General features: G+C 52.3%; 45 protein-coding genes (1 of these 45 running past the window's edge). 12 read left to right on the top strand and 33 right to left on the bottom strand.

Features of this window, described 5'->3' with window-relative positions:
* From BLQ59_RS07410 to surE, 8 genes are all read right to left on the bottom strand, one after another.
* On the bottom strand, positions 1–175 hold the 5' portion of the coding sequence (locus tag BLQ59_RS07410) for a hypothetical protein (protein ID WP_218122876.1). 146 nt of this gene lie to the left of the window's left edge; 175 of the gene's 321 nt are visible here — the first part of the coding sequence; its start codon is at positions 173–175; the stop codon falls past the left edge of the window.
* 86 nt (positions 176–261) lie between these two features.
* Complete coding sequence (locus tag BLQ59_RS07405) at positions 262–1,875, bottom strand: MBL fold metallo-hydrolase (protein WP_074572238.1); 1,614 nt, start codon at positions 1,873–1,875, stop codon at positions 262–264.
* 67 nt (positions 1,876–1,942) lie between these two features.
* Positions 1,943–2,857 carry a UDP-N-acetylmuramate dehydrogenase gene (murB, locus tag BLQ59_RS07400; RefSeq protein ID WP_074572237.1) on the bottom strand — a complete coding sequence of 305 codons (915 nt, stop codon included), beginning with the start codon at positions 2,855–2,857 and terminating at the stop codon, positions 1,943–1,945.
* 26 nt (positions 2,858–2,883) lie between these two features.
* Positions 2,884–3,375 carry a tRNA (uridine(34)/cytosine(34)/5-carboxymethylaminomethyluridine(34)-2'-O)-methyltransferase TrmL gene (trmL, locus tag BLQ59_RS07395; protein ID WP_074572236.1) on the bottom strand — a complete coding sequence of 164 codons (492 nt, stop codon included), beginning with the start codon at positions 3,373–3,375 and terminating at the stop codon, positions 2,884–2,886.
* 154 nt (positions 3,376–3,529) lie between these two features.
* Entirely contained in the window at positions 3,530–6,115 is a 2,586-nt protein-coding gene (locus BLQ59_RS07390) for an FtsK/SpoIIIE family DNA translocase (protein ID WP_074572235.1), read from the bottom strand.
* A gap of 26 nt (positions 6,116–6,141) precedes the next feature.
* A complete protein-coding gene (locus BLQ59_RS07385) occupies positions 6,142–7,422 on the bottom strand; it encodes an amidohydrolase (RefSeq protein ID WP_074572234.1) in 1,281 nt (426 codons plus the stop codon).
* 14 nt (positions 7,423–7,436) lie between these two features.
* Entirely contained in the window at positions 7,437–8,678 is a 1,242-nt protein-coding gene (locus BLQ59_RS07380) for an adenosylhomocysteinase (protein ID WP_074572233.1), read from the bottom strand.
* A 94-nt stretch (positions 8,679–8,772) separates the two neighbouring features.
* Positions 8,773–9,528: a 5'/3'-nucleotidase SurE gene (surE, locus tag BLQ59_RS07375; RefSeq protein WP_074572232.1), complete on the bottom strand. Its 756-nt coding sequence runs from the start codon at positions 9,526–9,528 to the stop codon at positions 8,773–8,775.
* 134 nt (positions 9,529–9,662) lie between these two features.
* Between surE and BLQ59_RS07370 the strand changes: the two genes are divergently transcribed.
* Positions 9,663–10,214, top strand: a complete 552-nt coding sequence (locus tag BLQ59_RS07370; RefSeq protein ID WP_074572231.1) for a phosphoribosyltransferase family protein — start codon at positions 9,663–9,665, stop codon at positions 10,212–10,214.
* Positions 10,215–10,267: 53 nt separating this feature from the next.
* Here BLQ59_RS07370 and BLQ59_RS07365 read toward each other — a convergent pair whose 3' ends face one another.
* The 8 genes from BLQ59_RS07365 to BLQ59_RS07330 form a co-directional block, all read right to left on the bottom strand.
* Positions 10,268–10,828, bottom strand: coding sequence for a tRNA 5-(aminomethyl)-2-thiouridylate-methyltransferase MnmM (locus BLQ59_RS07365; protein ID WP_074572230.1), 561 nt, complete (start codon positions 10,826–10,828; stop codon positions 10,268–10,270).
* 103 nt (positions 10,829–10,931) lie between these two features.
* Positions 10,932–12,404 (bottom strand): S-layer homology domain-containing protein, encoded by a 1,473-nt coding sequence (locus BLQ59_RS07360; protein ID WP_074572229.1) that lies wholly within the window; start codon positions 12,402–12,404, stop codon positions 10,932–10,934.
* A 567-nt stretch (positions 12,405–12,971) separates the two neighbouring features.
* Entirely contained in the window at positions 12,972–14,600 is a 1,629-nt protein-coding gene (locus tag BLQ59_RS07355) for a dicarboxylate/amino acid:cation symporter (RefSeq protein WP_074572228.1), read from the bottom strand.
* A gap of 33 nt (positions 14,601–14,633) precedes the next feature.
* The gene (locus BLQ59_RS07350) at positions 14,634–15,104 is read right to left on the bottom strand and encodes a hypothetical protein (protein WP_074572227.1); all 471 of its coding nucleotides are present in this window, start codon (positions 15,102–15,104) and stop codon (positions 14,634–14,636) included.
* Between the two features lie 13 nt (positions 15,105–15,117).
* On the bottom strand, positions 15,118–17,076 hold the full coding sequence (locus tag BLQ59_RS07345) for an alkyl/aryl-sulfatase (protein WP_143005312.1): 1,959 nt from the start codon (positions 17,074–17,076) through the stop codon (positions 15,118–15,120).
* Positions 17,077–17,505: 429 nt separating this feature from the next.
* Complete coding sequence (gene uvrA / locus BLQ59_RS07340; protein ID WP_074572226.1) at positions 17,506–20,334, bottom strand: excinuclease ABC subunit UvrA; 2,829 nt, start codon at positions 20,332–20,334, stop codon at positions 17,506–17,508.
* Positions 20,335–20,561: 227 nt separating this feature from the next.
* A complete protein-coding gene (locus BLQ59_RS07335) occupies positions 20,562–22,382 on the bottom strand; it encodes a bifunctional metallophosphatase/5'-nucleotidase (protein ID WP_074572225.1) in 1,821 nt (606 codons plus the stop codon).
* Between the two features lie 39 nt (positions 22,383–22,421).
* A complete protein-coding gene (locus BLQ59_RS07330) occupies positions 22,422–22,967 on the bottom strand; it encodes a DUF1097 domain-containing protein (RefSeq protein ID WP_074572224.1) in 546 nt (181 codons plus the stop codon).
* A gap of 244 nt (positions 22,968–23,211) precedes the next feature.
* On the opposite strand from BLQ59_RS07330, the gene BLQ59_RS07325 reads away from it, so the two are divergent.
* The 5 genes from BLQ59_RS07325 to BLQ59_RS07305 are packed head-to-tail and all read left to right on the top strand — an operon-like array spanning position 23,212 to position 28,945.
* Positions 23,212–24,864 carry a class I adenylate-forming enzyme family protein gene (locus tag BLQ59_RS07325; protein WP_074572223.1) on the top strand — a complete coding sequence of 551 codons (1,653 nt, stop codon included), beginning with the start codon at positions 23,212–23,214 and terminating at the stop codon, positions 24,862–24,864.
* Entirely contained in the window at positions 24,861–26,597 is a 1,737-nt protein-coding gene (gene iorA, locus BLQ59_RS07320) for an indolepyruvate ferredoxin oxidoreductase subunit alpha (protein ID WP_074572222.1), read from the top strand. Before BLQ59_RS07325 ends, iorA begins: the two co-directional genes overlap by 4 nt.
* A 10-nt stretch (positions 26,598–26,607) precedes the next feature.
* Positions 26,608–27,186 (top strand): indolepyruvate oxidoreductase subunit beta, encoded by a 579-nt coding sequence (locus BLQ59_RS07315; RefSeq protein WP_074572221.1) that lies wholly within the window; start codon positions 26,608–26,610, stop codon positions 27,184–27,186.
* A 19-nt stretch (positions 27,187–27,205) separates the two neighbouring features.
* A complete protein-coding gene (locus BLQ59_RS07310; protein ID WP_074572220.1) occupies positions 27,206–28,507 on the top strand; it encodes a phenylacetate--CoA ligase family protein in 1,302 nt (433 codons plus the stop codon).
* A gap of 12 nt (positions 28,508–28,519) precedes the next feature.
* Positions 28,520–28,945, top strand: coding sequence for an ACT domain-containing protein (locus BLQ59_RS07305; protein ID WP_074572219.1), 426 nt, complete (start codon positions 28,520–28,522; stop codon positions 28,943–28,945).
* Between the two features lie 667 nt (positions 28,946–29,612).
* Here the strand turns inward: BLQ59_RS07305 and uvrB are convergent.
* From uvrB to BLQ59_RS07265, 8 genes are all read right to left on the bottom strand, one after another.
* The gene (gene uvrB, locus BLQ59_RS07300; protein WP_074572218.1) at positions 29,613–31,661 is read right to left on the bottom strand and encodes an excinuclease ABC subunit UvrB; all 2,049 of its coding nucleotides are present in this window, start codon (positions 31,659–31,661) and stop codon (positions 29,613–29,615) included.
* 69 nt (positions 31,662–31,730) lie between these two features.
* Entirely contained in the window at positions 31,731–32,813 is a 1,083-nt protein-coding gene (locus BLQ59_RS07295) for an HD-GYP domain-containing protein (RefSeq protein WP_074572217.1), read from the bottom strand.
* Between the two features lie 92 nt (positions 32,814–32,905).
* Positions 32,906–34,426: a bifunctional metallophosphatase/5'-nucleotidase gene (locus BLQ59_RS07290; protein ID WP_074572216.1), complete on the bottom strand. Its 1,521-nt coding sequence runs from the start codon at positions 34,424–34,426 to the stop codon at positions 32,906–32,908.
* 114 nt (positions 34,427–34,540) lie between these two features.
* Complete coding sequence (locus BLQ59_RS07285; RefSeq protein ID WP_081342494.1) at positions 34,541–36,151, bottom strand: nucleoside kinase; 1,611 nt, start codon at positions 36,149–36,151, stop codon at positions 34,541–34,543.
* 129 nt (positions 36,152–36,280) lie between these two features.
* On the bottom strand, positions 36,281–37,276 hold the full coding sequence (locus tag BLQ59_RS07280; protein WP_074572214.1) for an inorganic phosphate transporter: 996 nt from the start codon (positions 37,274–37,276) through the stop codon (positions 36,281–36,283).
* Positions 37,269–37,895, bottom strand: coding sequence for a DUF47 domain-containing protein (locus BLQ59_RS07275; protein WP_014424307.1), 627 nt, complete (start codon positions 37,893–37,895; stop codon positions 37,269–37,271). Before BLQ59_RS07275 ends, BLQ59_RS07280 begins: the two co-directional genes overlap by 8 nt.
* A 210-nt stretch (positions 37,896–38,105) precedes the next feature.
* Complete coding sequence (locus BLQ59_RS07270; protein ID WP_074572213.1) at positions 38,106–39,347, bottom strand: aminotransferase class I/II-fold pyridoxal phosphate-dependent enzyme; 1,242 nt, start codon at positions 39,345–39,347, stop codon at positions 38,106–38,108.
* 179 nt (positions 39,348–39,526) lie between these two features.
* Positions 39,527–40,756, bottom strand: coding sequence for an aspartate kinase (locus BLQ59_RS07265; RefSeq protein ID WP_074572212.1), 1,230 nt, complete (start codon positions 40,754–40,756; stop codon positions 39,527–39,529).
* 328 nt (positions 40,757–41,084) lie between these two features.
* Here BLQ59_RS07265 and uraA point away from each other — a divergent pair, with 328 nt between their 5' ends.
* The 6 genes from uraA to BLQ59_RS16000 all read left to right on the top strand — a co-directional run bounded on the left by uraA (position 41,085) and on the right by BLQ59_RS16000 (position 47,139).
* Positions 41,085–42,359, top strand: coding sequence for a uracil permease (gene uraA, locus BLQ59_RS07260; protein ID WP_074572211.1), 1,275 nt, complete (start codon positions 41,085–41,087; stop codon positions 42,357–42,359).
* Entirely contained in the window at positions 42,356–43,243 is an 888-nt protein-coding gene (locus tag BLQ59_RS07255) for an RluA family pseudouridine synthase (protein ID WP_074572210.1), read from the top strand. The genes uraA and BLQ59_RS07255 overlap by 4 nt, the downstream gene beginning before the upstream one ends.
* A 50-nt stretch (positions 43,244–43,293) precedes the next feature.
* Positions 43,294–44,220 (top strand): YihY/virulence factor BrkB family protein, encoded by a 927-nt coding sequence (locus BLQ59_RS07250; RefSeq protein ID WP_074572209.1) that lies wholly within the window; start codon positions 43,294–43,296, stop codon positions 44,218–44,220.
* 48 nt (positions 44,221–44,268) lie between these two features.
* Entirely contained in the window at positions 44,269–45,417 is a 1,149-nt protein-coding gene (locus tag BLQ59_RS07245; protein ID WP_176756756.1) for a sensor histidine kinase, read from the top strand.
* Between the two features lie 136 nt (positions 45,418–45,553).
* The gene (gene fba / locus BLQ59_RS07240; protein ID WP_014424300.1) at positions 45,554–46,549 is read left to right on the top strand and encodes a class II fructose-1,6-bisphosphate aldolase; all 996 of its coding nucleotides are present in this window, start codon (positions 45,554–45,556) and stop codon (positions 46,547–46,549) included.
* Between the two features lie 413 nt (positions 46,550–46,962).
* Complete coding sequence (locus BLQ59_RS16000) at positions 46,963–47,139, top strand: hypothetical protein (protein ID WP_176756755.1); 177 nt, start codon at positions 46,963–46,965, stop codon at positions 47,137–47,139.
* Between the two features lie 130 nt (positions 47,140–47,269).
* Here BLQ59_RS16000 and BLQ59_RS07235 read toward each other — a convergent pair whose 3' ends face one another.
* From BLQ59_RS07235 to recG, 9 genes are all read right to left on the bottom strand, one after another.
* Positions 47,270–48,937 (bottom strand): formate--tetrahydrofolate ligase, encoded by a 1,668-nt coding sequence (locus BLQ59_RS07235; RefSeq protein ID WP_074572207.1) that lies wholly within the window; start codon positions 48,935–48,937, stop codon positions 47,270–47,272.
* A gap of 105 nt (positions 48,938–49,042) precedes the next feature.
* Entirely contained in the window at positions 49,043–49,906 is an 864-nt protein-coding gene (gene folD / locus BLQ59_RS07230) for a bifunctional methylenetetrahydrofolate dehydrogenase/methenyltetrahydrofolate cyclohydrolase FolD (protein WP_074572206.1), read from the bottom strand.
* Between the two features lie 32 nt (positions 49,907–49,938).
* Positions 49,939–50,787 carry a 4-hydroxybenzoate octaprenyltransferase gene (locus BLQ59_RS07225; protein ID WP_081342491.1) on the bottom strand — a complete coding sequence of 283 codons (849 nt, stop codon included), beginning with the start codon at positions 50,785–50,787 and terminating at the stop codon, positions 49,939–49,941.
* A complete protein-coding gene (locus tag BLQ59_RS07220) occupies positions 50,784–52,244 on the bottom strand; it encodes a menaquinone biosynthesis decarboxylase (RefSeq protein ID WP_074572204.1) in 1,461 nt (486 codons plus the stop codon). The genes BLQ59_RS07225 and BLQ59_RS07220 overlap by 4 nt, the downstream gene beginning before the upstream one ends.
* 23 nt (positions 52,245–52,267) lie before the next feature.
* Positions 52,268–53,041, bottom strand: a complete 774-nt coding sequence (gene tatC / locus BLQ59_RS07215; protein ID WP_074572203.1) for a twin-arginine translocase subunit TatC — start codon at positions 53,039–53,041, stop codon at positions 52,268–52,270.
* Positions 53,042–53,054: 13 nt separating this feature from the next.
* Entirely contained in the window at positions 53,055–53,273 is a 219-nt protein-coding gene (tatA, locus tag BLQ59_RS07210) for a twin-arginine translocase TatA/TatE family subunit (RefSeq protein WP_073089959.1), read from the bottom strand.
* A gap of 179 nt (positions 53,274–53,452) precedes the next feature.
* A complete protein-coding gene (locus BLQ59_RS07205; protein ID WP_074572202.1) occupies positions 53,453–54,484 on the bottom strand; it encodes an aspartate-semialdehyde dehydrogenase in 1,032 nt (343 codons plus the stop codon).
* Positions 54,485–54,525: 41 nt separating this feature from the next.
* Positions 54,526–55,320 carry a 4-hydroxy-tetrahydrodipicolinate reductase gene (dapB, locus tag BLQ59_RS07200; RefSeq protein ID WP_074572201.1) on the bottom strand — a complete coding sequence of 265 codons (795 nt, stop codon included), beginning with the start codon at positions 55,318–55,320 and terminating at the stop codon, positions 54,526–54,528.
* A gap of 86 nt (positions 55,321–55,406) precedes the next feature.
* Positions 55,407–57,473: an ATP-dependent DNA helicase RecG gene (gene recG, locus BLQ59_RS07195; RefSeq protein ID WP_074572200.1), complete on the bottom strand. Its 2,067-nt coding sequence runs from the start codon at positions 57,471–57,473 to the stop codon at positions 55,407–55,409.
* Positions 57,474–57,671: the final 198 nt, after the last annotated feature.

The raw sequence follows: 57,671 nt of genomic DNA, 5'->3' as shown, positions 1-57,671 counted from the left end.
TATATTCCGTAGCTCGTTCCATGGTCATTTTGTGCCGTTCCGGCACCAGGGCCCCCGTGTGATAAATATCCATGCACACCCGTTCGTCACGATTTACCGTATGACGGCAAAGCTCTGGCTCCCAGGCATTGCTGATTTTCTTGACACGTTCGATAAACTCCATTAATTCCTGCATCCTCCGACAAAACGTTATTTCATACTCTAATCGTATTTAATATATCAATTATACGGTCAGGCGTCAAGACAGTCAGCTGGAATACATCAGATATTGAACGGGGCAAAAAGTTTTTTCAGATAATTGAAGCCCTTGGTAATGGCCTTCAGCAGCGGCTCCATGGTCTTGGGCTGACGAACTGCCAGCTGCAGGACTTTATGCCGCAGATTCCTGTACTCGGCATCGAAGATGGCCAGCTGTTCTTCCATCTCCATTTCCACGGACACTTCCGGAATATTGGAGGGTTGGAGCTCGCAGGCCCGGCCATGGATGACCACGGCATCGCCGCGGAAGGGGATGTAGGCTTCGCCCTGATATTCTTTCTGGATACGGCTCTTCAAATATTCCTGCCCCTGCGCTTCACCATGAACGATGAAGATCTTGGCAGGTTTTGGACTCTGGAAAGCCATGATCCAATCCATCAGCTGATTGGTATCGGCATGAGCCGAAAAGCCATTGAGCACCTGGATCTGAGCCTTTACCGCTACTTCCTCGCCCATCACCCGCACGCGCTTGATGCCTTCCACGAGCCGCCGCCCCAGACTGCCCTCCGCCTGATAGCCGACAAAGACAATCGTGGATTCCGGCCGCCAGAGGTTGTGTTTCAGATGGTGCAGGATACGGCCAGCATCGGCCATGCCCGAAGCCGAGATGATGATGGCTGAGCCCTCGGAACTATTGAGTGCTTTGGATTCCTCCGGCGTCTTGCAGATCTTGAGCTGCGGGAACTCCGTCAATTTCTCACCATCGCCAAACATCCGGATGGCCTCTTCGTCAAACTCCTGAAAGTTCTTCATGAAGATGCGCGTGGCATTGATAGCCAAAGGGCTGTCGAGGATGATAGGGATATCCCCATCGAGGCGTCCCTGTTTCCAGAGATTATGGAAATAATAGAGCAAAGTCTGCGTACGTCCTACCGCAAAAGACGGAATAATGACATTGCCGCCCCGGTCCATGGTATCATTGACGATTTCCAGCAGCTTGGTTTCTTTGTCATAGAGCTTATGCTGACGGTCGCCATAGGTGGATTCCACGACGAGGAAATCCGCTCCGGTGATTACCGTAGGATCTTTGATGATGGGCTGCTTGGGCTGGCCTAAGTCCCCGGAGAACACCAGCTTCGTAGTCTTATCGCCTTCAGTAACCTGCAGATCCACAATGGCCGAGCCAATGATATGACCAGCATCAAAGAATCTGACCTTGACATTATCGCCCAGAGTGAATTCCTGTTCATAAGACATGGGAACAAAATGTTTCAAGGCACCCATCGCATCATCAAGGGAATAGATGGGTTCTACCGGTTCTTCGCCCCGTCGCTGATTCTTGCGATTGAAGGATTCCGCATCGGACTGCTGGATAAAGGCTGAGTCCGGCAGCATGATCTGTGCCAGATCACAGGTAGCCGGCGTCGCATACACCGTTCCCTTGAAGCCATCCTTTACGAGTTTGGGAATCAAGCCGCAATGATCGACATGGGCATGGGTAAGGATAACGGCCTCTATCCCAGCCGGATTGAAAGGGAAGTTCTCGTAATTGAGCTCCCGAATCCGCCGAGCGCCCTGAAACATGCCGCAATCAATGAGATACTGCCGCTCCTGCGTCTCCAATAGATAGCAGGAACCTGTTACCGTATGAGCTGCGCCTAAAAATTCCAATCGCATAAAAATCCACTCCTTTCGGATTTATATAGGTATAATTCCGTAAAGGAGTGGAAAATTCCTGCTTATTTTATTTTTCGCCAATCATCCGGACTTCCGGCTGCAGCTCTACGCCATGGGCTTCTTTGACACGCTTCTGGACTTCATGGATCAGGTTCACTACATCGGCTGCCGTAGCGCCACCCTTGTTGACCACGAAACCGGCGTGCTTGGTGGACACCTGAGCACCGCCTACGGTCAGGCCCTTGAGCCCCGTCTGATCGATCAAGGTGCCGGCAAAGTAGCCCTCCGGCCGCTTGAAGGTGCTGCCTGCGCTGGGCATTTCCAGTGGCTGTTTGCTTTCCCGGCGGTTCGTGTAGTCGGCAATGCCGGCACGAATGTCTTCTTCCTTGCCCGGCGTAAGTTCCAGTTCTACTTCCACGATGGCCTCGCCGTTGCTTTGGAAAATGCTGTGGCGATAGCCAAGGTCCAATTCAGCCAAGGAATAGGTCTTGATTTCGCCATCGCGGGTGACGGCACGGACCGTCTTGACCACGCTCTTGGTCTCGCCGCCATAGGCGCCGGCATTCATGAAGACAGCGCCGCCGATACTGCCCGGAATACCGCAGGCAAATTCCACGCCCGCCAGACTATGCTGGGCAGCGATTTCCGCCACATCCTTCCAAATTGCGCCTGCACCTACAGTCATCCGCGTGCCTTCCACCCGAACAAAATCGATATTATCGGCAAAGTTCACCACTACCCCACGGATTCCCTTGTCCCGCACGAGCATATTGGAACCATTGCCTACAAAGGTCAAAGGCAGGTCATATTCCTTGACCAGCTGAAGGATCTTCTGCGTCTCCTCCAGGCTGGAAGGTTTCAACAGGCAGTCCGCCGGACCGCCAATCTTGAACGTGGTGTGCTCACTCATCGGAGCATCCAATATGATTTGTTCTGGCTTAAGGAACTTGCGGCAGTCCGCCAGGAAATTTTCGTTGATCATTGTTGCTTTCTCTTCCTCGTTACTTTTTATTTTTTCCACATGCGCAGGCCAGGGCCCACTTCCTCCAGCTGTCCGAAATCCAGCTGTCTCAGGGCCTCATAGGCCACGACAGCCACGGCATTGGACAGGTTCAGAGAACGTGCCTCCTCAATCATCGGGATGCGCACGCAGGAATCCCAATGCGCATTCAAGATTTCCTCAGGAATTCCTGCCGACTCCTTGCCAAAGACCAGCATGTCCTCGGAAGTATACTGCACTTCCGTATGGGCATGGGGAGCCTTGGTGGAACAGTAGTAAAAATTATGATCCGGATATTTTTCCAGCACTTCGGCAAAGTTCTCATGGTAATGAACCTTGACCAGATGCCAGTAGTCTAGTCCTGCCCGTTTCAAATGCTTGTCATCCGTGGAAAAGCCCAGGGGCTTGACCAGATGCAGTTCAATGCCGGTAGCGGCACACAGCCGGGCAATATTACCCGTATTGCCGGGAATTTCCGGCTCTATCAATACAATATGCAATCTCGTACACCTCGAATTTTTTTCAACGCCCCTATTATAGCGAATTATGGACAAAAGAGCAATAAATCTCTGCAAATTATATCCAGACACAGCAAAATGCTCTGCCAGAAATCTCGCAGAGCATTTTGGATTAATGTCAAAATGTTAGCAGCAATCATGCATTGGCCAGGACTTCCAAAGCCTGTTCTGTAGTCATCAATATTTCCCGAGGCTTGCTGCCAATGTTCGGGCCGACGATATTGAGCTCTTCCATGGTATCAATAAGCCTTGCCGCTCTTGTATAACCGATATGGAAGCGGCGCTGGATGCTCGATGCCGAAGCCTGTCCCGTACTCATCACGAGATTGACTGCATCGTTAAGCAGGGCATCGGTCTTAGGTGCACTGCGTGCACCGCCGCTCTTGCCGCTCTCCTCTTCGCTGGCGGCTTCCATTTCCCGCTGGGTGAAGGCTTCGATTTCCTCGTTGGGTTCCATTTCCTGCCCCTGAGCGCGGATAAATTCCAGAAGCTTTTCCACTTCCCCATCGCTGATAAAAGCGCCCTGCACGCGGCGGGGCTTAGAGGCGCCAATCGGGAAAAAGAGCATATCGCCGCGGCCCAGGAGTTTTTCGGCACCGCTGCGGTCAAGAATCGTGCGGGAGTCAATCTGACTCGATACGGCAAAGGAGATTCTCGACGGCACATTGGCCTTGATGATGCCTGTGATGACATCCACGGACGGTCTCTGGGTGGCCAGCACCATATGGATACCAGCCGCACGGGCTTTCTGCGCCAAACGGCAGATGGCATCTTCCACGTCATGGGGCGCGACCATCATGAGGTCGGCCAACTCGTCGATGATGATGACAATGGCCGGCATCTTATCATCGGGGAAGCTGTCGTTATAGCCCTGCATATTGCGGACACCTTTTTCCGCAAACTTGCTATAGCGCTTCTCCATCTCCTGCACCGACCAGTTGAGTACCGATGCGGCTTTCTTCGCATCGGTAACCACGGGCACCATCAGATGGGGAATGCCATTATAGTTGGACAGTTCGACCATCTTGGGATCTACCAGAATGAATTTCACTTCATCCGGCTTGGCCTTGAACAGGATACTCGTGATCAGCGTATTGATGCAGACGGATTTACCAGAACCCGTGGCACCGGCTACCAACAGATGCGGCATCTTGCCCAAGTCGGCAAAGATGCCCTGCCCGCCGATATCCATGCCCAAACCAACGGTCAATTTTGATTTAGCCTTGTCGAATTTGGCATTTTCCAGCACTTCCCGAAGCTGTACGCCTTCGAGCTCCCTGTTCGGCACTTCAATGCCGATGGCACTCTTGCCCGGGATCTGCTCGATGCGCACGGAAGCCGCGGCCAGCCGCAGGGCAATATCATCAGCCAAATTGGTGATCTTGCTGACTTTGACGCCTGGAGCCGGTTCCAGTTCATAGCGGGTAACCGCCGGGCCATGGCAGGCATTCAATATATTGGCCTTGACCTTGAAGTCAGCCAAGGTCTGCTGCAGGGTACGGGCATTATCAGCAATCTCGAGCTCTAGTTCCGTATTCTGCGCCTTGACATGCTTGCTGAGGATTTCCGTAACTTTCGGCAGTACATAGGGCTTGACAGGCTTGGGAGCCTCTTCCACGGCCTTTTCCGAACCATCAAGAATGGCGGCCGCCGGCATGATGGGAGCAATCTCCCCATAGCTGGGCATGGCCGTGCGCTTGGCGGCATCCTTCATCGGCTTGGCAGATGGTGCCACCGGCTTAGGCTGGGCTACATTGATGGCCGGCTGACGGTCAATCTGACTGGTCTGATCTGACTGATCACTTGACTGGTCAAGAGGCATAAAGTCATCGGCCAAGCCCAATTCAGCCTCTTCCTCCTCAAAATCCGGCTCATTGTCTGCCCGGCCGTATTCAATGGTAAACTGTGGCAAATCCTCTGCCTGCGGTTCCGGCTCCGGTTCTATGCCAAAAGGATTATCGGCCACAGGCTTATGAACTGCAGCCGGCTGTTCTTCTTCCGCCAAAGGCGGCTGAGCAAAACGATCATCTGCCTCCTGATTATAGAAGGAGGCTTTTACCTTCTCAACTACCTTTTCTTCCATGCGCTCACTGACATCGGCCACTTTTTCATAGGCTACGGCCATAGCCTTGCCCGTGGCAACCGCGCTTCTGGCCGCCGTGCGCTGGGTGCGCCGTACACCATTGGCCAAAGACCAGGTCGTACTCAAAAGGACAGAACCAATCACGCCAGCAACCAACAGGATAGTTGAACCATCCACACCAAAGAACTTCCGCAGGATCAGAAGCAAGCCGCCTGCCAGCAGGCCGCCCCCTTGGGGCAGGCTTTCCGGCAGGATCTCGGCGCCCGGCTCAATGGCAAAACTATGCCAAATAGCCAGCACGGACAGGAACAATAAGCCCATGCCAAAAAATCTCGGACTGTACACCAGTCCATGGTGTTTCACGATATACTGATAGCCAATCAATAGTATCAGCAAGGAAATCACGATTGCCCCTATGCCAAACATATAATGCAGGCATTTGGCAAAGTACACCCCGACAAAGCCGACGTTCAGGCCACAAAGGCCGCAAATGGAGATAAGGCTTACCGCCACTAAGAGAAGGCCCCAGAGTTCATACTTGCGTTCGGGATTGGCGGCAGGCTTTGCCGTTGTCTTTTTCCTGCCGGAGGCCTTTCTGCGCCGCGGAGCAGTCTTTCGCTCCGCTACTTTCTTATTCAAGGGATCACCTCAACCATATTACATTATTACTTTGTGATGCGTTCAGCACAGCGCTGGGCCTCGAAGAAGATACGCTCTTCATCAAGCGTCTTGAGCTCGCGATTTTCCATGATGACCTGACCGTCACAGATGACCGTATCCACGGAACTGGAATTAGCGGCATAGACCAGCAGCGAAATGAGATTATTGCGCGGGAACCAAGCGGCGCTGTTCATATCCCAAAGTGTGATATCAGCCTTGGCGCCAGTCTCTAGACGGCCCAAATTATCAAGTCCCACAGCCTGAGCGCCGTATTCCGTGCCCATCTTCAGAGCTTCAAAAGCAGGAACGGCCAGAGGATCGTATTCGTTGACCTTATGGAGCATTGCCGCTAGATTCACTTCTTCCAGCATATCCAGATTATTGTTAGAGGAAGCACCATCCGTACCCAGAGCCGTAACTACACCTTCTTTGAGTAGACGGGTTACCGGGGCAAAACCGCTGGCCAGCTTCATATTGCTTCCGGGATTATGGGCAACTGCAATGTTATGTTTTTTGATGATTTCAATATCATTGTCATCCAGATGCACACAGTGAGCAGCCAATACATGGTCATTGTCGAAAATTCCCGTTTCTTCCACCCAGGCAAAAGGACGTTTGCCATACTGTTTGAGTGAGTCCTCTACCTCGATTTTCGTCTCATGCATATGGATATGAATCCCTGCCCCCAGCTCCTGCGCAGCCTTGGCCACTTTCTTGAGGAAATCTGGCGGACAGGTATAGGGCGCATGGGGGCCGAACATCACGGAGATACGGCCATTATTGGCACCATGGAATTCCTTATAAAGCTCCACATTTTCCTGCAGTTTCTTTTCCCCGTCCGGCGCCACGCCGATGATGCCGCGGCAGAGCACACCACGGATACCGGCATCCATCGTTGCCTCCGCTACCCGGTTCATATACGGGCCATACATATCGGCAAAGGTGGTGGTGCCGGAACGCACCATTTCCACCATGGCCAGCATAGCACCCCAGTAGATATCCTCTTCATCCATCTTGGCTTCGGCTGGCCAAATCATATTATTGAGCCAATCCATCAACGCCATATCATCGGCATAGCTGCGCAGGAGCGTCATGGAGGCATGGGTATGCGCATTGACAAACCCCGGCACAGCCAGATGATTCTTGCCATCGATTACCTTGCCCGGACGGAAATCTTCAGGCACTTCGCCGATAGCGGCAATCTTATTGCCATCGAGCATGATATTGGTCAATGGTGTCGTGCCATCCGGCAGCACCACATATACGTCTTTGATTAAAGTCTTCAAGATTCTTCCTCCTATTATTCCAGATTGAGATAAGCCCGCTGTTCCGGCGTGAGCGTGTCGATGGCCATTCCCAAGGATTTCAATTTCAGCTCGGCCAGTTTCACATTGACCTCATTGGGCATCAGATGAACTTCCTTCGCCAGTTCCTGGCCATGTTCCAAGAGGTGCATCATGGAGAAGAACTGCACGCCGAAGGACAGGTCCATGATTTCAGCCGGGTGGCCGTCGCCAGCAGCCAAATTTACAAGACGGCCTTCGGCCAGCAGGTAGATCTTGCGGCCATCGGGCTGCAGGAATTCTTCGATATTATTGCGCACCTTGCGGCGAGACTTGGACAGGCTTTCCAGTTCCGGAATGTTGATTTCGCAGTCAAAATGACCGGAGTTGGCCAGCATAGCGCCATCCTTCATGGACTCGAAATGACGCTTGACGATAACGTCCTTATCACCAGTCAGCGTCAGGAAGATATCGCCAATCTTTGCCGCTTCGTCCATGGGCATCACGCGGAAGCCGTCAAAGACCGCTTCGATAGCCTTGATTGGATCTACTTCCGTAATCACGACGTTAGCACCGAGGCCGCGGGCACGCATAGCGCCGCCCTTGCCGCACCATCCATAGCCAGCGATAACCACGGTCTTGCCCGCAATCACGAGGTTCGTCGTGCGCATGATACCATCCCAAGTGGACTGGCCCGTGCCATAACGGTTATCAAACAGGAACTTCATATAGGCATCGTTGGCCGCGATCATCGGGAATTCCAGCTTACCTTCCTGCGCCAGGCCGCGCAGACGATGCACGCCCGTGGTGGTTTCCTCGGAACCGCCGACAATCTTTGGCAGGCAATCACGATGAGTGGTATGCAGGGCATGCACGAGGTCGCCGCCATCATCGATGATGAAATCCGGCTCAATCTTCAGCGCTTCATCGATGAACTTGAAGTATTCCTCTTCCGTGCAGTCATGCCAAGCAAAGACGTTGACGCCGTCTTCTACGAGGGCTGCGGCCACATCATCCTGCGTGGAAAGCGGATTGCTGCCCGTAATGGCCACTTCTGCCCCGGCATGCATGAAGACCTCGGCCATATAGGCGGTCTTGGCTTCCAGATGCAGGGTAATCACCATTTTTTTGCCAGCGAAGGGCTTGGTCTTGGAAAATTCTTCATCCACAGCCCGCATAACCGGCATAAAATTCTTTACCCATTCAATTTTATCATGGCCGGACGGAGCCAGCTTAATATCGCGAATCATTGATTTCATGGTAATGCCCTCCCTATTACATAGATAAGTATAATATGAATAAAATCTTAAACTTTATTGTAACATGAAAACGCGCCTGCCGTCACTTTTTTTCTTATTTTTCCAACCGCTTGTCCAGTTCCATATAATCCGTCAGATCAGCCACGAGCGGCGTAATGGAAATATAGCCCTGCTCCGTGGCATAGATATCCGTGGCATTGCCCTTATCCCGGTCATAGATTTCCCCGGCCATGGTATAGAAAACCTTGCCGTCCCGTTCCTCTTTGGTAAAGGCATTGAGATAATCCCGCTTGCCCTGCCGCCCGAAGACATACTGTGGCACATCATCCTTGAGGAATAGCGGGAAATTCAGATTGAACAGGAAACATTTTCCCTCCTCAGGCATCAGTTTCCGGAAATCCCGGGCAAATATCTTCGCCGCCTCCTGATAGGTCAGCTGGCTGTCCACATCGATTGATAAGGCAAACGCCGGGATATCGTGAAAATAACCTTCCATCGCTGCGCCCACCGTGCCAGAATAGATGATATCCGTCGCCAGGTTCGCCCCATGATTGATGCCGGAAATCACCAGATCGATTGGCCTGTCTTCTGTCATAAAGGCTTCAATATAAAGCTTGGCGCTGTCCGCCGGCGTGCCGCCGATGGCCCAGGCTTCAATGCCGTATTTCTCCTCCAAAGTTTTATCCCGAGCCACTTCAATGGGTTTGCCAATGGTCAGGGCGTTGCTCATGCCGCTCTGCTGTTGCATGGGTGCAGCCACGATCACTTCGTGCTCCTGATATAGAGCCTGCACCAATGCTTCCAGACCTGCGGCCTTTACACCGTCATCATTTGATAGTAAAATACGCAAAAATCTTCCTCCTCCGTTCATACGCTATCCCTATTTTACACAATTTCGGCACTTTCGTACAATAATATTTGCGCTAAGGGAAAAAAGAGCGTATAATAGGTGGGTAAAAATTCTCAAGCGAGGAGTATTATTATATGGCAAATAGATTTTATGATCTGACGGTGGCTGGCTGCAAGCGTTCGCTGCCCATTTTGAATGTTACGGACAAATTAGCGATTGCAGGCTTCATCATGCTCGGCGATCCGGATTTGACGCTGGCCTGTGCCAAGGATCTGGCCAAGAAGATTCCAGCCGAGACTGACGTAATCCTCACGGCTGAAACCAAGGGCATTCCTTTGGCTGCCGACCTGGCCCGCGAGCTCGGCATGGAACGCTATGTCGTAGCCCGCAAATCCGTCAAGGCCTATATGGAAAACGCCGTCTGGGTGGAAGATGTCTCCATCACCACCAAGGGCGTACAGAAACTCTGCCTCGATGGCGTAGATGTTGACCGTCTCAAGGGCAAGAACGTCCTGCTGCTGGACGACGTAATCAGCACAGGTGGTTCCATGAAAGCCCTGACCGAACTCACGGAAAAAGCCGGCGGCAAGGTAATCGGCCAGGCCTGCGTACTGGCTGAGGGCGATGCAGCCAAACGGGATGATATCATCTTCCTCGAAGCCCTGCCCCTCTTTGAAGCTGAATAAAAAAAAGTCCGAAAGATCCTTTTCCAAGGTTCTTCCGGACTTTTTTATTTCATTCACCGAACTCTCTCTACCATATAGGCATAAGGGGCTGTCTGTCTATGATTCAACAGCCGGTAACAGCCTACTGTATAATCCCTGCGTGGCAAATTACCTAAAAACTCTTCCAGCATCACTGCTTCCTGGGCTCCGGCTTCATGTCCCGGATAGGCCACAATGATGCATATGCCATTAATACTCAATTTGTCCAGCACCTGCTCCACTGCCATGCGAGTGCTCTCCTTTACTGTCGTTACCTTATGCTCCTCCCCCGGCAGATAGCCAAGATTAAACATAGCCACATCAATATTTCCCGGTACTTGCTTGTCAATCTCCGCATGGCTGGCCAATATATATTCAATCCGCGAAGCATAAGCCGCCGTCTTCAACCGGGTATGTTCAAGCGCCGCCTGCTGGATATCAAAGGCATAGATTTTTGCCTGGTCAGGACCATGCTCTGCCAAAAATAAAGTATCATTGCCATTGCCCGCTGTAGCATCCACTATGACGTTGGCCCCGGCCAAAGCCGGCAGGATGGACTGCTGTACTAAATTGATTACATTACTGACTGTCTGCACTTTATCAACTCCCTGCTACCATTCTACTACAAAAGACCGCCACAGGAAACAGCCTTATTGCTGCCCCTGTGGCGGTTTATAGGTTTATGAATTTTGTCAGCCCTTAGAAGAAGAACTGTACACGGCCGAAGATGCGTTTCACACCATTGTCGAGGCCAATCTGGTTGTCAAAGAGCTGTTTGCCCTGTGCATACTTAACCGTAGTCACGACATTCTTGGCTACCGTGTAGTTAGCACCGAGTTCCCAACCTCTTTCCGCCCACTTGATGCCATCATAGGATGGATCAGCGGCTACGAAAGCACCAAGATGGCGATAAGCTACATAAGCGCCCCAGCTGCCACGGTTGGCCGGCACAGCACCTTTATAGTCATACTCGATGCTATATGCCTTATCTGCGCCGTTCAATTTAGCAAGATCTACCGGTACAAAATTGGCAGTACCTAAGCTGCTATCTGCCTTTGTATTCTGTGCATAGTTAAGTTTCAATTTGGAGTTCTTATCAAACTTATAAGCAGCATTCACTGACCAGATATAAGCATCTTTATCTTTGATTTTTTCGCCGGCCATAAGCTTACGAATATTGCTCATACTGGTGAAATTAAAGATTTCATTTTTCAGATGATGGAACGCTACACCGCCGGAGAACTTGCCACCCTTATCATACTGTACACCGATAACCTGGTAATCAGCCTTGGACTTATCTTCCACTTGGGGGATCTTCGATACGCTGTCAGCACGCAGCGCCCTCTGAATGGTATCAGAATCACCAATTACTGAATCAGCGAAGGACACGGCACCCAAACGCTTAAGATCCCAACGGCCTGCACCAACAGTCACTTTCACGTCCTTGCCATATTCCAACTGTGCACCGGAATATTCATCATCGAAAAGCAGATCACTGTCAACGCTCATCGGCAGTTTACCGAGTTTAGCCGTGAACTTGCCATAATTGCCCTCTGCCCAGATGCGCTTCAGGGAAACATTGCCGGATTCGTCAGACTGCATATTGTTGGTAGCATCCAAACGTGCCTTTACCTTCCAATGGCTGTTGACCTCTGCCGTCGGCTGTAAGCGGAACAATACCTTGTCATTGTTTTTCTTACTTTTACCGAGCACATTATTTGGTATTGGTAGCCCCGGCAATCTCGCCAGCAACTCATTCCCGCTCTTAATCAGGTCATAACGATCACTGGTATAGGTGTAACGAGCTTCACCATTCCATTTTACCTTGTCAGCATTGCGTTCCAGATTGGCAACACGTACACCCAGATTGTTGAGTTCTTCAGCGAACTCAGCAGCCAGTTTGTCAACGAGAGCCTTATCTGCACCGCTGGTATTCTTGGCCATAGCCTTGGCTACCATCTGTGCCATTTCGTAGCGGGTGATATTGCGATTGCCCTTGAAAGTCGTGTCGCCATAACCTTCAATAACCCCGTCATTAGCCAGCTGCGTTACCGCATCATAGGCCCAATGATCTGCCGGTACATCCGAGAACGGATTCGTGGCAGCAAAGGTGGTGCTGGTCATGCCTACCAGCAGAGCAGCACCGAGAGTTGCACTGAGTGTCTTTTTCATGAGAAATCCCTCCTGAAATAAAATAATACTTACTGTCAGGAGTGCTGCAACATTAGTGTCCATGTTTCCTACTGTCAAACAACACACCTAACTTCTATTATAATATTCTGTATATTGTGGATAATCAAGCCTCACTCAGGTACACATGTCCCCCCCCCGGGTGGATTATCATACATTTTCTCCTTCATTCTCATTTTTTTACACAATTTCAGATTATTTTCAGTAAACACTAATTTGGCTCTCATTTTACTTTTTCCACCACATAGGCATACGGTGCTGTCCGTGCATGATTCAGCAGGCGATAACAGCCTGCCGTATAGATCTTTCGTGGCAAATGTTGCAGAAATTCTTCCAGCATACCCATTGCCCGCTGTGGCATCCACCACTACACGAGCCTTCGCCAAAGCAGGCAGGATTGCTGCCTTCACCAAATTCAATACATTGCTGACTGTCTGCAAATCTATCACCTTTTCTCCAATATGATATCTTCATTATAACATAACCCACAAAAGACGTTCCACAGAGGATAAGCTTCTCTTGTGGAACGTCTTTATATTATGTGAAGGATTAAGCAGCATGTTCTGTGTGCATATAGGTGGCTTTATCCAACATGTTTTCATTTTGGGACAAAGCCGTGGTCACCGCAATATCACCAATGGTATTGATGGTAGTACGGAACATGGAGGTCAGCGGATCAATTCCCAGCACAATGGCCGATGCTTCCACAGGTAGGCCGAAGGATACGATAATGGAGGTCAGGCAGACAAAGGAGCCGCCCGGCACCCCAGGCGCGCCGATGGACAGAGCCACAACCGTAACGAACAGCGCCCCAATGAAAGCTGGTGTCATTTCCAAGCCGTACATTTTCGCCAACAAAATCGCCTGAATGGAAAAATAGAAACAGCCGCCGTCCATATTGACCGTAGCCCCCAAGGGAATGGAAAAAGAGGACAGCCGTGGTGAAACTCCCATCTTTTCCGTGCAGAAACGCATGGTAAAGGGCATAGCTGCGGTGCTGCTGCCCATGGAAATGGCCACTGGCACAAAGCTGCCGATTTTTCTTAAAAATGGCATAGGAGAGATTTTCCCCATCAGTATCATAACGGCGGCATAGACGCCCAGCATCGCTATGGCGCCGATGAACTGCCCCAGCAGCACGCGTCCCAATAATAACAGGGAATCCGTACCTACCGTGAACATCAAAGCCATCATGGACAGGAAGGCAATCAGCGGAATAAACTGTGCCAATAAAGTGATGACGCGCAGGCAGAAGGTATTCATGGTTTCAATGAAGTTTTTCAGAAGCTGCGCTTTTTCTCCCAGCATATTGATGGTTATGCCGAACAACACAGAGACGAAAATAATCTGCAGCATATCCCGATTCACAATGGGAGCCACCAGATTTTCCGGCACCACGTTCACAAGCATATCCAGCAGAGAGATGCTCACCCTTTCTCCGCCGCCACTGACCGTCCCCATCTGTGGCACGCCGCCGTGAAACATGAACAAGCCGATGATAATGCTGAGCGTTGTAGCAATTATGGTGGTACACATATAGGTCCCCACCAGCTTACCGCCAATGCGCCCGATGTCCGAAGCATTGGATATGCTGGTCAGGCCTGAGATAATGGAGAAGAACACCACTGGCGCAATCATCATATTCAGGGAATTGAGGAACATCGTCCGGAGGCTGCTGATGATGTTCTTGTTCAGCATAGTAATGAAATCCGACGAAAGCATTTCCTGGATAAGGGCTCCGGCCAGGATGCCCATGAACATGGCAAACAGCGTATAACGGATCTGCTTGTTGCCTGCTTCATGTACCTTGATGGTGACGATATTCTTGCCATTGCTATGGGTATAGGAAAGCATTTCCTTTTGGGATTTCAGCACGATCGTCCGCTGATAATCCGGATCATCTTCATTCCATTCCGATAAAAGCTGCAATGGATTATAGGCTTTGCCAATGGTTTCCATGCGCACGGAAATATCACCAAAGTGTTTCTGCAGATAGACCTTAACGTGAACTTCCGGGCGCAAGGAAAGCTGAAGCGAATAGATATGCTCCAACAGCTGCCTGGCTGTTTCTGCCTCCCGCTCCGATACGCCTATTTTTTGCAGAGACTCACCGATAGCTGCGATGGTTTGTCGAAAAGTCTCTGCTGTCAGTTCAAAAGTACGCCATCTCTCAAACATTCCTTCCCCTCCTCATATTTCATCTATATCCCCTTATACGAACAACAACAGAGCCAACGGCAGGACCAACAACAAGAGATAAGGCTTGCGCTCGCCCTTTGGTATGGCCTCCTGCAACACCATCTGCACCAGAGCCACGTTGGACATGACCAGGAAGAACATTCCCTTGCTTTCAAAGAACAGCCCCATAGCCTCCCGATGGCTCAGACCATAAGGCAGCCGTGCCCAGTCCACCAGTCCTGCAATCAGCAGGATGGATAACGTCAGCCCCAAAAAGCCTGGCAGGATGATGCGCTTGAAAAACACAGTATCGCCGATGCTTTGCTGACGATGGCGGAACAAAATCGGCAGGGAACAGGACAGGGTGGCAATCAATAGCAGTACAGCGATAACCGGTGGCAACCGCCAGAGATTACGCAGGAATATGGCGAGATTCAGCACAAACATAACCTTGCCGACAATAAAGAGCTTCGTCGGATTGTAATACTCCATAAACTCAGACATAGCGTACCCCCACTCATGGCTCCACAATATTGAAATCCCCGGGCTTGCCGCCCACGAAGCGGTTCAAGGACTGCATCAAAAGCTCCATAGGAGCAGCATCTCCCGTAATCTCCGCTGCCTGGCGGAATTTGTCCGCCATCCCTGCCATCATCAGCAACAGGGCCTTGGCAGGACACTTCACCACAGTATCCACCGGCCGTGCTTCTTTGGCGTAGAGCAGCACGCCGTAACGCAGATAGGCAGTATACGTTTCCTTGATATCGGTAAGCTCGAAGCGGATGGCAGCATTCTCCTCTGCCGTGGCCTGCCTATCCAGCAAAATCCCCATATAATCAAAGGCCATTTCCGGGGTGAGGTTTTCCATCATATCGCCACCAAAACCGGGGCGATTGGGTATCTTCAACATCAAATTGCCATGACGCAGTTCCACGGCTCCCGTCAGATAGCAGTTGCGCCAGGGGCCAGATTCCGCCTGATAACCCAGCTGTTCAAAGGCATCGGCACAGAGCCGACGGGCCTCGGTATTCCCGGGGTCGGCAAAGACCAGCTTATTGGTCAGCTCCGCCACCCACTGATATTCCCCAGCCTCAAAGTCCTGCCGGGCCTTTTCCAAAACAGCTTCCACGCTGCCCAGGCCCAGGTACTGAGCCCACTTTTTTCCGCTCTCCTCCGGCGGCAGCTTGTGCAGATGAATGGGATTGGCATCATACCAGCCCATGAATTTCTGATAGACCGCCTTGGCATCATGGGACACCGTGCCATAATACTGGCGGGTGTACCAGTTTTTCGCCAGCATAGGCGTAAGCTCGATGATATGGGCGATTTCGTCAGCAGTGTACCCCAGATTCAATAGAGCCAATGTCTCATCGTTGATGAATTTATAGACCGCCGCCGTATCCAGCAGGTAATCGCGAATCAAATCCTTCCCCCAATGGGGCCAGTTATGGGACTGGAAGGTCACTTCGGTCTTGTCGCCGTAAAGGGCTGCCGCTTCCATGATGTACTTGGCCCAGGCATTGCCGTCCCGAACCTGAGCTCCCCGCAGGGTATAGAGATTATGCAGGGTACAGGTGCAGTTTTCCGCCAGCCACAGGGCTTTTTTCTGCGGAAAATACGTATTCATCTCCGCCGGCGCTTCCGTCCCCGGCGTCATCTGAAATTCCATCTCCACCCCGTCGATGATGATAGTCGCCCCGGTTTCCTTGATTTCCCAGGTGGGCAGGATAAAGGAAGAGGTGGCCCGCCGGGTCTGCCCCATGCCAATGCCGATACCCAGACCGCCCTTTGGCCCCTTTTCCAGGAAAACGCCGTACTGATACCCCGCCCGCCGGCTCATGGCTCTGCCTGCGTAGAGATTTTCCTCCATGGCGGACTTGGTAAAGCCCTGGGGCACGATGACGGGAATCTTACCGCTGGCAATCTGCTCATCAATGGGCAGGGAGCGGTCCGCCGCTTCCTCGTCGGTCAGGAAGGCCTTGATGCCGCCAAAATGGTCGATATGGGGATGAGAAATGACAACAGCCTTGACAGGGCGCTTGCCCAAATGCTTCTCCACTAACTCCATGGCTGCCTTTGCCGTCTCCACCGCCATGGAGGTATCGAAGACAATCCAGCCTGTATCTCCGGCAATCAATGTCACATTGGCCATATCAAAGCCCCGCACCTGATAGATGCCCTTGGTGACCTCAAAAAGCCCCGCGATATGATTGTTCTTCGTATTTTCCCAGAGGCTCGGATTCGCTGTGTCAGGTGCTTTCTTCATCTCGTCCAAAAAGGCATAAGCAGCCTGGCTCCAGACCACCTCTCCGTCTGCATTGCGGATTTCCAAAGCCTCCGGCGCCGCCAGCAATCCCCGCCGCGCAAACTCCCCTTCGCGCTTGTCGTGGAAATCCAGCTGCTCATAAACCGCTGCATTCCTTTTCGCCGTCTGGACCGTTGCATTCTTCTTCTCAACCGTCAGTTTTTCCCGCAAAATAAGCCCTCCTTTTCAACTTTGTTACCAGTATTCTGCTATTCAGGCTCCTTCCTCAAACGACCATAATCCCTTACATCCGATATATCGTAAAAAAACAAGGAAACTTAATCACTATTTTCCCGTCTATTCCTAACATAAAAGCACCCAAAAGCTAAAATTTGACATGTCAATCCCCCACTGCGTTCCGTCGCATACTAAGCGGGACCGGGGCATTGACTGTCTGCAGCGTATGGTGCTTAGCGTAAAAAAACCGATTTTTGCCTACATCCGTTCTATCTGTAAAAGTCTGCTGTCTGAGCGCAGCGAGTTTTGACTTTTACAGATACTGAATTGAAAGGCAAAAATCGGTTTTAGCTAAGCACCATAGCGAAGAACAGCCAATGCCCCGGCCCCGCGTCATATGCCACGAATCAATGGTGCGAATTATTATTCATTCTTCTCTTCAAGCAAGGGTTTCAGGAATTTCCCAGTGTAAGACGCCGGAACCTTCACGATATCTTCGGGTCTGCCAGAGGCCACAATGGTGCCTCCCTTATCTCCCCCTTCAGGCCCCAGGTCGATAATATAATCCGCCGTCTTAATCACATCGAGATTATGCTCAATGACCACGACGGTATCGCCCCCATCCACCAGCCGCTGCAAAATCCCCAGCAGCTTATGGATATCGGCAGAATGCAACCCCGTGGTGGGTTCGTCCAAAATGTAAAGGGTCTTGCCCGTACTGCGGCGGGAAAGTTCTGTCGCCAGCTTCACGCGCTGAGCCTCGCCACCGGACAGGGTAGTAGCCGGCTGGCCCAATTTGATATAGCCCAGGCCCACATCCTGAATGATCTGCAGCTTGCGGGCAATGCGCGGCACATTGGCAAAGAACACCACCGCTTCATCGATGGTCATATCGAGCACATCGGCAATGGTCTTGCCCTTATAGCGGACTTCCAAGGTTTCCCGGTTGTAACGCGCTCCCTTGCAGACTTCGCAGGGCACATAGACATCGGGCAGGAAGTGCATTTCGATTTTCAAGATGCCATCGCCCTTGCAGGCCTCGCAGCGCCCGCCCTTGACATTGAAGCTGAAGCGCCCGGGCTTGTACCCCCGCACCTTGGCTTCGCTGGTCTGGCTGAACAGCTCGCGGATGGCATCGAATACGCCGGTATAGGTGGCGGGGTTGGAACGCGGCGTACGGCCAATAGGCTGCTGGTCGATATCGATGATCTTGTCGATATGTTCAAGTCCCTTGATCTTCTTATGCTTGCCCGGTTTGCCCTTGGCATGATAGAGCCTTGAGGCAATGCCCTTATAGAGAATCTCATTGACCAATGTACTCTTGCCCGAGCCGGATACACCTGTTACCAGCGTCAGCGTTCCCAAGGGGAATTTCACACTGATATCCTTGAGATTGTTTTCGGCCGCACCAACCACTTCAAGGAAATTGCCATTACCCGGACGGCGGCGCGACGGCACGGGGATGAATTTCCTGCGGGACAGGTATTGACCGGTCACGGACTCAGGCACCTGCATGATTTCCTGCGCCGTGCCCTGCGCCACCACCTGACCGCCATGCTCACCAGCACCGGGGCCGATATCGATGATATGGTCCGCGGCGTACATGGTATCTTCGTCATGCTCGACCACGAGCAGGGTATTGCCCAAATCCCGCAAGTTTTTGAGAGTTTCCAACAGTCGGTTGTTGTCCCGCTGATGCAGGCCGATACTGGGTTCATCCAGTACATAGAGCACCCCCTGCAACCCCGAGCCAATCTGCGTGGCCAGCCGGATGCGCTGGGCTTCGCCGCCTGATAGCGTACCTGCCGCCCGCGACAAGGTCAGATAGTCCAGGCCGACATTCAGCAGGAAATTCAGCCGCGCATGGATTTCCTTCAGGATCTGTCTGGCAATCTTCGCCTCGCGGGGCGTCAATTCCAGATCCTGGAAAAAGCTCTCGGCCTCGCGGATATTCATATTGGTGACTTCATGGATATTCTTGCCGCCCACCAGCACAGACAGGGTTTCCGGTTTGAGTCTTGCCCCATGGCAGGCCGAACACGGAATCTCCGTCATATAATTCTCGTAGGACTCCCGCATCTCATCCGAATCTGTTTCCTGATAGCGACGGGAAAGAAGCGGCATCACACCCTCGAATTCCACATTGTATTCCTTGTTCTCCCCGAACATATTGACATAGTGGAAGCGGAACTTCTCATCCTTCGAACCATGCAGCAGGACTTTCTGTGTCTTCTTGTCCAGCTCCTGCCAGGGTGTATCCATATCACAGCCATAGTCGCGCAGCACCGCCGCCATGGCACACATGGCATAGGAATGCGGATTTTTCGACAACGGAGCAAACACGCCACCCGCCACTGACAGACGCGGATCGGGAATCACGAGTTCCTCGTCAAATTCCATATGACTGCCCAGCCCCATGCAGACCGGACACGCACCGAAGGGGCTGTTGAAGGAGAACATGCGCGGCGTGATTTCCGGCAGGCTGATGCCGCAGTCCACACAGGCAAAATTCTCGCTGAACATCAAGATTTCGCCGTCCACAACCTGCACATAGACGACACCTTCCCCGAGCTTCAAAGCTGTTTCCAACGAATCGGCCAGCCGCTGGTCCATACCCTCGCGCACAACCAGACGGTCAATGACCACCTCAATGGTATGTTTCTTATTCTTCTCCAGCTTGATATCGTCGTTGATATCAAAGATTTCCCCGTCAATACGCACCCGCACATAGCCTTCATGACGGATATGGTCGAGAATCTTGCGATGCTCGCCCTTCTTGCCCCGCACCACCTGCGCCATGATCAGCAGCTTCGTGCGCTCGGGCAGTTCCTTTATCTGATCGACCATTTGGTCCACGGTCTGCTGGGTAATCGGTTTGCCGCATTTCGGACAATGCGGCCGTCCGGCTCTGGCAAAGAGCAGGCGCAGATAGTCATAGATTTCCGTGACCGTGCCCACCGTGGAACGCGGATTATGGCTCGTGGTCTTCTGGTCAATGGAGATTGCCGGCGACAGGCCATCGATATTATCCACATCGGGCTTATCCATCTGCCCCAGGAACTGCCGGGCATAGGAAGACAGCGACTCCACATAGCGCCGCTGCCCTTCGGCATAGACCGTATCAAAGGCCAACGAAGATTTGCCCGAACCGGACAGCCCCGTGACCACGACTAATTTATCTCTAGGAATATCCACATTGATATTCTTCAAGTTATGGGCGCGTGCGCCCTTGATTTTAATAAATTGTTCCATTATGTACCTCTTTCTGCAGGCTCTCAACAATTTATCTCCATTTTACCATTTAATTTTTTCATCTGCAATCATGCTGTTTTTGCAAGTGCGGACTATTTCTACTGTCCTGATGGAAAGGAAGCAGAAACCATGACAGGGAAAAATAAAGGGCAGATAAGAAATTAATCTTATCTGCCCCAATAACCTGTTCCACTGCCTATCGTCACCTTATCCAGCCGGTATTTCAGTTAATGTTGCATTATTATATCATTTTCATTCATGGAAGCAATGTTCGTGTACTTCCCATCAACAGAATTGTGCAACGCAAGTTTTCCTTCACGCAACAGCTTGGCAGCTTTTTGATAAGCTTCAGAGTTCCGCTCAAAACCATCAATATGCCAATCATTTACTGGTTTAACAGCAATAATGCCATTTTTCACTTCTTTTATATAACGTATGGACATATTGCGGATGGTTCCCTCGGTTTCACCGAAGGCTTCAATGCTTGTCCAAAGCTGAGGAAAATGCTGACCTTCAAAGATCCCCCCCTTGGCAGTAAGCTGATTCATGCGATAAGAGTTCATTCCCAACCGGATCTTATCGGTATCCTTGATGACTTTCCCTGTGCGTTTGAGACGCAAATCTTTAATACGGCGGCCCGCCGGTTCGGTAAGGTCGATTACATAATTCACGCCGCCGAAAATATCATTCGTGCTGTATTTAGAAGCACGGCGGACAGGATTGTAGCTGGGTGCAATATCTCCCGGCTGTTTTTGATTGAAATATTCTGCTGACCATTCCATATAAGTGCGCAAGTCCCTGCCACTGATTTCATAGACAGTGGTTTCACCACCAGTATACTGATAATTGAAGGCAATGTCTTTGCGCCGGATTGGGCCTACGAGCATCTGAGCATTATCACGACTGATAATCACCGAAGTTACATCTGCGCCGCTATAGTAAAGCTGCACTTCATTGAAAAAATTGGTCAACGGCGTATCGGTTATCTGCACTTCGCTAATGCCAGGCATAGAATCTTCCGGAACCATATTCATGCCTGTAACTGTGCCAATCTCTTCATTGGCTGTTCTACGAGCTTCAAGATGATAGGGCGCCAAAAGTTCCACTAATCTTCCATCACTGTCATAGTTCTTCATGGGAATGGTCTGTGCTTTCTTTGCCGTAACTTCCCAACGCTTATCCTTATGGGACAATGTTAAATCAATACGTGTAAGTACCTGACCGTATTTGTACGGTTCAGAAATCAGTACGCCATTCACCATAGCACTGCTGACGTTTTTGTGCATATGGCCGGCAACAATGGCTGTAAGCTCCGGATTAGCTTGGGCAACATCCGTGACACTGGTATCCGGATGACCATTCTCATTTTCCAGCCCCATGTGCATAACGCCAATCAGGATATCGGCTTTTCCCTTCAATTCTTCAATGACCTTACGCGTTTCTATGGCAGGATTTGTTACCTTTACACTTTGCAGATGATCGGTATCTTTTTCAAATTCTGCAATCATGGGCGTATTCAGGCCGATGATGCCTACCTTTACCCCGGCTTTTTCTACGATGGCAGATGCAGGCAGGTAACGGCTCCCATCTTCATTGTACACGTTGCCACAGAGTTTTTCACCCTTGAACTGGTCGGTTACATGCTTGAGGACATCCAAACCAAAATTGAATTCATGATTGCCCATGGTCCATGTATCGTAGTGCATTTCGTTCATCGCCACAATCATAGGCTGATGAGGTTTTGTATTGAACTGCTCCACACTGTTGTCCTGGATAGAATCGCCGCAGTCCACCAAGATGACATGAGGCGTTTCCTGACGGATCTCCTTTATGGCGGTATATAACTGCACTAAGCTGCCGGAGCGATCCTCCGTATCCGTAGCATAGTCCCAGGGCATAAACCGTCCATGCACATCGCTGGTTCCCAAAATGGTAAGCTGTATCGTATCACCTGCTGCAGCCAAAGCCTTTACTCCGGACAGACCATCAACAGCTGCCGTTATGCCGCCTGCCAGTAATAACTGTAAAAAATTCCTTCTACTTAACATAGCATAGTACCTCCCATGACATCGAACTTCATTGTTTTCTTAATTCGCAGCAATTTCTTCAGCAGACTCCCTGCGCCAGGAAAGGTTGCACAGTTTTTGCGCCAGACAGCCCACTATAAGCCCCAAGACATTGGAACCGCAGATATATGCAAAAGCATAGCCAAGGTTCAGCCAGTAATCAGGTTGTGTGGGGAATGCACCAAGATAATATCCGGCAAAAACACAGGAGAAGGTGTTGAAGCCTACTAAGGAATGATTGATGAACGATAATTTCAGCGATACCATCAACACCAAAATCATAACAAAAACAGCAGACATATTAGCTGCCAGCCCTGGCATGATCTCCGAAAGCACATCGGTCAGTACCACTGCTGTAATTGCCATAAGACCAGCTGCTACGGTTGTAACGGTACCTTCCTTTATGGCCTTGCCATTTGCGCCTATTGCAAGATACCAGGCCCAACCGATAAAAACAGCCCACACCGGCAACTGCAGCAAGGCACCTGCGCATGCGGCTGCCGATACAAAAGCCACCACAATATCCGTTTGATTGATTCCCTTGATTGCCCGTAAAACCTGTTCCATAGTCAACACTCCGTTATATTTATTATCGTTTTTTATTATTCTACAGGAATGAGGACTTCTTTTAAAGGACATATGTCCTTTAAACTGTCACAGATTATCTTCCTCCGTCTTTATCATGCCATTAATCTGAAGCAGTTGTAAAGTTAACAAGATTCACTGCAGGAATAAACCGCAACTAAAGCGAATTTACTAAAAATGTACACTATTTGTATGAATTCAAATCAGGAAGGAGAACTTTGACGATATGCCTGTTATGGAATACCTGGAGCGCAATGCAAAGCTTTACGGCGACGAGGTTGCGCTGGTGGAGCTCAACCCCACCGAACCGGATACCCGCCGCATGAGCTGGAAGGAGTACAGCCTCATCGAGTCTGACACCTTTGCCCCCTACCGGCGGGAAATCACCTGGAGCGTCTTTGAGGAAAAGGCCAACCGCTGTGCCAACCTGCTCCTGCAGCGCGGCGTGGGCAAGGGGGACAAGGTGGCCATCCTCATGTACAACTGCCTGGAATGGCTGCCTATTTACTTCGGCATCCTCAAGACCGGCGCCATTGCCGTGCCCTTCAACTTCCGCTACGACGCAGGAGAGATCTTCTACTGCGCGGAACTGGCCGAGGTCAGCGTGATCATCTTCGGGCCGAAGTTTATCGGCCGTATTGAAACGAACGCAGAACGGCTGTCCAAGGGACGGCTGCTGATCTACGTGGGCGACAACTGCCCGAGTTTTGCCGAGAGCTATCATCTGATGGTGGCAGATTGCCCGAGCACTAAGCCCAATGTGCCCCCCATCACCGATGATGATTTCGGCGCAATTTATTTTTCCTCGGGCACGACAGGCTTTCCCAAAGCCATCCTGCACAAGCACCGCAGTCTCACGCAGGCCGCCAAAATGGAACAAAAGCACCATGCCACCACCCATGAGGATGTATTCCTCTGCATCCCGCCACTTTACCACACGGGGGCCAAATTCCATTGGATGGGCAGCCTCGTCGTAGGCGGCAAGGCCATCCTGCTCAAGGGCACCAAGCCCGATATCATCCTGCAGACCGTTTCGCAGGAACACTGCACCATCGTCTGGCTGCTGGTTCCCTGGGCGCAGGATATCCTGGGGGCTTTGGACAGAGGTCAGTTGAAACTGGAAGATTATGAGCTGGCACAATGGCGGCTGATGCATATCGGCGCCCAGCCGGTGCCTTCGAGCCTGATCCGTCATTGGAAGAAATATTTCCCGCACCATGCCTATGATACCAACTATGGCCTGTCCGAGTCCACAGGCCCGGGTTGCGTGCATCTGGGCATGGAGAACATCCACAAGGTCGGCGCCATCGGTGTGCCTGGTTACCGCTGGGAATGCAAGATCGTCGACAGCAATGGCCAGGAGGTTCCCCGCGGGGAAGTCGGCGAGCTCTGTGTCAAAGGCCCCGGCGTCATGACCTGCTATTACAACAATGAACAGGCCACTGCCGAAGTCCTGCGGAATGGCTGGCTATTTACCGGCGACATGGCCCGGCAGGACGAGGATGGCTTCTATTTCCTCGTGGACCGCAAGAAAGATGTCATCGTCAGTGGCGGCGAAAATATCTATCCCGTTCAGATTGAAGATTTCCTGCATAAATTTGCAAAAATCAAAGATGTAGCGGTTATCGGCATGCCGGACAAGCGCCTCGGCGAAATCTGCACGGCCATCATCGAAATCAAAGAAGATACCGCCTGCACCGAAGCGGAAATCGACGAGTTCTGTCTGGAACTGCCGCGCTACAAGCGCCCTAAGAAAATCATCTTTGCCCCCGTGCCGCGCAATGCCACAGGCAAGATTGAAAAACCAAAACTGCGTAAACTGTACGGTGCCGACAATCTGGTAGCCAAGCAGGTGGAGAGCGAGGAAGAATGCGTATGAAATCATTAATGTTAGGCAACAAAGCCATTGCCCGGGGGCTCTACGAAGCCGGCGTCTGCTTCGTGTCCAGCTATCCCGGCACCCCGAGCACGGAAATCACCGAAGAAGCGGTCAAATACGACGAAATATACTGCGAATGGGCCCCAAACGAAAAGGTGGCCATGGAGTCAGCCTTCGGCGCATCGCTGTCAGGCAAACGCTCCTTCTGCGCCCAGAAACATGTGGGGCTCAACGTAGCCGCCGATCCGCTGTTCACCATGTCCTATACCGGCGTCAATGCAGGGCTAGTCATCGTCGTAGCCGACGATGCGGGCATGCACTCGTCCCAGAACGAGCAGGACAGCCGCCACTACGCCATCGCCGCCAAGGTACCCATGCTCGAACCTGCCGATTCAGCCGAGGCCCTTACCTTCACGAAAAAGGCCTATGAACTTTCAGAGCAATTCGATACGCCGGTGCTCATCAAGATGTGTACCCGCGTGGCTCACTCCCAATCGGTGGTGGAAACCGGTAAGCGTCAGGAACACGACAAGCCCTATGAGAAAAATATTGCCAAATACGTCATGATGCCGGGCAATGCCAAAAAGCGCCATCCCATCGTGGAGGCACGCACCCAAGCCCTCAAGGAGTTTGCGGAGACCACCGAACTCAACCGCATCGAGATGGGGGGCACGGAGCTGGGCATCATCACATCCTCCACCTCCTATCAATATGTCAAGGAAGTCTTTGGCACAAGCGCCAGCGTTCTCAAGCTCGGCATGGTCAACCCCCTGCCCGAGCAGAAAATCCGCGACTTTGCTGCCAAGGTGCAGAAACTCGTGGTGGTCGAGGAATTGGACGACATCATCGAGCAGTATGTACGCTCCCTTGGGCTGACCGTTTCCGGACGGGATATCCTGCCCGGCATTGACGAATTCTCCCAGAATATCGTAGCCAAAGCCTTTGGCCGTGACGTCACGACCGGAGAGACATTGGAGGATGCCATCCCGCCCCGGCCGCCTGTGATGTGTGCGGGCTGCCCTCATCGCGGCCTGTTCTACACCCTGCAGAAGAAAAAATGCACGGTGCTCGGCGACATCGGCTGCTATACCCTCGGCGCGGTTCCGCCGCTCAGCGCTATGGATATGACGCTCTGCATGGGTGCTTCCATCAGCGCCGCTCATGGCTTTAACAAGATGCGCGGTGCAGAAAGCAGCGACAAAACCGTGGCGGTGATTGGCGACTCCACCTTTATCCATTCCGGCATGACCGGGCTGGCCAATGTGGCCTATAACCAGTCCCCCTCCACCATCATCATTCTCGACAATTCCATCACGGGCATGACCGGCCATCAGCAGAACCCGGCCACCGGCCTCAATATCAAAGGGGAACCCGCAGGCCGCATCGATCTGGAATCTCTCTGCCGAGCCATGGGCTTTGCCCGCGTGCGAGTGGTAGATCCCTACGACCTCAAGGCCACGGAAGCGGCCATCACAGAGGAACTTTCCGCCCCTGAAGCCTCGGTCATCATCTCCCGCCGTCCCTGCGCTCTGCTCAAAAAAGTAAAGCACAAGGCACCCCTTGCGGTTGACCGGGAAAAATGCATCGGCTGCAAGGCCTGCATGCGCATCGGCTGCCCGGCCATTTCCATCAAGGAAGGCAAGGCCCATGTGGATATCACCCTTTGCGTGGGCTGCGGTGTCTGCGAGCAGCTCTGTCCCAAACAGGCTTTTGCCAGCACGGCGCAAGATTAAGGAGGCGGCTATGGAAACAAAAAATATCATCATCATCGGTGTCGGCGGTCAGGGTTCACTACTGGCCAGCAAGATTTTAGGCGATTTATTGCTGCGCCAGGGCCATGATGTCAAAGTCTCAGAGGTACACGGCATGTCCCAACGTGGCGGCAGCGTCATCACCTATGTACGGTTCGGTGACCATGTTTATTCCCCCGTAGTTGACGAAGGCGAAGCCGATTTCATTGTCTCCTTTGAACTTTTAGAAACGGCCCGCTGGCTCAAATGCCTGAAACCCGGTGGCCAGATTGTCACCAACACCCAGCAGATCGATCCCATGCCCGTGATTACCGGCGCAGCTGCCTATCCCGCAGATTTGGCGCAAAAGATCAAGGCAAAAAACATCAAGATTGATGCCATGGACTGTCTGACGCTGGCGCAGCAGGCCGGTTCCCTCAAAGCCGTGAACATCGTACTCCTGGGCAGGCTCTCCCACTATTTTGACATCAGCGAGGAAGCATGGCAGGAGGTTCTCACCGCCAACGTGCCGCCCAAATTCCTCGAACTCAACCGAAAAGCCTTTGCCCTGGGCCGAAACTATCAAGCGTAAAGAGAAAAGAGGTCATACATTGGAACGTTATTTTCAAGCTGAAATCGAATGTGCCCCGGTAGAAAAGATCCGCGCCCTGCAGGAAGAAAAACTATTGAAACAGGTGCGCCATGCCTGGGAGCATGTACCCTATTACCGTCAGAAGATGGAAGAACACGGCGTGAAGCCCGAGGATATCCAGACCTTAGCCGATATCCACAAACTTCCCTTTATCTCCAAGCACGATTTGCGGGAAACCTATCCCTATGGCCTGCTGGCCGTGCCCCTCAAGGACTGTGTGCGCATCCATTCCACCTCAGGCACCACGGGCAAGCGTGTCATTGCCTATTACACCCAGGCTGATATCGATATGTGGAATGACTGCACGGCCCGCGCCCTCGCTGCGGCGGGTGGCACAGACGAGGACGTCTGCCATATCGCCTATGGCTATGGCCTGTTCACAGGCGGTGCAGGCATTGACGGTGGCTCCCATAAGCTCGGCTGTCTCACCGTCCCCGCCAGCTCCGGCAACACGGAACGGCAGATCATGTTTATCATGGATCTAAAAGCCACCATTCTTTGCTGCACACCAAGCTATGCCGCCTACCTGGCCGAATCCATGAAGGAAATGGGCTACGGCCCTGAGGATATCCCCCTGAAAATCGGCATCTTCGGCGCGGAAGCCTGGTCCGAGGAAATGCAGCGGGATATCGAACAGACCTTGGGCATCAAAGCCTACGATATCTACGGGCTCACGGAACTGTCCGGCCCCGGCGTGGCCTTTGCCTGCTCGGCGCAGGACGGCATGCATATCAATGAGGACCATTTCCTCGCCGAAATCATCGATCCCGATACGGGCGAAGTCCTGCCCGAAGGCAGTCAGGGGGAACTTGTCCTGACCGCCTTAGATAAACAGGCCTTCCCCATCCTGCGCTACCGCACGCGGGATATCTGCGTGCTGAACCGGGAAAAATGCAGCTGCGGCCGCACCCATGTCCGCATGACCAAACCGTTGGGCCGCAGCGACGATATGCTGATCATCCGCGGCGTCAATGTATTCCCGAGTCAGATTGAAACGGTTCTGCTGAACCACGGCTATGCCGCCAACTATCAGATCATCGTCGACCGGGTGAACAACACCGATACCCTGACGGTCAAAGTCGAGATGACGCCGCAGATGTTTACCGATAATGTGGGCGAAATCGACGAACGCCGTAAGGAGCTGGCCGAAGGCATCAAAAACATCCTGGGCATCCGTGCCAAGGTAACGCTGGTGGCCCCCAAGAGCATTGAACGAAGCAACGGCAAAGCCGTCCGCATCATCGACAAACGCAAGATTTGAGGAGGTGTCAAGATGAGCGTAAAACAGATATCCGTATTCCTGGAAAACCGCCCCGGCACGCTAAAAAGCCTGACTGCCGTGCTAGCCGAAAACGACATCAACATCCGCGCCCTGTCGCTGGCCGATACCAATGACTTCGGCATCGTACGGATGCTCGTGGATGATGTATTCGATGCCACCAATGTATTAAAAGACGCCGGCTTCATCGCCAGCCTCACTCCCGTATTGGTCTTCGCCGTCTCCGACAAGACCGGCGGCCTCGACAACCTGCTGGCAAAATTTGAAGCAGCACAGATCAACATCGAATACATGTACGCCTTCGCCGGGAAGAAAGACGCCTATATGATTTTCCGCGTCAGCGATACAAAAAATGCCGAAGCCGCCCTGCGCAAGGCCGGCTGCAAAGCGCTGACGGCAGAAGAAATGACCGCAGTATAAATAAATGTCTCCATAACATGTTAAAAGTCCGCTGACCATCAGCGGACTTTTTCAATGAAACAATTACATTTTGTTGGTTAGTATGTACTGAATAGTATCTTGTTCATGCGAAGTCAGGGGTGAACGGGGGTGTACTTTTGCTGTTTCCGCTAAACGACCCTCCCTGCCAGGTTATAGGTGTTTAGCTGGAATGCGCCGGGCAGGCCAGCGGCGCGTTTTTCAGCGTGCTTTCTAGTAACCACTTGTGTCGGGCCGGCCTTCGCTGACGCTCAGGCAGTCGCTCCCACAGCAAAAGCACACCCCCGTTCACCCCAAGATACAGAATCAACCATCGGCATGAATCGTTTCTCCCGTGACAAGCACATCGATGTACTTGCGGCTTACAGCCGAGACTTAGCCATTTGACACAACTATACCTTTGGGTGGAGGCGGGGATGCTTATTCGCCGACGGAACGACTGCCTGAACGAAGTGAAGGCTGGCCCGCAAACAGGCGTTGCTGGAAACTGAGCTGAACATACGCGCCGCCGGCCTGCCCGGCGCAGGTAACTAAAATAACGCGTACTACTGCTGGCGGGTCATTTAGTGAAGTGGCGAAGAAGTATCCCCGCCTCCGCCTCACAAATCTGTAACCAATTGCGTTTAATCTCGCACCAACAAACTGCAATTTATCTTTCCTTTTTCCCCGGTTTAGGCAATGTCCCATCGAGTTCCAATATCATATCCCTAAGTTCTGCCGCCCGCTCGAATTCCATGGCGCGGGAGGCCTGCTGCATTTCTCTGAGCAAGGTCTTGACCAGATTTTCCTTGTCTTTCTTGGACAGTTTCTTTTTCTTCTTGCCATCTCCTGCCGTATAGCTTGCAGCCGTTTCGGCTACCAATGTGGTTTCAATCAGCGGCTTGATGGGTTTGATGATGGTCTTGGGCACAATATGGTGTTCTTTATTGTATGCCTGCTGAATCTCCCGGCGGCGTTCGGTTTCGTCCATAGCCCGCTTCATGGAATCGGTAATCCGGTCCGCATACATGATTACCCGCCCATTGGCATTGCGGGCGGCTCGGCCGATGATCTGGATCAGCGAGGTATCGGAACGCAGGAAGCCTTCCTTATCCGCATCCAAGATGGCAATCAGCGAAACCTCCGGCATATCGAGGCCTTCGCGCAGGAGATTGATGCCCACCAGCACATCAAATTCCCCGGCCCGCAGATCGTGGATAATTTCTGCGCGCTCAATCGTCGCGATATCCGAATGCAGATAGCGTACCTTGACGCCGGCTTCCTTGAGGAAATCCGTGAGATTTTCCGCCATCTTCTTGGTCAAGGTCGTGACCAGAACGCGCTCATTGCGCTCGATGCGAATGCGGATTTCGCTGAGCAGATCATCGATCTGCCCCTCCAACGGCCGCACTTCGATTTCCGGATCGACAAGTCCTGTCGGACGGATTACCTGCTGGGCAATCTGCTGTGCCTGTTCCTGTTCATACTTGCCCGGCGTGGCCGACACATAGATGATCTGATTGATACGCGCAGCGAACTCATCAAAGGTCAACGGCCTATTGTCAAAGGCTGATGGCAGGCGGAAGCCATTTTCCACCAGCGACACCTTGCGGCTGCGGTCACCGGCATACATGGCATGGACCTGTGGCAGTGTCACATGGGACTCATCCACCACGATCAGGAAATCCTCGGGGAAGTAATCCAGCAAGGTATAAGGTGCCTCCCCGGCCTTGCGGTGCGTGAGGTGACGAGAGTAGTTTTCGATGCCCGAACAATAGCCCATTTCCTGCATCATTTCCAGATCGTAGTTCGTGCGCTGTTCAATGCGCTGGGCCTCTAACAACTTGCCATTTTCCCGGAACATCCTGAGCTGTTCGTCGAGCTCATCCCGGATATCCTTCATGGCCAGCTTCATGTCTTCGTCTTCCGTGACATAGTGGGAAGCTGGGAACACCATCAGATGCGTGCGCTCGCCGTAGACCTCGCCCGTCACCACATCGAACTCGACCATGCGGTCGATCTCATCGCCAAATAGTTCAATGCGCACGGCACGGTTGTTATAGCCTGCCGGGAATACCTCGATCACATCCCCCCGCACCCGGAACCGCCCGCGTTCAAAGGCAATATCATTGCGCTCATAGCGGATCTGCACCAATTTATGCAGGATATCCTCCCGAGGAACTTCCTGCCCTTTATGCAGGGACAAGACCATCTCATGATAGCTTTCCGGTGAGCCCAGGCCATAGATGCAGGACACGGATGCCACGATGATCACATCCCGCCGCTCAAACAGTGAGCAGGTAGCCGAATGGCGCAGTTCATCGATTTCATCATTGATGGAACTGTCCTTCTCGATATAGGTATCCGTCGAAGCAATGTAGGCTTCGGGCTGATAGTAATCATAGTAACTGACAAAATAACCCACATAATTTTCCGGGAAGAAGGCCTTGAACTCGCTGGCCAGCTGCGCCGCCAGCGTTTTATTGTGCGCAATGACCAAGGTAGGCTTCTGCACCTTCTCGATGACCTTGGCAATGGTATAGGTCTTGCCGGTTCCCGTAGCCCCCAAAAGCACCTGCGCCTGCTGGCCATTCTCGATGCCCGCCGCCAGGTCTTCAATGGCTTTGGGCTGGTCACCCATCGGCTCGAACGGCGCCACTACTTTAAAAGGGATTTCTTTATCAAACTGCATCGTATTCAATTTCGGCACCATGGCCATGATCCATCCTCCTCGCAAACAAAGGAGCTACGAAAAATTTTCATAGCTCCCAAAGTATCTTACCTGTCGTTATGCCTTTACTTCATTGGCGGTCAGGATACATTCCACTTTGATATCCCGATTCTTGCCCAAATCGATGAATTCCCCGCTCAAAGTCTGCACCACAGGCAGGGAACGGACGCGGCTTTCATCGAGATATACGATGCGCGCCTTTTCCCCGTTGCTCAGCCCCACCCAGTTACCATTGAGTGAATGGCAGAGATGCTTGATAAACAGCACGCCATATTCCGTATCCAATTTGCCATCCAGGATATCATCATAGAGCGTAGCAAACACGTCAAAGGGGGAACGCCGTTTGGCAAAGATGCGATCACTGGCCATAGCATCATACATATCCAATATCGCTAAGATCTTGCCAAAGCTGGAGATATTTTCCGCGGTCAGATGATTGGGATAACCCGAACCATCACAGCGCTCATGATGCTGCAATACGCCCCGCATGATATCCTGATTGGCATTGAGGGTGGTCATGCTGATCATATCATGGCTGAACTGCGCATGTTTCTTGACCATATCAAATTCACTTTCCGTGAGGCTGCCCTGCTTGTCCAACACCTCCGCAGGAATCCGCAATTTGCCGATATCCAGGAAAAGCCCGGCAATGACCAGATTATACTGATCCAGCATGGAAAGCCCCAGCCATTTGGCCATCAACCCGGCCAGGATGCCCACATGCAGGCAATGATGCACCAGATACGGTTCCTGATGCTCCATATTATGGATCTGGGACACGGCCTTAGCTCCATCGCTCAGGACCGTGAAGTTCTTTTCATCCATCAGGGCCTGCAAATCAGCAGCATCAAACTGCCCTCTTTCCGCCAATTCCTGGAACATCTTCGCGAGCTTGGTATAGGCATCCTGATAGCAGTCAAGGTATTCATCATCCAATAAGTGATCCTGACCGGGAACTTCCGCTGCCGGCTCCTTTTCCTCGATATAGACCGAAAATATCGGCCGGTCCAGCAGTCCATAAATCATTTCCTTGGTCAAGGCCGTTCCTGTACTGATGAGCACATTTCCCTTTTCATCCATGATATCACGGCCTACAACCAATCCCGACCGTAAGTTCTCCACTGCATACACCTTCAGCACAAGCCATCAGCCTCCCCCAACACAATCACATCCCGTATGTTTATATTATACAGCACAAAATAAGATACGTATAGATTTTTTACAACCTTATCTTATTTCACATGAATCCTGCCCACGGCGATATCCTGCACACCATGCGTGCGGATGTATTCCACCACGATATCCTCCATGGCACCATATACACCCAGCATCCGTGCGCCCTTCAGCATGGTGTAGCCATCACCGCCGGCTGCTGTGAAATCATTCATCGCCACGGTGTATTTTTTCTGCAGGTCCAGAGGCTGGCCATTGATTTTGACATTGCTGATGCGCTGGCCGCCCGGAGCTTTTTTATCCAGATCGAACGTCATGCCGCTGACATTCATAAAGCCGCCAAAAGCCGCTGGCACATATTCCACGGAATGTTCCAGGGCTGCCTTTATGACCTCCCCCTTCAGTTCCACTTTCTGTACGGTATTGCCAAACGGGAAAATCGACAAGATCGTCCCCCGAGTGATCTTGCCCTGTGGCAGGTCTGCCCGCAGGCTGCCACCATTGGCCAGGGCTGCATCCGCCCCCGTTGCCGCACGCAGGGCATCCGCCGTCAGATTCCCCAGTTCCGATTCCTGAGTACGCACGATTTCACGGGCAGAAGTCAGTTCTCTGGGGCTGGAAGCCACGACTTTTTTCAGTTCCTGCGTAGTCGACTCTTTCATCTCAGCCAAAGCCTGCTGCACGCCGGCATCGGGCTGGCCGGCTAGTTTTTCCACGGCCTGCTTATCGAGCAGAGATGCTTCTGCCTTGCGCACCTTATGTCCCTTCACCACGAGTTCCACCTTGCCCAGTTCATTATCATAGCAACCGGTCTGGCAGATCAGCGTCCTGCCGACACGCAAGCCCTTGTTCAGGATAGTATGGCTGTGCCCGTCAATGATGATGTCAAAGCCTGGCACTTCCCTGGCAATGCGTTCCGAGGTGAATTCCGAACTCTTGTCCACGCCCATATGCATCAGGCCAATCACTACATCATGCGATTTCCGCAGCTTGGCCATCATGGTCTTGGCTTCTGTGATCGGATTGGCAAAGAACACCTCCGTCACATTAGCCGGGTTGGTCTTGAACGCTACCTCCGGGGTGGTCAGGCCAATCACGGCAACCTTCACGCCATTGAAGGTAAAACTCTTATAGGGACGGAACAGATAATCTTTTTGCGTTTTGTCATAAGTATTGGCACTCAAGATAGGAAAGTTCAGCATCTTAGCCAGTTCCAGCAACCGTCTTTCCCCATAGTTGAAATCATGGTTTCCCGGCGTCATGGCATCATAACCGGACAGATTGAGCAGCATGGCCATGTTAGCGCCTTTGCTCAGGTTGATGATGGGCAGGCCATGGAAGGTATCCCCACCATCCAAAGCCAGGGTATCTTCATCCGCTGCCTTCTGGGCTCGAATGCCGCCAGCAATCCAGCCCATGCCCAAGATTTTCTGCTCTGCATTTTCCTCCACCCGGGCATGGATATCATTGGTGTGCAGGATGGTGATATGAACGCCATCCTTCTGCACAGATGCACCGGCTGACACCGGCAAGGCCAGCATTATACCTAATGCCAATGCTGTCAATTTCTTTTGCCACATAAAATTCACACTCCTCACAAAACCTTCACTTTGATACATTCGGCATACGATTGTCCAAATCCTCCAATACAAAGCTGAACCATGAAAAAGGGGCTTTTCCAGCCCCTCCATCATTCACTTGAAGAAAACAGACTTGCCGATGAATTCCCTGAGCAGGGAATTATTGGGCACGGCATCTTCCTCTTTGATATCATCGAAATACTGCAGGATATCCAGCAAGCGTTTCGCCTCCGCATGTTCGGGAATGTCCTGGGGAACATTCTGCAGCAGCGGATAAGCATAGCGCTTCAAGATTCCCAATTCGTAAATCAACGCCGAATTGAACATCACATCCGCCTCCTCCTGGAAGGGGAAAATATTCTTCTCCTCACCTTCCCGCACATCCTTCCATTGCTTCAAGGTCTTGAGTGCTCCCGAACCGCGGAACTGATAATCCCGCACGAGCCGACGGATCAGCCGGGCATCGGTTGTCGCAATGCGGTTATGCGCGTCGATATTGAGCTGCGTCAGGGCGCTGATGTAAATCTTGAACTTGCGGCTATGCGGCACATACTCACTGAGCCGTTCATTAAGGCCGTGGATGCCCTCCACGATGATTGGCTGATCCCGGCTCACCGCCAGCCGCCGGGTATCGTCCCATTCCCGATAGCCCGTGAGGAAATTGTAGCGCGGCAGGATGATTTCCTCCCCGGCCAGCAACGCCAGCATATGCTGGTTGAAGAGTTCCACATCCAGGGATTCCAGACATTCATAATCGTATTCTCCCGTAGGCTTCCGGGGCGTATCCTCCCGGTTCACAAAATAATCATCCAACGAAATGGATACAGGCATGAGTTTATCCGCCAATAGCTGTACCCGCAGCCGCTGGGCGAAGGAGGTCTTCCCTGAGGATGACGGCCCCGCAATCAGGATCAGTCGCATCGTCTTCTTGTGCGCCGCAATATGGTCGGCAATATGCGCTATACGCTTTTCCTGCAAGGCTTCGGAAACGCGGATCAGTTCACCGATTCCTCCATGGCGGTTGATGCGGTTGAGATCCGGCACGAAATTGCACCGCAGTGCTGCCGCCCATTCCCGTGACTCGGCCAGCACCTGACTGAGCTTCGGCTGGGGCAGCCGCGCCCGCACCTCCCCCTGCGTATCCACATCCGGAATCCGCAGCAAGATTCCCCCGGCTTCAAAGTCAAGGGCAAAACGCCCCAGTCCTCCCGTATGGCCGATCATCACGCCATAGAGATAGTCATAGAACTCCCCGCACTGATAGAGGCTTACCATCTCCATGTTCAAAGAGGAAATGAGATTGGCTTTCTCAATCTGCCGATTATTCTTGAAAATCCGCACAGCCTGCGCCTTTTCCATCTTCATCTTGATGATGGGACGGTCTTCGGCAATGATTTCCCGCATCCGTTGCTCAATCAGCCCCACGCCGTGTTCCGTCAGGTCATGAAAGTTCCGCAGTTCACAGAAAAGCCCCTTGTTGGCACTGAACTGGGCCACGACTTCCACGGAAGAAAACATCTCATGCACCGCCGTGAACAACACAAACAAGACCGTGCGCCGGTAAATCTTCCAGCCCCGCGCTGTATTGAGCTCGATAAAGTCAATCTTGCCTGACGTGTCAATCTCACTCTGCAAATCCCGGATCTCATTATTGACCAGACCTGCCACGATTTCCGACGCGTAATCCTGCTGCGCCGCTTCTGCCAGTTCCCTTAGTTCGACCATTGCCATAATCATCACCTCATCCCTGATCTTCCCACAGCCTCCGCCCCAAGAGGAAAGCAATAAAAAGACTTAGATATTACTACTATTGTAACATCTAAGCCTTATTTTGGCTATAAAATTGTTAGAAAATTACATAAACATGCAGACAATCTTGTAGAACAACGCGCCCATCAAAGCCGTACACGGAATCGTGAGCACCCAGGCCATCACCATCTGCTGGGCTACCCCCCATCTTACAGCATTGACGCGCTTAGCTGTGCCCACGCCCATGATGGAACCGGACACCACATGAGTGGTACTTACCGGCAGATGCAAAAGCGTTGCGCCGAAGATGACCGTTGAGGAATTGAGGTCCGCTGCGAAGCCGGAAATGGGTTCCAATTTGAAGATCTTGCCGCCGATGGTGCGGATGATCCGCCGTCCGCCCATCGCCGTGCCCAGAGCCATGGCCGTAGCACAGAGCACCTTTACATAAGTCGGCACTTCGAATTCGCCGATATAGCCGCCAGCCAACAGAGCCAGCGTGATGATACCCATGGATTTCTGCGCATCGTTGGAACCGTGGGAGAAAGCCATCATTGCTGCCGAGAGGATCTGCATCTTCTTGAACTTATGATTGATGGCCGAAGGGCTGAACCCGCCAAAAATCCGGAAGAGCAGGAGCATCACGATGCAGCCGGTGCAGATGGCAATGATTGGCGAACCAATCAGGGACAGGACAATCTTGCCAATGCCCCAGAAATTCAGTCCCTGCTCACCTACCGATACCATCACGGCACCGATGATGCCGCCCACCAATGCATGGGACGAACTGGACGGTACGGCAAACCACCAGGTCAGAACATTCCAGATGATGGAGCCGGCCAGTGCCGCAATCAATACATGTTCATCTACCATCTGCGCGGAACTGACGATATCCGCACCAATCGTCTTGGCCACGCCGGTACTGTACATAGCACCGATAAAGTTCAGGCCTGCTGCCATCATGATGGCATGACTCGGATGGATTGCCCTTGTGGACACCGCCGTGGCAATGGCATTGGCGGTGTCATGGAAGCCATTGATGAAGTCAAAGAGCAATGCCAGTATGATGACGGTAAAGATTAAAAGCTGTAACTCATGCATACTTCATTACCACTCCCCGAATCATGTCTGACAATTTCTCGCAATGATCCAGTGTGTCTTCAAGTTTTTCCAATATATCCTTCCATTTGATCAGTTCAATGGGATCTTTTTCCTTGTCAAAGAGATAGGCCACTTCATGACGATACACCCGGTCGCCTTCGCTTTCGAGCTGGGCAATCTTATGGGTGGCATCGAGAATCTGGGCCTGATTTTTCCGAATGTCCTTCAACAGGGAGAACGCACGGATGATTTCCTCCGTCGCTTCAATCAAGAGTTTTGTCAGGGAAACAGCACCGGTCATAGCCTTGCCTGTGCGGTACATCACGATGCGCTGGAGCGTGCCCTGCAGGTAATCCACGCCATCATCAAGGCCGTTGGCCAGTGCATAGATGTCTTCGCGGTCAATGGGGGTGATAAAGGTGAGATTAAGCTTGTCAATAATGGCATCGTTGATACGATCCGCTTCATGCTCAAGGTCCATGATTTCCTTGACCTTATCCGTGGCTTTGCTGTAGTCGAGCATAACTTCGTCCATCATCAGCGCACCTTTATAGAAATAATTGGCGCTTTCCACGAACAAATCAAAGAACTCGCTGTCCTTCTTTTTGAATTTAAACATACTGTTCTGCGTCCTCCCGAAAGAAATATCACATACACACAAGTTAACTATAACATCATTTGCCCTGTGGTTCAACCGCAAATTTTCACATATACGTAAAAACAGGTCAACTCCTACTATTATATAGAGGAGTTGACCTTCGTAAAAAAATATTTTCGTTCGGAAAAATTCATACAGCTGATCAGCCAAATTGACCGGTCAATTGGCCATTTACCAATTCTCCACAGCCTTCAATGCCTTGAGCACCTTCGCTGCTACGCCATGCATCTTCTCTTCCGGCACGCAGCAGGCAGCTACGCGCACGCCCATCTTCAGGGGCACCGCGAAGATCAGGTCATCATGGAGCTTGTTGCAGACGGCCTGCGGATCGGCAGCCGGCACCGACAGGAAGAAACCACCGTTGTAAGGCAGGGCGTTGAGGCCGCATTCCTTGGCTTCTTTCATGAAGACTTCGGCACGCTTCTGGATGGTCTGATAGAAGCTGTCGCGCTCATTCTCATACTGCGCACGCAGGCTTTCATCCTGCTGGATCTTCACCAGCGTGGTCATCGCTGCGCGGTTGATATTGGACCAGGTAGCACGGCTCGTGTACTTGTTGATGTCCTGGAATTCCGTGATGACCGCCTCGCTGGAAGATACACCTACCAGAGCACCGGTACGCTGGCCATAAGCCGTATAACCCTTGGACATGGAGAAAGCGAACATGATGAAGACATTTTCCGGCAGATTGCTGAACTTGCGCATAAAGCGGCGGACTTCATTCTTCTCACCGGCAAAGTCAATATAAGCGATATCCACAAGGATGCTCATCTTCTTGCCCTGCGCAGCGTATTTCTTGGCCAGCGCCAGCACCTGATCCCAATCCTCCTCGGTCAGGCTGAAGCCCGTGGGATTGTGTGCCGGCGTGTTGATGATGACCAGCAGGCTGTCCTGCTCCTGGAAGATTTCCGCTACCTTGTCAGCATAAGCGGAGATATTGAAATTATTATTCGCATCAAAGAGCTTGTAGTTCACGAGCTTGCAGTCACATTCGTTGCAGATGACGTTATAGGTGCCCCAGAACCAGTCAGAAGTCAGCACCTTCGTGCCGCGTTCTGCGTAGTTGGCCACCGCATGATGGATGGCACCCGTGCCGCCCGCCGTAGCACAGGAAGCGATGAAGCCCTCCGGACGGTTGTCGGCAAAGACCAGCTTTTCCACTTCGGCCAGATATGCCGGCAGGCCAGCAATTGGAGCATAACGGAACATCTCTTCCGTTTCCAGTTCGCGGTAAACTTTCTCCACCGTAGGCAGAACGGCCAGACCGCCCTCATCATTCATCATCATGCCGATGGTGGCATTGGTAACTTTGTCCAAACCATGTTTTTCTGCTGCCTTGTTACAAGCCGCCGTAGCTCCAAAAATCGCATCCCGTAACTTCTTATCCGCCGCATGGCTGGCTGCCATTGTCATAAACAAGCTCTCCTCTCAAGTCCATAAAACATTTACTAAGATCTAAAATCTACTCACAGGTAATATAATAACTGTTTCTCTCTGTCCTGTCTACCCAAACAAGTGTATGTATACAATATTTTTGTAAAAATGACTACAATACATGAAAAAAGCCTTCCCCTCCAGGGGAAGGCTAAAGCTTACTGTTTCGGGAAGAATTCGTCGTGAATCGCGTTGACGGCATCTTTCAGCACAGAACCCTTCACAAGGCAGGAAATGCTGATCTCCGACGTGCTGATGATGTCAATGTTGATGCCCTTCTGGGACAGTGCACCGAACATGCGGGCAGCAGTACCGGGGTTGCCCAGCATGCCGGCACCGACGATGGAAACCTTGGCCACGTCTTCTTCGATCAGGACAGCCACAGCGCTGAGTTTGTCGGCTACGCCGTCCACGACCTTCTTGGCCTGCGGCAGGTCACCGGCAGCTACGGTGAAGACCATATCCGTGACGTTCTTCTCGATATTGCGGATGCTCTGCACGATCATATCCACATCGATATTGGCATCAGCCAGTGCAGAGAAGATCTCATGCGCAATGCCCGGCGTATTGGGGATGCCCAGGACAGCAATCTTGGCTACTTTTTCATCATGGGCTACGCCCCGGATCACAAAATCTTTATCTTCCATCGTATAATCCTCCCTAATAAAGGTACCAGTATCAGTCGTAAAAGTAGAACGTACATGAATGGGGATGCCGAAGTACTCACCCATTTCCACGGAACGTGGCTGCATGACACCAGCACCTAAGCGGGCCATTTCCAGCATTTCATGGTAGGTGATCTCACGCATCTTGCGAGCACCCTTGACAATGCGCGGATCAGCCGAATACACGCCATCCACGTCCGTGAAGATCTCGCAGGAATCTGCCTTCAGGGCACCGGCGATGGCCACAGCAGAAGTATCGGAACCACCGCGACCCAGCGTTACATAATCGCCCAGGGAGTTGGCTCCCTGGAACCCCGTGATGACTACCACCTTGCCGGCATCGAGTTCCTTATGCACGCGTTCCGGCTGGATGTCCTTGATACGGCCCTTCGTATAAACATCGTTGGTCTTGACGCCAGCCATCGGTCCCGTAAGGGATACGGCATCCTGGCCGAGCGTCTTGAAAGCCATGGCCATCAGCGAAGCAGACTGCTGCTCACCCGTGGTCAGCAGCATATCCATTTCTCTTGTATATTGATAGGGATTTTTCGTAATCCCTTCTGCCAGTCCAATCAGATCATCTGTGGTATCGCCCATCGCGGAAACCACCAGCACGATTTTGTCACCCGGCTTTTTCTCGCCTAAGACGCGCTTGGCAATATTCATGATTTTTTCCGTGGTCGCTACCGAGCTGCCACCGAACTTCTTTACAATAAGTGCCATAACTCTCCCCCTAAACTTTCATAAGAAACAACTCCGCAGGCCACGGAAAGCTTCTTTTTTGTATACTTGATGTTTAATCGAAACATATTATACCCTAAAAAAAGGCATATGTCTATAAATTTTCACTGATTTATGTAAAATTGTTTATTTACAGGAAACATATTTTGCTTTTCATGTTACAAAGATGCAGCTTTCAGTATTTTTTTACCCGCAAAATGATAAATATTTTCGTATTTCAATTGCAAGCAATCTATTATTGGACATAAGTCCCTTTTGTGCTATAGTATTAGAGATTTATTTACCCATTTATCTTAAGGAGTGTATCATTTTGCAAAACCGTACCATCGGTGTCAGTGAGCGCCTGCCACTGCTTGAAACCCTGCCGCTTTCCCTGCAGCACCTCTTCGCCATGTTTGGCTCCACGGTGCTGGTGCCCATTCTCTTCCATGTGAATCCGGCTACCGTACTGCTCTTCAACGGTATTGGCACGCTTCTCTATCTGACCTTATGTAAAGGAAAGATCCCTGCTTACTTAGGTTCCAGCTTCGCCTTCCTGTCCCCGGTATTCCTGGTACTGGGCCAGTACAGCTACGAAGCGGCTTTAGGCGGCTTTATCGCCGTCGGTCTGGTGTTCTGTATTGTCGGCCTCATCATCAAGGCTGTGGGTACACACTGGATTGATGTGCTCTTCCCGCCCGCATCCATGGGTGCCATCGTAGCCGTCATCGGTCTGGAGCTCATGCCTACGGCTGCCGATATGGCCGGCCTTACGGGCAAGGGTGACAGCACCACGATCTTCGTTTCCCTGATCACGCTGGCCATCACGGTATTTGCCTCTGTTGCCTGCCGCGGCTTCCTGGCCATCATCCCCATCCTGCTGGGTGTGGTTGGCGGTTATATCATCGCCACCATCTGCGGTCTTGTGGATCTGGCCAGCGTGGAAGCTGCTCCCTGGTTCGCCCTGCCGACATTCTATACGCCGGAATTCAATCTCGATGCCATCCTGATCATCCTGCCGGCAGCTCTCGTGGTCATCGCCGAACATGTAGGCCATCTGATTGTCACGGGCAATATCGTCGGTGCTGACCTCGCCAAAGATCCGGGACTTGACCGGTCAATCCTCGGCAACGGTATCTCCACGGTTATCTCTGGCTTCTTCGGCTCCACGCCGAACACGACTTACGGCGAAAATATCGGCGTTCTCGCTATCACGAAAGTATTTTCCACCTGGGTTATCGGCGGCGCCGCTGTCTTTGCCATCGTCCTGTCCTGCCTGGGTAAGCTTGCCGCACTGATTCAGAGCATCCCGACACCGGTCATGGGCGGCGTTTCCCTGTTGCTCTTCGGCGTTATCGCCGCTTCCGGTATCCGCGTACTGGCTGAAAGCAACATTGACTACAACAATCCGCTGAATCTCATGCTGACGGCCATCGTGCTCGGTCTGGGTGTTTCCACGGCCAGCATCACGATTGGCACGATCACGCTCAAGGGCATGTCCCTGGCTACGGTGGTGGCCATCATCCTTTCCCTGGCCTTCCAGCTGATCGGCAAATTCCATCAGCCGGTGGAAAACGACCTGTCCGATGAAGAACAGGAAGCATGACACGTATTGAAGTAACGCTTGATAACGCCTTGACCTCTATGCCGGTCAAGGCGTTTTTAAAAGCGCATACAGGCATATCCAATACCATCTGGAAACGCATCAAGAATTCCGGCACCTTTGCCATCAACGGCGAAATCTGTAATGCCACCATGGCCAATGTCAAAAATGGCGATATCATCACCTATGATATCCTGCGGCCTACGGATATCGAACCGGAAGACCTGCCCTTAGACATCCGCTATGAGGATGAATGGCTGCTCGTCATTAATAAACCCGCCGGCCAGCTCGTGCATCCCACCACCAAGGAAAGCCACGGCACCGTTGGCAATGCCCTGATGCATTACTTTGCCACCCAAGGCGAGTCCCATGCCTTCCATCCCGTTCACCGCCTGGACCGGGATACCAGCGGCCTGCTGCTCGTGGCCAAAGAACCGCAGATACAATATCAGCTTTCCCCGAAGGGCTGCAAGAATTTCAAGCGGGAATATCAGGCGATTATCGAAGGACAGCTTGCCCCGCCTGATGGCATTATTGACGCCCCCATTGCCCGTGCCCTGCCCAGCATTATCCTGCGCAAGGTTTCCCCGGAAGGCCAGAGCGCCCGTACACACTACCGCACGGTCAAAACCAATGTCCAGCTTTCCCTGATTGAACTGGAACTTGAAACCGGCCGCACGCACCAGATCCGCGTGCATATGGCCCATCTGGGACATCCATTGCTCGGTGACGACCTCTATGGTGGCCGGATGGAGCTAATACAGCGGCAGGCCCTGCATGCCTTCCGCCTGAGCTTCAGACATCCCATGACAGGAAAGGAACTGACGATCACAGCTCCGCCGCCGGCGGATTTCCAGCAGATTGCTGCCACCATTTCCACCCCATAATCGCTGTGATATGGTATACTGATTACAAACAGTAAAGCAGGTGAGACTTTATGGACAAACTGGTGCAAAAATTCCTGCAGTGGCTCACGCCCCTCTGGGAAACGTTTTACTTCTTTTACCAGCGTTTCATTGGTTACCATCGCATTTCCAGCTGGTTTGATATGGCTTCGGGCACTACCTATTATTTTCTCTTAGGATTCTTGCCCTTTCTGGTCTTTACCGTCAATCTGATGCTTTTTGTCATGGCCTCGCAAGTGGATGCGCTTTATGGCATGGTCACGCATTATCTGCCCGACCGCATGGCAGGGCCCCTGCTGGGTGATATCAATCGCATCATGGACAGCCGCAGCACCCTTTGGATGTGGGTTACTGGGCTATTTTCCCTATACAGTTTCGTTCAGGGACTGGTGATACTCACCCGGGCCACAGACAGTCTCGACTATGCCCAAACCGAAACCATGGCCCGGGACAACCGTCATAATCTTTTGGTCTATGTCAAGGGCATCATTTTCACATTCGGCCTGATGATAGTGATCTTCCTCTCGCTGGGACTGCCTGTCTTTGGCAACTCATTGGTCTACTACCTTGATGAGATCATCCATTTCCCCGCATTTTTCCTCTCATTATGGAACTTCCTGCGGGTATTCCTGCCCTTTGTCGTGCTGGTGACCTGGCTCACCTTCTTCTATATCTTTGCCCCACATTCCTATACAACTCCTTTCCGGCAAGCCTTCATCACGGCTCTCTTAGTCACCGTTCTCTGGCTGGCCGTGACCGGCATTTACAGTTGGTGCATGACGCTCATCCCCGGCATGGGCATTGCCTATGGCTCACTCTTCGGCCTCTTTGCCCTGTTTGTCTGGTTCAAGTTCATTGTCAGCTTCATCATCTACGGCATCGAATTCTTGATGGCGCTCAACGAAATGGAATTGCGACATAAGGTTGCAGCTATACAGGCACAGGAAAAACAACCCTGACTGTCGAAATTAGCTATGATAACCAATTTCCGAAGGGAGAGGAACGCTTTGGAGGACCTCAAGAAAATCACCAGTAAGTCACTGAAGGATATATACAGTGCCACTCTGAAGACCGTGGAAAAAAACAAGGCACAGATGTTCTCTATCAGCGAGACGGCCCGCAAAGAAGTGGATTTTCAACGAAAGCAACTGGCTGACATAAAGGGGCAGCTGGTGGAAATCATCGCCAAGGTAGATTACCTGGAACGCAAGACACAACAGGGAAAGCAGAGTCTGGCCGCTGCCAGCAAGGCTTTTTCCGCCCAGGATATGCAGGATCTATATGGTGAAGTCGCCTTTATGCTGGATCAACTGCAGGTTTCCAGACAGAAGGAAGAAAGTCTCCGCCGTCAGAGGGATGCCCTGGAAATCAGTCTCCGCGGCTTGGACGGGTTGCTCGAACAGGCTGAGCAGATGACGATGACCATCGGTTCTGTAGCTACCTACCTCAGTTTCCAATTCAGCAAGATAACCCAGCAAATTGAGATTACCGAGGAAAGCCAATCCCTCGGTGCCCGCGTAATCATGGCACATGAAGAGGAGCGAAAGCGCATTTCCCGCAATCTCCATGATACCGTTGCCCAAGGCCTTGCCGCCGCTCTGATGCAATTGAGTATTTGCAAGCTGGCACTGGCAGATGGCGATCCGGAGGGAGCTGCCCATGCCATCGATGATACCAGCGACAATATCAGGAATTGCCTCGCCGATACCCGGCAGGTAATCTTCGATATGCGTCCCATGGCCCTGGATGACAAAGGATTGGCCTTTGCCATCCACCAGCTCTGTACCAGCTACAGAGATAAGAACACCCTGAATATCAGCTATAACCTGAAGGGGGAAGAATATCCCCTGCCCAAACATGTCGAAATCACCATCTACCGGGCTGTGCAGGAATCACTCAGCAATATCCTGCACCATTCCGGCCAGACAAGAGGAAGCATCGATATCGACTATGCACCGGAGGCCCTCAAGATCGTGATAAAAGATACGGGAAAAGGCTTCGACCTGAAAAAAGCCCCGTCGGCAGCTGACGACGAAGACCGCCGCCACTTTGGCCTGGCTTGCATGCAGGAGGGAGCCCGCTTTGCGGGGGCAGACCTCCGCATCACATCCTCCCCCGGAAAAGGTACAACCGTACGGATAAAAGTACCAAGGTAAACCGACCGCCTGTAGCCTGCCTGCAGGGACAGGGTAAAAATTTTTCCATCAGCCTATACGAGAAGTATTTTCTATGATATAATAATCAAGGTTCAACAAAAAATATTGAACAGTTATTCTTAGGGGGTAATGAAAAATGCCATTAGTTGGAACTAAAGAAATGTTCAAGAAAGCTTACGAAGGCGGCTACGCTATCGGTGCTTTCAACGTGAACAACATGGAAATCGTACAGGGTATCACGGAAGCAGCTGCTGAGCTGAACTCCCCGGTTATCCTGCAGGCATCCGCTGGTGCCCGCAAATATGCAAAGGGCCCGTATCTCCGTCACCTCGTTGAGGCTGCTCTGGAAGTCAACGACATTCCTGTTGCTCTGCACCTCGACCATGGCGCAGATTTCGAAACCTGCAAAGCCTGCATCGATGACGGTTTCACTTCCGTTATGTTCGACGGTTCTCACTATGATTTCAAAGAGAACATCAAACGTACGCAGGAAGTTGTTGCTTACGCACATGAACATGGCGTTTGCGTAGAAGCTGAGCTGGGCAAACTGGCTGGTATCGAAGATGACGTTAAGGTTGCTGCTCATGAAGCAGCTTACACGCAGCCGGAAGAAGTAGAAGAATTCGTCAGAGAAACTGGCGTAGACTCCCTGGCTATCGCTATCGGTACTTCCCATGGTGCATTCAAGTTCAAGCCGGAACAGTGCACGCGCAACGCTGAAGGCGTTCTCGTACCGCCCGAACTGCGTTTCGATATCCTGGCTGAAATCGAGAAGAAGATTCCTGAGTTCCCGATCGTTCTCCATGGTGCTTCTTCCGTTATTCCGAAGTACGTTCAGATCATCAACGCTAACGGCGGCAAACTGGACGATGCTATCGGTATTCCTGAAGATCAGCTCCGCAAAGCTGCTAAATCCGCAGTTTGCAAGATCAACATCGACTCCGACCTGCGTCTGGCTCTTACGGCTGGTATCCGTGAGCACTTCATGGCTAACCCGGGCCACTTCGACCCGCGTCAGTATGTTGCTGATGGCCGCGCTTACATCAAAGAACTCGTTGAACACAAGATCAAAGAAGTTCTGGGTTCCGATGGCCGTGCAGACGAAATCATGGCGCTCATCAACGCAAAATAATTGCCCAATCGGCATAAAGAAAGAGGTTCCTTTCGGAGCCTCTTTTTTGTAGGATTTTTCACCACTAAAAATGAGGTCCGCTGACTCGAAAGAGTCGGCGGACCTCATTATATTGCAGTTTATCGGTTTGTTCGTGGTAAAGGTATCCCGGTCATGCGTTGTCAGGGGTGAACGGGGGAGTACTTTTTCTGTTTGCGCTAAACGACCCGCTCGACAAAGTCAGCATTTCTTAGGTTGAATGCGCCGGGCAGGCCAACGGCGCGGCTTTCAGCGTGCTCCCAGTGACTTTTGGCAACGGGCCGGTCTTCGCTTCGCTCAGACTGTCGCTCCAACAGCAAAAGCACTCCCCCGTTCGCCCCCAGGCACGGATTAGGCAATTGGCACGAACCGTCTCTCCCGTAACAAGCACATCGATGTACTTGCAGCTTACAGCCGAAGCCTGCCAATATTGCACAGGCATAACTTTGGGCGGTGGTGGGGATACTTTTTTGACGCCGGAACGACTGCCCGCAGGGCTGGCCCGCAAACAGGCGTTGCTGGAAATTGAGCTGAACATACGCGCCGTCGGCCTGCCCGGCGCAGGTAACTAAACAGTGAGCACTACTGCTGGCGGGTCATTTAGTGAAGGCAGCGAAAAAGTATCCCCACCGCCGCCCCGCTGAGTTGTAACAATTTATTTTAAACACGTACTAACAAACTGCAATTTAGGATACATTTTGCTTAGAACAAGCCGGTAATCTTACCATCGTTGTCGATATCCATATTCTCGGCTGCCGGTTTCTTGGGCAGGCCGGGCATGGTCAGGATATTGCCCGTGAGAGCCACGATAAAGCCGGCACCAGCGGAAATGCGCAGTTCTCTAACCGTAACGGTAAAGCCCGTGGGACGGCCAATCTTCGTGGCATCATCGGACAGGGAATACTGCGTCTTGGCCATGCAGACGGGCATCTTGTCAAAGCCCAGTTCCTTGATTTCGGCCAGTTGCTTTTTCGCTGCATCGGTGAACGTAATGCCATCGGCACCATAGATTTCGCGGGCAATGGCGGTGATCTTCTCCTCCACGCTCTGCTCCACCTCATACATGAAATGGAAATCATTTGGTTTTGCCATGGCTGCTTCGACTTTTTCTGCGAGCTTCAGGCCGCCTTCGCCGCCCTTGGCCCAGACTTCGGACAGGGCCACTTCAGCACCGCGCTTGTTGCAGGCCGCTTCGACAAAGTCCAGCTCCTCTTTCGTATCCGTCGGAAAGGCATTGATGGCCACCACAGCCGGCAGACCAAACTTCTGGATGTTCTCGATATGCTTTTCGAGGTTCTGCATACCGCGCTCCAAGGCTTCCATATTGACCTGACCGAGGTCTTTCTTATCCATGCCGCCATGCATCTTGAGCGCACGGACCGTTGCCACAATGACCACGGCATCGGGATGGATGCCGGCGAAGCGGCATTTGATATCGAGGAACTTCTCCGCGCCGAGGTCTGCGCCGAAGCCGGCTTCCGTAACCACCACATCGGCAAATTTCAGCGCGAACTTGGTGGCCATAACGCTGTTGCAGCCATGGGCGATATTAGCAAATGGGCCGCCATGGATAAAGGCTGGCGTACCTTCGAGCGTCTGCACGAGATTCGGTTTGATGGCATCCTTGAACAGCAGTGTCAACGCGCCAGTCACATTGAGTTCCTTGGCTCTGACCGCACGGCCATCACGAGTATAGGCTACCACGATCTCGCCCAGGCGCTTCTTCATATCCTCAAGGTCAGAAGCCAGGCACAGGATGGCCATCATTTCCGAAGCCACGGTGATGTCAAAGCCCGTTTCCCGGGGTACACCATGCGCCTTGCCGCCCATGCCGATAACCACATGGCGCAGGGCACGGTCATTGAGGTCGAGCACGCGCTTCCAGACCACGCGGCGCACATCGATATCGAGGGCATTGCCCTGCTGGATATGATTGTCGATTACGGCTGCCAAGAGGTTATGGGCCGTCGTGATGGCATGGAAGTCCCCGGTGAAGTGCAGGTTGATGTCCTCCATGGGCACGACCTGCGCATAGCCGCCGCCAGCAGCGCCGCCCTTGAGGCCAAAACAGGGGCCCAGGGACGGTTCACGCAGGGCCACGGCAACCTTCTTGCCCTGTTTATGGAAGGCATCGGCAAGCCCCACGCTGGTGGTCGTCTTACCCTCGCCTGCCGGCGTGGGGTTGATAGCCGTTACCAGCACCAGTTTGCCGTTCTCGCGGTTTTTCACCCGCTGCCAGGCATCGAGGCTGATCTTGGCCTTGTATTTGCCGTAGAGTTCCAGTTCGTCCTCTGAAATCGCCAGTTTCTCTGCGATAAGGCGAATGTCCTGCATCTGTGCGCTCTGCGCAATTTCCACATCGGTTTTCATTGAGCTTTCTTCTCCTCTGCAATTAAACATAAAGCTTCGGAACTGTTTACCAGTTCCTTATATAAGAAATACTGCCGAAGACGCACGATCTCCGGCAGTATTGCCTTAACGATTCAGGTGCGCCTCTGCTGCCTGCACAACATTCTGCATCAGCATCGCGACGGTCAGAAGGCCTACGCCTCCCGGCACGGGGGTAATAGCCCCGGCTATCTCGCTGACGGGTTCAAAATCCACGTCCCCCACTAATTTCTTGGGAGCAATGCGATTGATGCCCACGTCAATAACCGTTGCACCTTTTTTCACCATATCCTGTTTGACAAATTGAGGCTTGCCGATGGCCGCCACGAGAATATCCGCCTGGCGGGTGATTTCCGCCAGATTCTCCGTACGGGAATGGCAGACCGTCACCGTGGCATTCTTAGCCATCAGCAGATGGAACATGGGCTTACCCACGATATTGCTGCGGCCGATGACCACAGCACGCTTGCCCGCAATCTCGATGCCCGCCATTTCCAGCATGCGAATGCAGCCTGCCGGCGTGCAGGGCAGCAGGGCAGGCTCGCCCGTCACCATCTTGCCCACATTGACGGGATGGAAGCCATCCACGTCCTTGGACGGATCGATGCGCCCTACGATTTCCGCCTCAAATTGCGCAATCTGGGCAGGCAGCGGCAGCTGCACGAGAATGCCGTCAATCTTTTCGTCAGCATTCAGCGCATCGATACGAGCGATGAGTTCGTCTTTCGTAGTCTCCTCGGGCAGGGCAATGACTTCGGAGTAAATCCCCAAAGCAGCGCAGGCCTTGTCCTTGTTACGGACATAGACCTCCGAGGCCGGATCATTGCCGACACGGATAACCGCCAGCCCCGGTGCACGGCCATGCTTTTCCTGCAGGGCCATCGCACGTTTGCCGGCATCTTCTTTCAACTGTTGTGCAAAAAACTTACCTTCGAGAATTTTTGCGGACATAGAGTCACCTCAATTTATGGATACGAATACGATTACAAGTAAAAACTAAGCCAGGTACATACGAAGATGGCCACGGACACGATGCCATTGCGCATGAAGTACCGCTGGGTAACCTGACTGAAATCCGTAGGGCTCACAATGCGGTGCTGATAGATCAGCGTTCCCGCTGCAATGCCCACGCCGATAAAGTAGAGCTGCCCTAAGGACATCATTACGCCCACGGCAAAGAAACAGGCAATGCAAATCACATGCATGGCGGCCGACAGCTTAAAGGCATTTTCAGCACCATAGCTTACCGCCAGAGAATGAAGCCCCTGGCTCTTGTCAAATTCCTCATCCTGCGCGCCGTACATGGAGTCAAAGGCGCCAATCCAAAGGGCTACGGCAATGCACAAGAGCACCATCGGCGTCGTAATCTCGCCACTGACACCTACCCAGCCGCCTGCCGGAGCCATGGCAATCGCCACGCCTAAGAACAAATGGCACCAGCCGGTAAACCGCTTGGTGAACGGATAGATCAGGAACGGCAGTGCCGCCAACGGCAGCAGATACAGGCAGATAGGCTGCAGCTGCATGACGGAAAGCACCATCAGCACCAGGCAGATGACGATAAAGACCTTCGCCTCCAACTTGCTGATGCGACCGCTGACCATAGCTCGGTAGCTCATGCGCGGCTGCTGGCTGTCATATTTGAGGTCAGCCAGATTATCCAGCGCCATGGCCGCCGCCCGCCCCGTGGTGATGGCCAGCGCAATCCAGACGAGGTCGTGGATTGTCGGCTGGCCGTTTGCCGCGAGCACTGCCCCCATAAAGGCAAAGGGCAGGTCAAAGATCGTATGGTGCAGGGCTACATTGTTAATATGCGCTTTTATATCAATCAATCGAGACCAAGCTCCTTCCACTTGGCATCAACTTTGGCCTTGATATCCTCTCTCATGCTGATTTCTTCCGGCCATTCACGGGTATGCCCTTCCTCCGGCCAGGTCTTCGTGGCATCGATGCCGAGCTTGGAGCCCCATTTTGCCATCGGCGAAGAATGGTCGAGCACATCGAGCGGCCCTTCCACGATTTCCAGATCGTGCTTGGCATCGATGTTATTATACACCCGCCACCAGACTTCCTTCAAATCCTGTACGTTGACATGGGCATCCACAACGATGATCATCTTGACATTCATCATCTGCCCCATGCCCCAGAGTGCATGCATGACCTTGCGGGCCTGCATGGGATACTGCTTCTTGATGGACACGATGCAGCAGTCATGGAATACGCCTTCGAGCGGCATATTGATGTCGATGATTTCCGGCTGCATCTGCTGCAGAAGCGGCAGGAAGATGCGCTCCGTGGCCTTGGCCAGATAGCAGTCTTCCATGGGCGGCTTGCCCACCACCGTGGAGAAATAGATCGGATCTTTGCGATGGGTGATGGCCGTGATATGGAACACGGGATAATCATCAGCCAGGGAATAATAGCCCGTATGGTCGCCAAAGGGACCTTCCCGGCGCTTCTCATCGGTCAGCACATAGCCTTCGAGGATGATTTCCGCAGTTGCCGGCACTTCGATATCCACAGTCTTACACTTGACCATTTCCACGGATTTATGCCGCAGGAAACCGGCGAATACCATCTCGTCGATATCGCGGGGCAGCGGTGCCGTAGCCGCATAGGTAATGACCGGATCAGTGCCGATGGCCACAGCTGCTTCGATGCGGTCACCGCCCTGTGCCTTCATATCGCGGAAGTTCTCGGCGCCGTTCTTATGGATATGCCAGTGCATGCCCGTGGTACGGCTGTCGTATTTCTGCAGGCGGTACATGCCCACATTGCGTTTCCCCGTCTTAGGGTTCTTGGTGAACACCAATGGCAAGGTCACGAAGGGGCCGCCATCGTCGGGCCAGCATTTGAGGATGGGGATTTCGTCCAAATTCGGATTTTCCGTCTCCACCACTTCCTGGCAGGGCGCATGCTTCACGTATTTCGGAAAGTTGATGGCCCGCTTGATCATGGGAATCATGGTCACGACGCTCATCTTGTTCTGCAGGGACACATAGGGAAGCTTCATCATTTCCCGCAGCTCATCCCCCACATCATCGAGCTTTTCGACGCCCAAGGCCATGGCCATGCGCTCATAGCTGCCGAAAGCGTTCATGAGCACCGGCATCTTGGAACCTTTGACATTCTCAAAGAGCAGGGCGACGTTCTTGTCCCCTTCCATCTTGGATACCCGGTCAGTGATTTCCGTGATTTCCAGTTCCGGATCTACTTCCGTCTTGATACGTTTGAGGAGACCTTTTGACTCCAAATCAGCCATAAACTCCCGCAAATCCTTATAAGCCAAGCAAATACCTCCTTTTTATCTGCTTATCTGCGTAAAATATAACGAACGATAAAATAACCTACTTCATAGAGTACAATAATGGGCAAAGCAATCATGGACTGAGTGAACACATCTGGTGTCGGCGTGATGATTGCGCCCACCACGAAGGACAGGAAGATGATGATCCGCTGATACTTCTTCAGGAAAGCCGAAGTAATCAGCCCCAGTTTACCCATGATCGTCATGACCAAAGGCAATTCAAAGATAAAGCCAAAGGGCAGCACAAACATAATGACGAAGTCAAAGTATTTGTTTACCGATAATAATGCCTCGAGTTCCGTATTGCCAAAGCCCAAGAAAAACTTGATGCCCGCCGGCAGTACCAGGAAAAAAGAAAAGGCCAGCCCACAGAAAAAAAGAACGACTGATGTCGGTACCACGATACCAAGCACCATGCGTTCCCTGGTGGTCAGGGCCGGCAGGAAAAACCGCCATACCTGCCAAAAGATAATGGGCAGTGCCAAAAGGAACCCGGCCACGCAGGCCACCTTCAGATAGGTGAAGAAGGCTTCCGCTGGCTGCATATAGTAGAGCTTGCCCGCGGGCAGGGTGATGTAATGCATGATTTCCTGAATGTAGAAATAACCGACACAGCTTCCGAGCGCCGTCGCCATCAGACATTTAATCAGACGGCTGCGCAGTTCGGTCAGATGGGCAATCAGGGACATGCTGCCGTCGTCCATCACCACTTCGGCATCTGCCGGGGCGCCAATCTGCTTTGGCGCCTCGATTTCTTCATATTTTTGTTCTTCTGCCATCTACACCACCAGCTTACTGCTTCGTCTGCTGGTCAGCCTTAGGCAGTTCTTTCGGCTGCTCGGTCACATTCATCATCTGTTGTTCTTCCGGTTTCTTGCTTTCCTCAACAACACCGGACTTGAATTCCTTGATGCCCTTGCCCAGTGCCTTGCCGATTTCCGGCAGCTTGCTCGGCCCAAACACGATCAAAGCGACGAGCACCAACGCACCTGCAGTATATGGACTAATCATGATAATTCCTCCTAAAACCGTTAATCTTTTTACACCTATTCATTATAGCGAAAATCAAGCAAAATCTCAATGTCACAACGTACAAGTTTCCAATAGGATTTTACTATAAGTCCATAAATTTCTCATATGCTTCATGATTAAAAAGGACCAGCAGCTGCTGGTCCTTAAGAAATTATCAGTTACACCATATCATGCTCGATCATGTATTCGGCAATCTGCAGGGCATTGAGTGCGGCGCCCTTGCGGATCTGGTCACCGCAAATCCACATGTTGAGACCGTTCTCGATGGAGTAGTCCTTGCGCAGGCGGCCGACTGCCACATCATTCTTGCCGGAGGTTTCGAGCGGTTGCGGATAGAGCTGTTCATCCGGGTTGTCCACCACTTCGACGCCAGGGAATGCTTCAAGAGCCTTGCGGGCAGCTTCGAGGCTCACTTCGTCCTCGAATTCCACATTGACCGACTCGGCATGGCTGCGGTATACCGGCACGCGAATCGTAGTAGCTGTGATGCGCATAGCGTCATCGCTCATGATCTTCTTGGTTTCATCGATCATCTTCATTTCCTCTTTGGTGTAGAGGTTTTCCTTGAAGACGTCAATCTGCGGCAGCAGGTTGAAGGCGATCTGATAATGCTTCTTGAGCGCAGCTCCCGGCAGGATGTTGGCCGTGACGGGCTTGCCCGCTACGATATCAGCGACCTGCTGCTCGAGTTCTGCCATAGCTTCCTTGCCACCACCGGATACAGCCTGATAGGTGGAAACGACCACGCGCTTGATCTTGGAGATATCATAGAGCGGCTTCAGTGCCATGACCATGATGATCGTGGAGCAGTTCGGATTGGCAATGATGCCCTTGTGCTGGGCAATGGCTTCCGGGTTGACCTCGGGAACCACCAGCGGCACTTCCGGGTCCATGCGGAAGGTACTGGAATTATCGATGACTACGGCACCAGCCTTGACAGCAGCCGGTGCAAATTCCTTGCTGGCACTGCCGCCAGCGAACAGGGCGATATCCACATCCTTGAAGGAATCCACTGTTGCTTCTTCCACCGTGTATTCCTTGCCCATGAACTGGATTTTCTTACCAGCGCTGCGCTTGGAAGCCAGCATCTTCAAATCGGCAAAGGGGAAATTGCGTTCCTCAATCAGGTTCAGGAATTCCTGGCCTACGGCACCCGTTGCACCCAGGATTGCCACATTATACTTTTTCATTAACCTTCATCCTTTCGCTGCTATGCTCTTTATTGCGTTATTTAAAACTCCAGGAGTTTATCCAAACCGATGGTTAAGCCCGTAAGCGTGCGGACCTTCTGTGCGGCCAGCACCACACCGGGCATAAAGGATTCCCGGTTCAGGGAATCGTGACGGATGGTCAGCGTCTGCCCCAAACCGCCAAAGATAACCTCCTGATGGGCCACATAGCCCGGCAGGCGCACGCTGTGGATATGCATGCCCTCGTAGTCAGCACCACGGGCGCCGGCAATCTTTTCCTTTTCTTCAGGATGCCCCTGCTTATGGGCTGCCCGCACCTCGGCAATCATCGCTGCCGTCTGCACGGCCGTGCCCGAAGGTGCATCGAGCTTATTATCATGATGAAGCTCGATGATTTCAACCTCCGGCATATATTTAGCCGCCTGTTTGGCCATCACCATCATCAATACCGCACCGATGGCAAAGTTCGGCGCAATGAAGGCCGGCGTAGCATTTGCTTCCGCCAATTTCCTGATTTCTGCCTTCTGTTCCTCGCTGAGGCCCGTCGTCCCTACCACAGGGCTGACCTTTGCCTTGAGCGCCGTCATCACATTGTCAAAGACCACATCCGGGCGGGTGAAGTCAATCATGACCTCCGGCTTGATCCGTTCCAAAGCAGCTGCCAGATCCGTTTCCACCGTCACATTGTTCTTCGGCAGGCCAACCAGTTCACCACAATCAGCACCACCATGGATATCCACAGCACCCACGAGCTGCAAATCCTCTGCTTCCTGTACGGCTTTCAAGACAGCCTGCCCCATCCGGCCGCAGGCACCATTCACCAATACTGTTACCAAGATACACGCCTCCTATGCATGTTTAAGCTGAAAATATTGTATACTATGTCTATGTGTTATGTCAAGATGTTCTCGACAAAAATACACTAAATATCCGTGATATTCTCAAACTGCTCCCTATATTGCAGCGAGAGAATGGGCAGTATATCCCGCCGTTCCTCCCGACTTGCCACCGTTTCCTGCGCTGCCTGTCGGGCCTTCAGGAGAATATCCATATCATTCAGGACATCGGCCACCTTCAGATCCGGCAGGCCGTGCTGCATCGAGCCAAAGAACTGCCCCGGCCCGCGCAAGCGCAAGTCCTCTTCAGCCAGCTTAAAGCCATCACTGGTTTCGGCCATGATCTTGAGCCTTTCCCTGGCATTTTCCGTCTTCATCTCCGATACGAGGATGCAGTAGGACTTATACTGCCCGCGCCCAATGCGTCCCCGCAGCTGATGGAGCTGTGCTAGGCCAAAGCGCTCCGCATGCTCCACCACCATGATGCTGGCATTGGGCACATTGACACCGACTTCAATGACCGTGGTGGACACCAGGAGCTTGATCTTATCCTCATAGAAAGCCTGCATGACCTGTTCCTTATCTGCCGCCTTCATCCTGCCATGCACCAGGCCGCAGGGCATATCGCGGAAAATCCCATAACACAGTTCATCATAGACTTCCTCCGCCGAAGGCAGGTCGCTTTCCTCATTCAATTCAATCAAGGGACAGACCACATAGGCTTGCCGCCCGGCCGCGAGCTGCTGATGGACGTAATCATAGATTAGGTCCCGCCGGTCCGGCTTGCGCACAAAGGTGCGGATTGGCTGCCGTCCCGGCGGCAGCTGTTGGATCAGGGACACATCCAGATCCCCGTAGACGGTCAATGTCATCGTACGCGGAATCGGCGTTGCCGTCATAACCAATACATCCGGCAGCAGCGTTCCTTTTTTTTCCAGCTCCGCCCGCTGGGCAATGCCGAAACGGTGCTGCTCGTCGGTCACTACAAGGCCAAGCTTGGCAAATTCCACGCCTTCCTGTATCAGCGCATGGGTGCCAATCACGATGTCCACTTCCTGCGCCGCAATCCGCGCATACATTTCCTCACGCTTCTTTTTCGTGAGCCGGCCCGATAGGAAACCAATGCGGATTCCCAATGGTTCCAATTGCCTGCAGAAACCTTCATAATGCTGGCTGGCCAGGATTTCCGTCGGTGCCATCAGCGCCCCCTGATAGCCGTTTTCCACGGTCTTGACCAGCGCCAGCATGGCAATGACCGTCTTGCCCGAGCCTACATCGCCCTGCACCAAACGACGCATGGGCAGAGGGCTTTCCATATCCCGCTGGATTTCCTGCCAGGTACGCGCCTGATCAGCGGTCAATTCAAACGGCAAGGACTTCCTGACCTTGGCTGTCAGCTCACTGCTCAGCAAATGCCGGATACCCTTGCTGTTTTCGCGAGCCTGCCGCTTGAGCAGCAGCAGTCCGCATTGGATCAGATAGAGTTCTTCAAAGGCCAGATGCTTCCGAGCTGCCTTGAGTGCCGTAAAATCCGCAGGAAAATGCATATCCTGCAATGCCTTTTGCCGCGGAAGCAGGTCGTATGACTTCATCACCCGCTGCGGAATCAAGTCATGGATAGCAAGCTCCTCCCCGAACAGACCAGCGATGACCTTGCGGAAGAATTTCTGATTGAGTTTCTCCGTGGCCGGGTAAACCGGCACAATCCCCGCCCGGCTCGCGGGTTCTTCGTCCTCATCCATGATTTCAAAGCTGTGCAGCTGGCTCATGGCAAACTGTCCCCGCCCACCAAAGGCATAAGCAGCCTTGCCGGTCACAAAGACTTTCCTGCCCACCTTTAATTTGCTTTTCAGATACTTCTGATTGAACCAGGTCACCTGCAGAACCCCGGTGCCATCGCCAATCAGTGCCATCAGTATATTCATGCCCCGCCGGCCCCCCTGCCGTTCAGAAACATTCATGATCGTGCCGCCTACCGTTGCCGTTTCCCCGGCCTGCAGTTCCGAGATTTTCGTCAGCACACTCTGATCTTCATAAGTACGGGGAAAATACATCAGCAGGTCATAGACCGTATGCAGCCCCAGCCGTTTCAGCTCCGCCGTTTTCTTAGGCCCTACGCCTTTCACATATTGTATCGAGTCCGTCAGTTGCAAAAAATCACATCCAAAAGTCTTTTCTCAAAAGCCATATTCTCCCTACTATTATAACGCCGTTGTTCCAGTTTTGCCAAAGGCAAAAGTTTCTTTAAATTGCAGTTTGTTGGTTAGTTCGAGCCAAAGTTATCCCGTTTATACGCAGTCAGGGGTTCACGGGGGAGTACTTTTGCTGTTTCCGCTAAACGTCCCTCCCTG

Source organism: Pseudoselenomonas ruminantium (assembly GCF_900104055.1).
GTDB classification, from domain to species: Bacteria; Bacillota; Negativicutes; order Selenomonadales; family Selenomonadaceae; genus Selenomonas_A; species Selenomonas_A ruminantium_C.
Note: the sequence above shows the minus strand (reverse complement) of the source record. Positions and strands in the feature narration are given on the sequence as shown.

Excerpts from the sequence above, each read along its gene's own strand:
- BLQ59_RS07355 (WP_074572228.1), bottom strand. The coding sequence starts at position 14,600 with ATGTTTGAGAGATGGCGTACTTTTGAACTGACAGCAGAGACTTTTCGA.
- BLQ59_RS07280 (WP_074572214.1), bottom strand. The coding sequence starts at position 37,276 with ATGCATGAGTTACAGCTTTTAATCTTTACCGTCATCATACTGGCATTG.
- BLQ59_RS07315 (WP_074572221.1), top strand. The coding sequence starts at position 26,608 with ATGGAAACAAAAAATATCATCATCATCGGTGTCGGCGGTCAGGGTTCA.
- BLQ59_RS07330 (WP_074572224.1), bottom strand. The coding sequence starts at position 22,967 with ATGGAACAGGTTTTACGGGCAATCAAGGGAATCAATCAAACGGATATT.
- fba (WP_014424300.1), top strand. The coding sequence starts at position 45,554 with ATGCCATTAGTTGGAACTAAAGAAATGTTCAAGAAAGCTTACGAAGGC.
- BLQ59_RS07350 (WP_074572227.1), bottom strand. The coding sequence starts at position 15,104 with ATGTCTGAGTTTATGGAGTATTACAATCCGACGAAGCTCTTTATTGTC.
- BLQ59_RS07290 (WP_074572216.1), bottom strand. The coding sequence starts at position 34,426 with ATGTGGCAAAAGAAATTGACAGCATTGGCATTAGGTATAATGCTGGCC.
- BLQ59_RS07235 (WP_074572207.1), bottom strand. The coding sequence starts at position 48,937 with ATGAAAACCGATGTGGAAATTGCGCAGAGCGCACAGATGCAGGACATT.
- BLQ59_RS07250 (WP_074572209.1), top strand. The coding sequence starts at position 43,294 with ATGGACAAACTGGTGCAAAAATTCCTGCAGTGGCTCACGCCCCTCTGG.
- iorA (WP_074572222.1), top strand. The coding sequence starts at position 24,861 with ATGAAATCATTAATGTTAGGCAACAAAGCCATTGCCCGGGGGCTCTAC.
- BLQ59_RS16000 (WP_176756755.1), top strand. The coding sequence starts at position 46,963 with ATGTACTTGCAGCTTACAGCCGAAGCCTGCCAATATTGCACAGGCATA.
- uvrB (WP_074572218.1), bottom strand. The coding sequence starts at position 31,661 with ATGGCCATGGTGCCGAAATTGAATACGATGCAGTTTGATAAAGAAATC.
- BLQ59_RS07270 (WP_074572213.1), bottom strand. The coding sequence starts at position 39,347 with ATGACAATGGCAGCCAGCCATGCGGCGGATAAGAAGTTACGGGATGCG.
- BLQ59_RS07335 (WP_074572225.1), bottom strand. The coding sequence starts at position 22,382 with ATGTTAAGTAGAAGGAATTTTTTACAGTTATTACTGGCAGGCGGCATA.
- BLQ59_RS07370 (WP_074572231.1), top strand. The coding sequence starts at position 9,663 with ATGGCAAATAGATTTTATGATCTGACGGTGGCTGGCTGCAAGCGTTCG.
- BLQ59_RS07285 (WP_081342494.1), bottom strand. The coding sequence starts at position 36,151 with ATGGTCGAACTAAGGGAACTGGCAGAAGCGGCGCAGCAGGATTACGCG.
- BLQ59_RS07275 (WP_014424307.1), bottom strand. The coding sequence starts at position 37,895 with ATGTTTAAATTCAAAAAGAAGGACAGCGAGTTCTTTGATTTGTTCGTG.
- BLQ59_RS07305 (WP_074572219.1), top strand. The coding sequence starts at position 28,520 with ATGAGCGTAAAACAGATATCCGTATTCCTGGAAAACCGCCCCGGCACG.
- BLQ59_RS07405 (WP_074572238.1), bottom strand. The coding sequence starts at position 1,875 with ATGCGATTGGAATTTTTAGGCGCAGCTCATACGGTAACAGGTTCCTGC.
- BLQ59_RS07360 (WP_074572229.1), bottom strand. The coding sequence starts at position 12,404 with ATGAAAAAGACACTCAGTGCAACTCTCGGTGCTGCTCTGCTGGTAGGC.
- folD (WP_074572206.1), bottom strand. The coding sequence starts at position 49,906 with ATGTCCGCAAAAATTCTCGAAGGTAAGTTTTTTGCACAACAGTTGAAA.
- BLQ59_RS07325 (WP_074572223.1), top strand. The coding sequence starts at position 23,212 with ATGCCTGTTATGGAATACCTGGAGCGCAATGCAAAGCTTTACGGCGAC.
- uvrA (WP_074572226.1), bottom strand. The coding sequence starts at position 20,334 with ATGGAACAATTTATTAAAATCAAGGGCGCACGCGCCCATAACTTGAAG.
- BLQ59_RS07255 (WP_074572210.1), top strand. The coding sequence starts at position 42,356 with ATGACACGTATTGAAGTAACGCTTGATAACGCCTTGACCTCTATGCCG.
- BLQ59_RS07380 (WP_074572233.1), bottom strand. The coding sequence starts at position 8,678 with ATGAAATCAATGATTCGCGATATTAAGCTGGCTCCGTCCGGCCATGAT.
- tatA (WP_073089959.1), bottom strand. The coding sequence starts at position 53,273 with ATGATTAGTCCATATACTGCAGGTGCGTTGGTGCTCGTCGCTTTGATC.
- murB (WP_074572237.1), bottom strand. The coding sequence starts at position 2,857 with ATGATCAACGAAAATTTCCTGGCGGACTGCCGCAAGTTCCTTAAGCCA.
- BLQ59_RS07265 (WP_074572212.1), bottom strand. The coding sequence starts at position 40,756 with ATGGCACTTATTGTAAAGAAGTTCGGTGGCAGCTCGGTAGCGACCACG.
- tatC (WP_074572203.1), bottom strand. The coding sequence starts at position 53,041 with ATGGCAGAAGAACAAAAATATGAAGAAATCGAGGCGCCAAAGCAGATT.
- BLQ59_RS07205 (WP_074572202.1), bottom strand. The coding sequence starts at position 54,484 with ATGAAAAAGTATAATGTGGCAATCCTGGGTGCAACGGGTGCCGTAGGC.